Here is a 45,172-nt window from a genome sequence, read left to right on the forward strand (position 1 = left end):
TCGAAGGATCCACCTGGTGGCCGCGCCTACGTTGGAGGCACGCGCTCACTCAGGTCCGTCGTACACCACTCTGCTGGACTCCACTGTACCGAAGGCGTTGGTCTGGGACGGCGAGGCCGCCGTCGGTAGATGGCGCGCTCGAAAGCCGGAGCTCACCGCGGACTGCCAGGCATTCCGCGGAGTGCTGGGGTCCAAGGTGATCATCTGCAAGCCTGCTGATCCCGAGGCCAAGGGCATGCTCGAGCGGCTCCACGACTACCTCGAACGGTCCTTTCTGCCGGGCAAGGACGTTTACGTCGCCGACAGGCTTCAACGCCCAGCTGACCGAGTTCTTCGTCAAGGCCAACGCTCGGAGGATGCGGGTTCTGGTTTGCACGCCGGGTGATCGGGTCGCCACGGATCGGACCGCGATGCTCCCGCTACCGGTGCGGCCCGAGGTGGGTTGGCGTCAGACGCTGCGGCTGCCGCGTGATCACTACGTCCGACTCGACTCCAACGACTACTCGGTCCACCCCGGCGTGATCGGACGCCGGGTCGAGGTCCACGCCGCCTGCCTACAACGCGAGGTCTCCGCCCGAGAAGCCCACGGCGGGGAGGGCCGCATCCGCGCCGCCAGGTTCCCCTCCCGCAAGTCCTTGGAGGACTTCGACTACGACCACGCCCGTGGCCTGAAACGCGAGACCATCGCCCACCTCGGCATCCTCGACTTCGTCGCGGCCAAGGAAAACGTGGTCCTGCTCGGCCCGCCCGGGACCGGGAAGACCCACGTGGCCACCGGTCTGGCGATCCGTGCCTGCCAAGCCGGGCACCGGGTCCATTTCGCCACCGCCTCCCAATGGGTCGACCGGCTCGCCGCGGCCCACCACGCCGGCCGGCTCCAAGACGAGCTGCGCCGCCTGGACCGCTACCCCGTGCTGGTCATCGACGAGGTCGGCTACATCCCTTCGAACCGGAAGCGGCCAACCTGTTCTTCCAGCTGGTCTTCTCCCGCTACGAACGAGCCAGCCTGATCGTCACCAGCAACAAGAACTTCGCCCGCTGGGGCGAGGTCTTCGGCGACGACACCGTCGCCGCCGCGATGATCGACCGGCTCGTCCACCACGCCGAAGTCATCGCCCTCAAGGGCGACTCCTACCGGCTGAAGAACTGCGAGCTCGGCCGCGTCCCGGCGGCCGTCACCGAAGAGAACCCGTGAACAGGGGGTCGGTTTTCGACCGTCGTTGACAGCGCCGCCGGCCTGCCGGCTCGCAAGAGCCTGGACGAGTTCGACTACACGCCGCAACCAGCCGCCCGGGATCGTGCTGCTCGGCCCGCTAGGAACCGGTAAGACCACTTGGCGACCGGGCTGGCGCTGTACGCGACGGGCGCCGCGTGCTGTTCGCGACCGCGACAGACCGGACCACTCGCCTGTCCGAGACCATCGCCGCGGTCATGATCGACCGGGATCGTGCACCACACCGACGTCATCGCCCTCAAGGGCAACAGCTAACGCCTGCAGCGTCGGCGCCCTGGTCTCAGCGCGAGCGGAAAACCTACACTGACCAGCACACCAACTGTTCATTCTTCGAAGGCCGAAATTGTTCAGTTTTCGAGCGGCGTCGACAACCGCAAACGCCGCGGGGCACGAGGCGGCAGACCCGTCGGGCTCGAGACCGTCGATTAGAAGAACCGCAACGTGATCGAACCCCAGTACTGGCACCATAAGCAATGGCGATGAAATACCTCGGGACGAGGCCAGCGCTTTGCCGCATCGTCGACAGATAGGTCGAGGGGTTTCTCAGCGATGGTGGGGTGCCCGGTGCTGGGGAGGCGGGGAGGAACTCGGTGACCGTTCGATAGCGCCCAGGCACCTCGCCTGAAGGATGTTCACGGTCCACTCGCGAGGGCGGTGAGCGCGTAGCCGGCGGCGGCCGCGGCGACGCTGATTACCAACATGCCGACGCCGTTGGCGACCGCGGCGATGACGCGGCGCTGCTGAGCGAGGCGGATTGTTTCGAAGCTCGCGGTACTGAAGGTGGTGTAACCACCGAGCAGCCCTACGCCGATCACGAGCCGGTATTCGTCGGAAAGTGCCGCAGTCATCCCCAGCGCGGTGATTGCTCCAAGCAGTAGAGAGCCGGTGACATTGATGATGGTGGTGCCGAGCGGGTAGGTGGTCCTGGTGCGGGCGCGGACGAGCCCGTCGATGAGGAATCTTAGGTTGGCCCCCACGCCGCCCGCTATACAGATCGCCGCGAACAGTAGCGGCGTCACCGGTTTCCCTCCCGCCGGATCAGCGCACCGATTGCGATTCCGGCTGCGGTCGCCGCAGCTCCGAATAGGATTGTGCCCAGCGCATACGCGACACCGATGAGCGGCGCGTTTTTGATGAGGAGCACCGTGTCGGTGGCCAGAGCGCTGTAGGTGGTGAACCCTCCCAGCAGCCCAGTGCCAGCGAAGAGACGAATGGTCCGGCGCACGCCGGCGTCCTCGCCACTGGCAACGAGCGTCTCGAGGAGCAAACCGAGAATGAAAGCGCCGGCGACGTTGATCGCGCATGTCGTGAATGGAATGCCGGCAACGGGTGGCATAGCGAGGCTGAGCGTTTCGCGCAATCCAGTACCGATCCCGCCACCGGCGGCAACCAGTGCGAGATATCGGCGCTCTAGGTATACCGGACGCGGGCCAGGCTCAGGGGACTTCTCGACCTTCACGTCGTTGTCCAGCGGTAGCGCATCGCAATCGACCGGTTCGCGCCTGCTTCTCATGTGAGACCAAACCGAGTCACAGTGGGAATCCCTGCTCGCGGAGACTCGCTGTATCGAGGGCGGATAGCAGCGCTCGGGTGCGCGTCATGCCTGGTGCTCCCATGGCAGCGGACCGCTGACGGTGGGAGCTTGCGGAACGACGAGCACGGGTCGATGCTGTCGGTGCGCCAGATGTGCCGCGACGGACCCTGCGAAGAACTCGTCGACCACGCCGCGGAGCCCGGGCCGGCGGGTTCCGACCACGATCATTACTGCATGCATCAGTTCGGCTAAATGCGACAAAGCAGTCGCCGGGTCACCGGCCAACTCTCGCATCTCCCCCGCGACACTCGAGAGCGCAAATACGGATTCGAGTTGGTGCCGAAGCGTCACCGGGAACGGTGCGGGGGCACTGTCCGCCACATCGGGGTCAATCGGCGCCGACGACACCGAACCGTCCGGATGCTCGTGCACCACATACCGTCCGGTATTAACGTGCGCACACACAATCCGTGTGGGACCGCGAAAGGAACGAGCCAACCCGACCGCGGCTTCCACGACGCGCACGCCATAGTCAGGTACGACGCCCGCTACGAGCGTTGCGGTGGGATGGTCGGCGGGCTGGTTCATGGGCTCTCCTATCTACGGGCACTCCAAATGCCGAGATAGGGACCGTTGTCGGCGAGATCACCGAAGTTGAGTACGGCGAGCCCCACCGCCGCGGCACCACAATCAGTGCCTTCACCATCTTCGCATGACCGGGCCGCTCCCTCCAAATCGCTGGCCCCGATCCCGAAGGCGCTTGTTATCGGTCTCGCCGTTCGGGTCTCGAACAGCGAGAGCTTCACGTCCTCCTTCGAGGCATCGCCCATGCGGGTGACGACGATGGTGCCGCCCTTGCTGGTGAGGTCCGTGCAGGCCTTGATGTCCTCACCCTGGAGGTGTCTCAACTACTTGATGGTGCCTGCTCAGGCATGGTCACTGGCCCGTGTTTGTGGGGACGACGAGGGGTGCCGGCTGCGGATCAGGCGCGGGTCGATGTCGAGCAGCTGCGCGATTTCCTTCTTCGACTTGCCGAGTGACCGGAGGTCGTCCACGGCAGCGTTGAGGCCGCTTTCGGCGGCGCGCTGTTGTTCGTCGAGCGTGGCGAGCAGCTGGTCGCGTTCCCGCTGGACCTTCTCGAGGTGCTCGACGGCCTTGATGCCGTCCTCAACGGCGGAGGTGAGCCGGTCGATCTGGGCCTGCAGGTGATCATTGACGCGTTGCCGGGCCGCTACTGCCGCGCTGCGATGAGTCGCCACGTGGGAATCCCCTCCCTGATTTGTCGCTGTCTGTCTCTGTCATGCCTCATAGTCTTCGGCTGCCCAAAGCTTTCCTCGTATGTCCCCGAATGCTGATGCCACCCAGGACTCCAACCCTAACCCAACCCAGAAGAATCCGAAGCCCTTCACACCTTAGGCATTCCAATGTGGGATAGGCTGCGGGCGTGACGGCGACCCTGCATCGGATCGGCGCTGGCGACGGGTATCGCTACTACACAGCGATGGTCGCCAGTGCGGATGAGCGCCGTGAGCCCGGCGAGCGGCTCGGTGACTATTACGTGCGCAGCGGTAACCCGGCCGGCGTGTGGATGGGCGCCGGGCTGACGGCGCTCGGGGTGTCTGGTGAGGTGCGTGAGCAGCAGCTGGCGAACCTGCTCGGACTCGGCCTGCACCCCGACACGGGCGAGCAGCTGGGTTCGCGGTACCGGCTCTTCGCGACCGTGGACGAGCGGATCGCGGCACGGCTGGCGAAGATGGGCCCGCTGTCCCCCGCCGACGAGGCCGCCGTACGGGCGGAGGAAGAACGCAAGGGTGAGCGGCAGGCGGTCGCCGGGTTCGACAGCACCTTCTCCCCCGTCAAGAGCGTGTCCGTCGCCTGGGCCTTAGCGACTCCCGCGGTCGCCGCGCAGATCGAGGCGGCCCACGAGGCCGCCGTCGCGAGCACGCTGGCGTGGATCGAGCGTGAGGCGATCACCGCCCGCACCGGCGCCGACGGCATCGGGCACGTGAACGTGAGCGGGCTGATCGCGGCGGCGTTCACGCACCGCACCAGCCGCGCCGGCGACCCGGACCTGCACACCCACCTGGTGATGTCGAACAAGGCCCTTGCGACGCTGCCGGACGGGTCGCAGCGGTGGCTGACCCTGGACTCCCGCGGCCTGTACAAGGCGAACGTGGCGTTCAGTGAGCGGTACAACCGGGTCCTGGAGGACGAGCTGCACACCCGGCTCGGGTGGACGTTCGCGGTCCGCTCGGACCAGCCGGCGGACGCGGTCGCGCCGATCCGCGAGCTCGCGCAGATACCGGAGCCGCTGATTGTCGCGTTCAGCCAGCGGCGCCAGCAGATCGAGACCGACTACGCCGCCCGGGTACGCGACTACCGCAACGCGCATGGGCATGAGCCGCCGAAGGCGGTGCAGTACGAGCTGGCGCAGACCGCCTGTCTGGCGCAGCGGCCGGAGAAGGACACCGGCAGCACCGAGGCGAGCGAACGCGCGGAATGGGAACGGGTCGCCGCGAACATCCTCACCCCCGCAGAACGCGCGCAGCTGGCGGCGGACCTGGCGCCCGGCACCCCAGGGAGGACCGTGGACCGCCTGGGTGAGGCGGAGATCGCGCGGATCGCCGGCGAGGTGGTGGCCGAGCTGCAGGAGCGCCGCTCGGACTGGACCGAACGGCACATCGCCGCCGCCGCGCAGCGGCACACCGCGACCATCCACCTCCCCTCCCCGCACGCCCGTGACGAGCTGATCGCCGCCATCACGACGGCCGCGGGGCGCCTCGAGGACGTTATCGAGGTCTCCGCACCCGAGCGCGTCCGCACGCCGGCCGAGCTGAGGCGCGCGGACGGTGCCCCGATCTGGGAAGCACCCGCCTCGCGCCGCTCCTCCACCCGCACCCTGCTGGCGGCGGAGGCGCGGCTGCTGGACGCCGCCCGCGAGCACACCCCCGCCCGGCTCCCGGGGGCCTCGGTGAGCCTGGTGCTGGGTGATCACGACCTGGCGAGAGACCAGCTCGCGGTGGTGCGGCAGCTCGTCTCGGGCGAGCGGCGCGTGCAGCTGCTCGTCGGGCCCGCGGGCACCGGGAAGACCACGACCATGAGAGCGCTGGTGGACGTGTGGCAGCGCGCCGGTGGCCGGCCCGTGCGCGGCCTCGCCCCCACCGCGGCTGCGGCGTCGGTGCTGCGCACCGAGACCGGGATGGACCAGGCCGCCACCATCGACTACTGGGCCACGCTGCGGCGCGCCGGCCAGCCGGCCGCGCAGTTCCAGCGCGGCGAGCTCGTCATCGTGGACGAGGCCGGCATGGCCGGCACGCTGAATCTGGACCGCGTGGTGCAGGCCGCGAGGCGGGACGGCGCGCACGTGGTGCTGGTCGGTGACCCGCGGCAGCTGGCCGCGATCGCCTCCGGCGGTGGGCTGCGGCTGATCCAGAACGAGGTCGGCGCCGCGCAGCTGTCCACGGTGTGGCGGTTCGCCGACGTCGACCCGGTGACGGGGAAGCGGGTGCTGCGGGAGTGGGAGGCCGAGGCCAGCCTCGGGTTGCGGGCCGGGGACGCCGAGGCCGTCGAGGCGTACGTGGAGCACGACCGGGTCCGCTCCGGTAGCCGGGAGGCGATGCTTGAGGACATCTACATCGCCTGGCAGCGCGACCAGGCCGGTGACGTGGAGTCGGTCATGATCGCCCCCGACAACCAGACCGTGCAGGCACTGTCTGACCGGGCGCGCGCGGACCGGATCGCCGCTGGCCAGGTCGCCGGCCCGGGCGTGGGACTGCGTAACGGCAGCCGGGCCAGCGTCGGGGACATCATCGTCACCCGCCGCAACGACCGCACGCTGCGGGTCGGCGGGGACTTCGTGAAGAACGGCGACCTTTGGAGGATCACCGGCCTCGGGTCGGACGGCGCCCTGGCGGTCACCGGGCGGCATGGGGTGTGCGTGCTGCCGGTCGGGTACGTGCAGGCGAACGTCGAGCTCGGGTACGCGATGACCGCGCACCGCGCCCAAGGCCTCACCGTCGACCACGTGCACGCCCTGGTCGATGACACTCTCACCCGCGAGGTGCTGTACGTCGCGGCCACGCGCGGGCGGTGCCGTAACCAGCTCTACACGGTCACCGAGCACCTGCTCGATGCCGAGGCCGAACGCCCCGCGGACCCGAACCAGCCCGCGCGGGCGGTGCTGCGCGCGGTGCTGGAGCGCTCGGATGCGGCGGTGTCGGCGACCGAGTCCATTCGCGAGGAAGACGAGCGGGCCGCCAGCATCACCACCCAGCTCCAGCGATGGCGGTACGTGCGCGAGCACGCCGGCACCGACGACGCCCTCCTCGACGTGGCGCTGCCGGCGCACGTCGCGGCCGACGTGCGCGGTGACGAGGCGTGGCCTTACCTGCGCGAGGTCCTGCACTGGCGCGGTGACCAGGCCGTCGAGGACCTGCGCCGCGCCTACCAGTCCCGCACCCTCGCCGGCGCCGACTCCCCCGCCCGCGTGCTCGCCGCCCGCCTGGAGGCGCAGGAACACCCCACTACGGAAATCTACGGCGAGTGGCTGCCCGCCGGCGGGGTCGACGCGTACAGCGACGCCCTCCTCGCCGCCGCACGCGACCGCGCCGCCGAGCTCGGTGCCCGCGCAGCCGTCGAGCAGCCAGCCTGGTCCAGGCAGCTGGGGCCGATGCCGACAGAGCCGGCCGAGCGTGAGGAGTGGCAGCAGCGCGCGGGGATGATCGCGGCGTACCGCGAGGCACACGACGTGACCTCGCGCGAACCGCTCGGCCCGGCGCCGGCGGACCCCCTCGGCCGCGAGCGGTGGGAGCGGGCCCGCACGGCCCTGACGGTGCCGGACGAAGCCGCGGCGACTGCTGATCGACGACCGTACGGAGACCTCACCATCAAGGACCTGCAAACCCAGCTGATCGACGCCCAGCGTTACGCCGAGCGGGCCGCACGCCGGTTGGAGGCGGCGCGTGCGGCGCAGCAGGCGACCAACGCGGGCGACGAGGGGCCGCGCACGCGGCGCGTCGACAGTGACGTCGCGACGTGGACGGCAACCCTGGAGCGGTTGGACCAGGCCGAGCAGCTAGCCGCAGTCGCTCGCCACGCCGAGGAGCAGGCAGCCGATGTCTCGACCCGGCTCGCGGAGCTCGAAGCACACTCGCCGCGGCGCCGCGACCGTGAGCGGTGGCCACAGGACGTGGCCGCGGCACGAGCCGAGTGGGACGAGGCGCAGCAGCGTGCTCAGGAGGCCACGGCCCAGGCCGCGCAAGGTGCCGCCGGCTTGCCCCAACCGCGTCAGTGGCCCCAGATGCGCGAGCATGCCCGTGCAGGGCTGCAAGACGCCGCCGCGCGGCGCGAGCAGGCCGTCTCGGAGGATCAGGACGAACGCGAGCAGATCACCGCGAGCCTCCCGAACCTGGCGCGCCAGGTCGCGACATTCCAGAAGCAGCGCCAAGACCTACGCGCCGAGCTCGAGCGGCGTCCCAGCAGTGATGCTGCGGAGGCCGCGACGTATCTGCGGGAGGGTTTAGATGACCCACGGCGCCAGATCGAGCGTCGTCATGACCGTGAATACGGCTAGCAACGATGGCGGGATCTGGACGTCATTGCCGTTCTACAGCCCGAGGGTGATGGCGAGATGGGTGTGTCGTCAACGGTCGAACTTCCGCGGAAGCCTCAACACCCAACATCAGGAGCCACCGAGCCCCCGAGCTGCGCAGAGCCACGAGCCGTCAGACGCCCGCCACTGAGACCCAGCGTCGCCCGCAAAGGTGGCCCCGGCATCGCCCGTGGTGAACAAGATCGACCCTCGGCGAGTACGTCGGTGTAGACGTCGAGCGGATGCTCGCCGACGGCCGTCACGCACGCGAGGACCAGCCCGTGCTCGGCGTATCGAAGAAACAACCCGAGACTCCGGATGCGCTAGCCTCGATGTTTCACGAGGTCGGTTGTTGAGCTGTTGTCTGGCTGTGCGGGCTGGGTCGTGCCTTGGGCGTGGGTGATGGCCGGCGCTGGTATCGCCGGTTCTCCGTGGTCCTCGTTGGTGGGACAGGGGCTGGCTGTTCAAGCGGTCCGGAGCGTGTTCCAGCCGCGATCGATGAGGTGGTTCCAGGGCCAGTCGCGTGGCAGGCGCAGATGTCTTCGTCGCCCGGTGCGAATGATCCGCCCGGCCACGGTGAACAGGCGGAAACGTAGTCGTTTGGGTTCCCAGCGGCGCGCCGGGTGACGGGTGTCGAAGGCGAGTGTCTGCATCCAGGCCAGCAGGTCGGCGGCGAGGGCGATGACTTCGAGCCAGAGCCTGTTCTTGGCGTACTGGTGAAAGGGCAGGTTCTGTAGCCCGGCGTCTTTGAGGGCGCGGATGCGGTCCTCGCAGCGGGCGCGTTGGCGGTGTCTGACCTCCAGCAACGGCAGGCTCCAGCCGCGGCCGGTGGTGTTGGTGGCGAAACAGGTGATCCGCCAGCCGTTGTGGTCGGTCAGGCGCAGCTGCGCGCCGGGGTGGGGCCGTTCACGGCGGGCGATGACCCGCATGCCGGCCGGCCACCGCTTCGGGCCCGGCCGGGATGCGCGGTCGTGGTTGATCGGTGCCGGCATCCACGCGGTGAGCTCGGCGACCTGGGCATCGGCACGCGGCTGCCCGTCGCCGTCGATCGCCGCGCGCCAGGCTTGCTCGGGGATCACCGCGATCGCGGACGCGACGGTGTCTTGGGCGGTGAACCCGATCGAGTACTCCAGGCCCAGATCGGTGACGTGGTGCAGGAACGCCTTCGAGCAGGCGCCGGTATCGGCACGCACCAGCACCTGCGCCCGCTCGCCGTCGGGCAGCTGGGCCAGGGCGTTGTCCAGCGTCGTGATGTGATCGGCGCTGATCCACGGCGAGGCCTTCCCCGGCCGCAGGTCCAACGCGAGGGGTTCGCCGGTGCCGTGCTCGCCGTGGTCGACGAAGCTGCACATCGGCGCGAACCCGAACCCGCGTTTGAAGGTCGGCTCGGCGCCTTCCTTGTCCGAATGCGCGCCGACCAGCGTGGCATCGATGTCGACGATCACCTGGCCACCGGCCCGCGTGCCGGGCACGCCGGCCAGCGGCCGGCGCCGGGCCCACACCACCGCGCGGGCATCGGCACGAGCGGTACGAATAGCGCTGACCGCGGCATCGACATCACCAGCCAGAGCGGCGAACACGCGGCACACCGTCGGGTCGGACGCGACCGCGCCGAACACCTCCGGCTGAGCCCGCAACGCCGCGATGTCTGCCAGGCAGTCCCCACCGAGCGCGACCGCGACAGCGACATCGAGCAGGACCTTGCCCGGCTCGTGGATCGCCCGCGCCGGGCGCCACGGCGCCAGCGCCCGAGACAGGCCCCGATCCAGGCCAGCGACCCGGACCACCTCGTTGATCAGCAGCGCCCCTGAGGAGGAAATCAACGACTCGCGGACAGGATCAAGAACCAGACTCGGAACACGGCTACGCTTCACCTACGGAGTGCCTCTCTGCGTGAGGGAACTTGAGCTTTAGCAACCCAAGAATCCCGCGCCAGATAGGCACTTCCGTGCTTTACACGCCGCACTCAACCCCGACGACGTGAAATCCCGAGGCTAGCGGCGTGGGTGCGGCAGCTCAACGACACGTTCCAGGCTGGCGGTCATGCACCCGTCGACCCGGGACCGATGGCGCCGCACACCCACGCCGACGGGACCGTGCACAGCCACCGATAGCGAATCGGTGCGCCGCGCGCGTGCTCGTCTTCTCCCCTGACGCTGGCTGCCGAAGGTGGCGCGCACCAGTCGATCAAGACACCGTCGATCGGTATCGACCAACCGTCTTGCACGGCGTACGAGCCCGCTTTCGCCATCGAGGTCGAGTGGTGCCTTCTCGCGGCCCTGGACAAGCTCGATCGTCCGGCGGTGAGTCGGCCTACTTCCGGCTGTCAACGCGACCGGTAGACCAGGGCCTAGCTGCCCTGCCCTCCGATGAGGCGGCCCCCGAACATCGCCGCCAACACGTGCTCTCTGGTGCTTATGCCATTCGGCGCACACTCGCGCCCCCCACGTGCGACGATCTGCGCAGTAGGGGCGATGGTCCCCAACGCTCTGGAGGCGGCGGAAACGTTAGCCGATACGGGCATCGACGTGGACGTGATCGTCGTGACGAGCGCGGATCTTCTCTACCGGGCACTTCGGGGCCCGAACGGGGCGCGGTGCCGCGACGAACGTGGGCGTCCTGGACGCGGTGTTCCCGGCCGATCGCGCGGCCCCGATGGTCACGTTGCTCGATGGTCATCCGCACGCTCTGAGCTTCATGGCGGAGATCAACCGGGTTCGCGCCATCCATCTTGGAGTGGTGCAGTTCGGCCAGTCAGGTGAGCTCGACGCGGTGTACGCCCATCACGGCCTCGATGCAATTTCGGTGGCTAACGCCGTGCGCGACCTTCTATAGGCTCAGTCCGGGCGATCGCGAGCCATTTCCGCATCCAGGGAACTCTGCTGGCCGCCATCGGTGGCACCGACGAGACCTCGATGCTCTGCGGTAACCGCCCTGCGTCAGCGAGTCTCGTTCTACCGAAGTACGCCGGCGTACAGCGGCGTCCTGACGCACCACGGCTGGGAGGACCTCGGGCGAGACCTCAACGCTATGTCGAAGTCGGATGACCCGAAGCGCCGGGAAAAGATGGCCGCGATCGTCCCGGAGAAAGTCCTGAACACAATCGGCATCATCGGAACCACGGACGAGGTTCACGCGCTGTTGCAACGCCGGTTTGTAGGGATCGTTGACCGCCTGCGTTGCGATTCTCTGCTCGGGCTCGCAGGTCCAGTCTGATCTCAACTGCCGTCCGGAACAATGCACTCGTGCCGGGATCGGCACCACCAGGAAGACCGGGCCGAGCAGCCGGGACTATTAGGTTCTCTGCTGCCGCTCAGGACCGTCCGAGCGACAGCTGGCCTCCATCGCCAGATAGCGGCTATTTCTCGTACGGGGCCTTGTACTTCTTGGCCTCCTCGGACGCCTTCAGGTCGCCGACCTTCGTGAGCCCACCCTCGACGTTCTCGTCAAGCTGGAGGACGTAGCTTTCGCGAGTGGTCGGTGCGCCCGGCTCCGATACGTCGATCGTGCCGGACAGCCCGTCGGCGTCGATCTTGCCGAGGTTTTCGAGGGCCGTGTGAACGCCGCCGCGGGTGAGGTCGCCGCTCGTACATGCGTGCTCAAGGATCGACTGCCAGAGCATGCCACTCAGGTAGCCTGCGAACACCTTCGGCGATGGCGGATCGGTGACGTTCATGGCTGCGTACGCTGCGCGCACCTTTTCCGCCGACGGGGTCTCGATCGTCCATGGCGGTGTCGAGGTCGACACGTAGTAGATGTCCTTCAACGCCGATAAGGTCTCAGCGTTCGCGAGCATCGTCGGGGCGAACGTCGGCGAGCCGCCTACGAGCGGTACGTCGAGCCCTTGGGATTTCATCTGCACAGCGAGGGAGGTAGTCGCGGCCGAGGAGGCGCCCGTATAGACGACCTTCACGCCGGCGGATTTCAACTTCGTGACCAGCGCGGTCATGTCGGTGTCATTGGCCCCAATCGCGCTCTCTACGACCTGCATATCGTGCTGTTTGGCGAATGCCTTGGCCCCGCTCAGCATGTTCTGGCCGGCTTCGTTGTCGATATAGACGGCGCCGAACGTGTTGCCGTCTTTGAGAGTCCCCTTCTCAAACTGGTACGAGAGCCCGTTGATTGCTTCGATGTCGTACGGCGCGGTCACCGAGATTAGCGACTTCGTATCGAGGCTGTTTGAGGCGACGGACTGGACCGTGGTCAGCATCTGGTCGCTGTCGATCTTGGTCTTGATCGCGGCCAGGACTGGGGTACCCAAGAGCTGGATCAGTCCCAGGTCCTTATTCCGCATGATCTCGTACTGTGGCACGGCATTATCGGCCTTGTAGCCATGGTCCTGGATATCGAGAGCGATCTTGCGCCCACATACACCACCGGCCTTGTTCACCTCGTCGAGCCAGATCTGATGTCCAGTGTTGAATGCGAGACCACCGGACTTGAAGGGACCCGACAGGTCAGAAAGGACTCCGAGGGTGATTGTGTCGTCGGTGACGCCGACTCCTGTTTTGACCGATCCCGCTTCGCCGCTCGAGTCTGACCCGCTCTGGGCCTTCGTTGAGCAGCCGACGAGAGCGAGCCCGATCGAGCCGATCACGAGGCTACGGGTCCACGTCTGCTTCTGCATGTGCTTCTCCTAATGTCCCACCAGCGTGCGGATCACACCGGTATTGGAAGTGTGGTTAGTCGATCGGACGGCAAGACTGCTGGCCGGGCAGGCTTCGGATCAGCCGCCGTGCGTGGTTCTAGTAACCTGAGTTATCGCCCGGGAGCGGCCAGGACATGCGCCAGGCACACCGCGCCCAGTCCGACAAGATGGGCGAGCCCGTAAATCGCGTCCGGCTGCTGGCGCGCTCCCGATTCGCCGCGCAGCTGCTTTGTAATCTCGACGATCTGGCCGACGCCGGTCGGGCCGATCGGATGACCCATTGCCAGCAGTCCACCCGACGGACTGACCGCTACTCTGCCGCCGATCGCGAACTCGCCGTCCCGGAGACGATGCGGGGCCTGACCCTCCGGGCATAGCCCCATCGCTTCGATGTACTGCAGTTCTTCGATCGCGAAGGCGTCATGCAGTTCGACAACGTCCAGCTGATCTGGGCGGATACCGGCGTCCTGCAGAGCATCGGCGGTGGTCAACCGGGTCAGCTCCGCATCGTAGCTTCTGGTTCCATAGAGTTCCTCGGAGTGCTGCGCCGTCGACAGCACTCGAACGGCCCGATCTCGCGAAATGCCCAATCTGTCGAGGGCCTCCCCGGATACGAGGATCGCTGCGGCAGCACCTTCGCCGACCGGGCAGCATTCCAGGCGGGTCAGCACGCCCGCGATCGGACGGTCCTCGACGATCTCTTCGAGAGAACGCTCCTTTTGCCGCTGTGCGAACGGATTCTTGGCCCCGTTCGCATGGTTCTTCACAGCGACCCGCGCCATGTCCTCGGTCGTCGCATTGCACGTCCGGAGGTACTCCTCAGCCAGCAACGCGAAGTGGATCGGGGGGACAACGACTCCCTCGTCGTACCCGTGTACGCCGGTCAGCGTCTCCGCTCGGACGCCGGGGGCAACCTTATCGACGCCCGACGCAAGTGCCACGTCGGCGAATCCTGCGGCGACGTCGCGTACCGCGAGCCGGAATGCCGAGGATCCGGACGCCGAGGCGTTCTCCACCTGCGTGGTAGGAATGCCGGTCACTCCGAGGTGGCGCAGGATAGGCTGAGAGACCGCCATCCCGAGCCGCGTCGAGCTGGTGTACGCGGCCTCGACCTCTGTCCACGCAATCCCGGCATCCGTCAGCGCGGCCCGGATCGCGGACAAGGCTAGGTCCACGAAGCTGGTTTCGGTGGCTCGCTGGTAGCGATGGAGCCCGACGCCCACGACATAAACGGGCCGTAGTTCGCTTAGCTTGATGACGCTCACGCGATCTCCTTGGAATCATCGGCAATGAACTGCACCACGTCGTCGCCGGTCACCTCGGCAACGACCGGCACGCCAGCGGGAAGATCGCCGTCCAGGCGGGCGCGCACGACCGGCCCATCGCTCAGATGCACACTGCCGATCACCAGCGGAGCGGCGATCGCACTGTTTGGGTGCTGGTAGACGGTGACAGCCGCGAGCAATAGTCCGTGCGGATTGAGTTCTACGACGGGAAGGTCGTCGCCGTGCGCCCCGCACTGCAGACAGCCGAACGTCTGGGCCGGTACCGAGACAAAACCGCAGACGCGGCAATGAACGCCTCGTAGTGAACGAGCCTTACCCATCGGGCCTCCGTAGTTCGATGTCGAGTGAGAGGTATGCCTCAGACAGTGAGGCTAGCAACTTCCTGGACGGCCAGCAAGTCATAGCAAAGGGGTTGCTCGCACCCGAACGGGAAAGCGCAGAAACGGCCCAAGGGCCGACTCGTGGTCGACAAGCACGGGGTCGGTGTCGGCCAGTGCCTCGCGTGGTGAACGGATGACGGACGCCGGCACACCCGCCGCATTCAGGACGCTCAGGACCTCCTCCGAGTCACATCGCGCAAGTACCGTCGCGATTGCAGAGTTGATGCGGGGTGCCGCTGCCCTTCGGTCTTGCGACGTCGTCCACTCGGGTCCGTCCCATTCGCGCAGCTCGAGGGCATCAACCAACGCGGCCCAGAAGTGGTCCTCGAGCGCAGCGATGGCGACCAGAACCCCGTCGCGACAGCTGAACACGCCGTACGCCGCACGCACCAGGGCAGCGGACCGTTGACTGTCGAGATCGACGAGCCCAGCGGCATAGAAGTCGCCGAGCCTGGGGTTAAGCCAGTGCGCGAGGCTGCCCCGGATACTGATGTCAAGATGAGCACCTCGACCCGTGCTTTGGGCGCGCAGTAATGCGGCCAGTATTCCCGACAGCCCGTACGCAGAGGCGGCGAGGTCGGCTACCGGAACACCGGGTCCCCACGTCGGCGACTGCCCAGGGACTCCCGCCAGAGCGAGCACGCCGGCGTCTGCCGCGTAGGTGATGTCATGCCCAGGCAGGTTGCGTTTCGGCCCGGTACTGCCGAAGCCGGACAGCGAGGCATAGACGAGCCCCGGGTGCTCTGCGCACAGTCGCTCGGGCCCGAGCCCGAACCGGGACATCACCTCGGGCCGAAAGCCCTCGACGAGAACGTCCGCGCCACGTACTAGGTCGCGGGCTGCCGCCTTGCCGTCCTCAGACTTCAGATCGAGCCGGAGTGCCTGCTTGCCCCGGTTGCAGGCCGCGTGCAGGCCGGGCGCCATGGCACGTGCCGGATCGCCACCCGGCCGCTCGACCTTGATCACCGTAGCTCCGAGCTCGACGAGATTCTGGGTGAGGAATGGTCCGGGCAGCAGCTCGCTGAAGTCGACCACTCGGACGCCGGCTAGCGGCTCATCGCTCATGCGACGGCGCCGCTCGGGACGACGAGCGCATCGAGGACGACGATGCCTTCGCCAGCTGGACGAACGAGGACAGGATTGAGATCAATCTCCTCGATCTGATCTGCGGACGATTCGACCAGGTCGGAGATCCTGACCAGCAGATCGATCAAAGCGTCGATGTCTCGAGGCCGTGCACCGCGGGGGCCGTCTAGCACGGGGCGCATCGACAGCGAGTCGACCATGTCACGCGCCACCCGCTCGTCGATCGGGAGCAGTCGGCTGCTGACGTCGGCGAGGAATTCGACGAGCACCCCTCCCGCACCGACCGTGATCACGTGGCCAAAGACGGGGTCGCGGTGCACGCCGACGATCATTTCCAGCGCGTCACCGCCGATCATCTGCTCGAAGAGCACGCCCTCGATCGGCCGATCCGGGGCCAGTCGGCGAACGTTCTCAAGGATCTTGTCCCGCGCCGCGTCGGCGTCGTTCGGGCCATCGACTCCGACGATGACGCCACCAACGTCCGACTTGTGGGCAATATCGGCGCTAACCACTTTCGCGACCAGTCTGCCGCCAAGCTCGGCAACCGCCTCGCGAGCGGACATGCCTTCGCCGACGAGAACACCGGAAGGGACGGAAATCCCGTGCTCGGCGAGCCATGCCTTCGCCTTTGGTTCGGTACGGAGGTCTAACGGCGCACCACGGCGCGGCGCGCACACCGCAGGTTTGGTGGCCGGCACGGCGCCCCCATACGTTGCGCGCCAGCGACCGTGGGCCGCCCAGCGCTGGATCGCAGATATCGCCTTGGTCAGGCTGCGGGGCGGGCATAGCCGCGCCTCGGCAAGTATTTGAAACCCGGGCCCGCGGCCGTCGCTCATCCAGACCGGAACGATCGGAGTCGACACCGACTTTTGGGCCGCGGCTATGCCCGAGCTAATGGGGATCGACGAGTCGCCGTAATCCAGGGGATCGGGAATCAGAACTAGGTCCACGTTCGGGTCGTTGGCGACGATCTCCAGGGTGCGCAGAACCTCGGGATCGGTGATGACGGACGCCGTCACATCGACGGGGTTGTCGACCGATCCGAAGTCCGGCAGCAACTTCTCGAGTTCGGCGGTCGTCGTCGGGCTGAAGGTCGCCATCGTCAGACCGGCTTGACCGACTAGGTCTGCAGCCAGCGATAGGGCTCCTCCTGAGGCTCCCCACACGGCGATCCGCGTCTGTTCCGACGGCTTTGCCCGCGACAGCAGCCAGGACACGTCGACGAGCTCGTCGACGTCATCGACCTCGATCGCACCGTATTGTGCGAGCACCGCACTGTTGACCGCCGCCGATCCAGCGAGTGCGGCCGTGTGTGACTGAACTGCTCGCACGCCGTACTCCGAGCGCCCCACCTTCAAGGCGACCACCGGCTTGTCGGCCTCGGCCGCGGAACGAAGTGCAGCGACCAGCGCAGGACCGTCGTTGATGCCCTCGAGCAGCGCCGCAATGACCAAAACTCGCGTGTCCTGTGTGAAGTACTCGATTATGTCGGGTACGTCGAGATCGACAGCGTTGCCGACCGACGCCCACATGGCCGCGCCTCCGCCCCGGAATCCAGATTGCAGCAGGTTTCGGCCGAGGCCCCCGCCCTGGGTGGCGAGGCCGAGTGGGCCGGGGAAGTTGTCGTGCCGGTGACCCGGCGAGAACGTCATCCCGATCCCGTCGACGAGGTTCGTCAGGCCGGGGCAGTTCGGTCCCACGATGCGCATTCCCGACTCATCGGCGATGCGTCGCATCTCGTGCTGGGCGCGCTGGCCGTCCTCTCCCGTCTCGCCGAATCCCGACGAGAGCACGATCGCGAACGTGCACCCGGCGGCTGCACAGTCACGCAGTGCAGCGATCACGTGCTGCGATGGGATAACGACAACCGCCACGTCGATCGGCGCATTGATTTCGGCCGCCGAGGTGAAGCAGGTCTTACCGGCGATCTCGCCGCCGCGCTGATTGACGAGGTAGAGCTCGCCATCGTAATCGGAGTACTCGATCAGGTTGGACATGACGCGGCCGCCGAGGCTCTCGGGGCGCGCGGAGGCACCGATGATGGCGATCGATGTCGGCCGGAAGAGACGTGTCAGATTGGTGGTGCCGGTCTCGGTCACCACTAGCCGCTCCGCGACAGGATGGGTCGCCATATGTCCTCCGCCTGATCGTTAAAGGTCTTGCAAACAAAATACTTGCTAATCGGCCAACAAGTCCAGTGCAACCCCGGTGCGTCGCGCCCCTGCGGTAGTCCAGCGGGTAATCTCGTCATGCATGCCGACAAATGTGTCGCGCGGCGGTGCACACGATCAGGAAGGGCGAGGCAGACGTTACGGCGATGCTGACACAACAACAGCGCGCAGATGCAGCGCGCAGGTCCATCCTCGACGCAACGATTCGGGTGCTCGCCAACGAGGGATACCGCCGCGCCACGTTCACCCGTATCCAGGATGTCGCGGGCATGAGCCGCGGGCTGATCGGCTACCACTTCGGGAATAAGCAAGCCCTCATCGAAGCCGTGGTGCAGGCACTCCGTGACAATTATCATGACGAGACCGCCGCCGCGACAGCGCAGGCGGCGACCGGACGCGAGGAACTTGAAACCCTCGTCGAGACCTACCTGTCACGACTCGGCGATGATTCGGGCCCTGCCCAGGTGATGCTCGTCCTCGGGGTCGAGTCCATTAACGAACATCCCGGAATGCGAGATGCCGTGCGAGCAGCGTACGCCGCACTGCGGGCGGATATCGTCCGTATGGTCGAGCGAGGGCTCGGCGACGGTTCGATCGTGGATGAACAAGAGCCGAAGGCGATCGCCGGGCTCGTCGAGGCGGTTCTGCGCGGAACGGTGCTGCAGTATCTCGTAGACGCCGACGCGTTCGACCTCGTTGCAGCCCGGCGGGCTGCAATGGCAGTCGTCCGGTGCCTCGCCCAACCGAGTACTACTTGATGGCCGACAGGCCGAGGATCTCGCGGCCGACGACCAGCGTCTGGACCTCGGTCGTCCCCTCAGGAATGCTCGCCCCGCGGGTATCACGAAACAGGCGCTCGATCGGATACTCAGTCGAGTAGCCCATGGCGCCGTGAACCGCGACCGCCGCATCCGCGATTTCGTGCGCGACGCTGCACGTGTAGTACTTGGCAATCGAGGTCTCCAAGCGCCCCGAGTCACCGCGGTCTAGGGTCTCCGCGGCATTCAGGCACAACGCGCGTGCCGCGTCGAGTTTGGCGCGCATCTCGACGATGTGCGCCTGCACGAGCTGGAAAGAGCCTATGGGTCTCCCGAACTGGTGGCGGGTCTTCGCGTATTCCACCGACAGGTCGTACGCGCGACGAGCCGCGCCCAACGCACCCATCGCGACATTGATGCGGGCCACGCCGAGGAACACCAACGTGTTCTTCAATGCCGCACCTTCGTCACCGAGAAGATTGCCTGCAGGGACCTTGCAGTCGCGGAAGGTCAGCTCACCGGTGCCGCTGGACTGCAGGACCATGGTGTCGACTCGACCCGCGTCGAACGGAGACACCGCCTTGTCCACCAGGAAGGCCGAGAGCTCGCCGGCACACGTCGGGCTGAAGGTGCGCGCGATCACCACTCCCCATTCGCCCCAGGCGCCGTTCGAGATCCAGAGCTTCTGGCCATTGATAACCCACTGGGTGCCGTCCCAGTCGGCCCGCGTCTTGATTTCCGCCACATTCGAGCCGACGTCGGGCTCGGTGATGGCGTTGAACACCTTGGCCTCGCCAGCAAGCAGCGGCGGCAGATACTTGTCGCGCACGTCCGGCTGCGCCTCAACGAGCCGGTCGATCGGCCCGTTAGTGATGTTGATCATCGTGCGCAGCGACGGCCACCAGTAGCCGAGCTCCTCCATCATCAACGCCCAGGTCACTCGATCGATCCCGAGGCCCCCGCGCGCTTCGGGCAACCAGCCCCCGATATAGCCGAACTCCGCCAGCCGCGGCAGCAGCTCGAATGGAAAAGTCTTGTTTCGCTCGTGCTCGGCGACGATCGGGTCGATCTCCGCCTTGCAGAATCCGCGGATGCTCGCTAGAAGGTCGCGCCTTTCCGCTGTCTCGTGAATGCTCATGTATCCCTCCGAGGGGTTGTGATTTAGTCGGCCGGTACATGATACTTGCTAGCCAGCCAACAAGATATGGCCCAAGAAGGACCGCAGAGGAGTACAGACATGCAGGACCTACTGGATCTCAAGGGGCGTACGGCCTACATCACCGGCGCCGGCCAAGGAGTCGGCCGCCGAGTAGCGCTCCATTTCGCAGACCACGGTGCCGGCGCAGTGATCATCAACGACTTCCGCCTGGAACGCGCCCAGGCCGTCGCCGAAGAGGTCCGTGCCACGGGCGCTAAGGCTTTGGCCGTCTCCGGTGACGTCTCCGACTTTGACGGTGTCGCTGCCTCGGTGAAGACAGCGATCGACGAGTTCGGCGGCATCGACATCCTCGTCAACAACGCCGGAAACGCCGGCCCAAACCCGACCGACGCGATGGATCGCCCGTTCTGGGAACAGCAGCCGTCCGAGTGGCAGGGCTACCTGGGGACCAACCTTTACGGCGTACTCAACACCGTCCACGCCGTCGTCCCCGCCATGATCAAGCGTAGGTACGGCCGCATCGTCAATGTGATCTCGGACGCCGCCCGCTTCGGTGAACCGAACCGGGAGTGCTACGCCGCCGGCAAGGCCGGCACAGCCGGTTTCACCCGGTCCCTGGCTGCGACCGTCGGCAGGTACACCATCACGGCGAACTGCGTGTCGCTGGCCGCTACCCGGACCCCTCGCACAGAGGATAAGTTCACCGACGAGGCCGCGATGAAGAAGTTGCTGTCGCATTACATCATTCGTCGCAGCGGTGAGCCCGAGGACGCCGCGAACATGATTCTGATGCTGGCATCCGATGCGTCGTCGTGGGTCACCGGTCAGGTCATGCCGGTGAACGGCGGCTACTCGTTCGCGCTGTGAACACCAATGCGACGACGTCGTCGGCAGACGACGTCGTACTGCAGGATATTCGAGGCGAGGTCGGCATTGTCACGCTCAACCGACCTTCACAGAGAAACGCGCTCAACCTCGCATTGCGCACGGCGATGCAGCACGCTTTGGAAGCGATGGACGCCGACCCACGGGTCCTCGCCGTCGTTCTCACCGGCGCCGGCGGCAACTTCTGTGCCGGACGGGACCTAAAGGCTGCTCGCGATGGTGAGCCGATGTACGCGACCCGAGATGACGCGCAGAAGTCGTTCAATCGGTCATCGATACGCAAGCCGGTCATTGCCGCCATCGAGGGCTACGCGCTCGCCGGAGGACTTGAGCTTGCGCTTTCTTGTGACTTACTGATTGCCTCCCGTGAGGCGAAGTTTGGACTTCCCGAGGCGAAGCGCAACCTGGTGGCAATCGGCGGCGGGTTGATCCGGTTGCCGCGACGGATGCCTTACCACGTGGTCATGGAGATGGCATTGCTGGGTGATCACGTATCCGCTGACGAGCTATACCGCTTCGGCGTCCTAAATCGACTGGTCGATCCGGGAGCAGCGATCGAGAATGCAGTGGCGCTCGGCGAGCAGATCGCCGCGAGTGGACCATCGGCGGTCCGCGCGACGAAGCAGATCCTACGGCGTAACACCGAATGGACATCTGAGGCGACGGCTTTCGACGCACAACTAGCGATGGCCGAGCCAGCGTTGAACTCACCGGACAGCAAAGAAGGCATCGCGGCATTTATCGAGAGGCGCGCTCCGCGGTGGACCGACCGATGACTGAATCGCCCCCGACAGCAGCCGCTGCCGGGAGAACTCGCCTCCACTAAACCCGGGGCGATTCACAGTGTTGCATCTCGAAGGCCACGGGGCTGATCTGGCCTATCGAGGAGTGCCGTCTGCGGCGGTTGTAGCGGTCCTCGATCCAGGCCCCGACCTCCCGCTTGGCTCGGGTCTTGGTGGGCCAGACCCGTCGGTAGTAGAACTCGGTCTTCAGCGTCGCGAAGAATGACTCGGCCATCGCGTTGTCCCAACAGATCCCGGTCAATCCCATCGAGCGGGTGATGCCGTTCTCGCTCGCGTACTTCGTGATCTGCGCCGAGGCGTATTGCGTGCCCCTGTCGGTGTGGAACACGACCGTGGCGGGCAGCTCACCGCGCAGCGTGATCGCCATCTTCAACGCGTCCTCGACCAGGTCGGTGCGCATGTGCTCGTCGATCGCCCAGCCGATCACCCGACGCGAGTGCGCGTCGATCACGGTGGCCAGATAGAGCCAGCCTTCCCACGTCCTCAAGTACGTGATGTCGCCGACCCAGACGGCGTTGAGGACACCGGTGTCCCACTGACGCTTGGCGGCGTCGACCGGGTAGGTATCGGCGGGGTCCGTGATCGTGGTCGTGCGCCACTTCTTGGGGCAGATCCCGCGTAAACCGAGCTTGCGCATCGTCTTGGCGACCGTCTTGCGTGAGATCACCTCACCGTCCTCGCGCAGGTCGGCCAGGATCCTCGGGGACCCCGACACCTCGTCGGACTCGCCGTGGAACCAGGTGATCTTCGCCTCGATCCGCTCCGCTCGGACCGCCCGGGGCGAGGGCGCACGCTTGCACCAGGCGTAGAAGCCCGAGCGGGAGACCTCAAGCAGTCGGGCCATCCGCGCCACGCTGTAGTTGCTCTTCTCCACCAGCATCAGTGCGAACGCTTCTCGTTCGTATCCGATGCTTCCTGGGCGAAGAAGAGCGACGCTTTTTTTAGGAACGCCCGGTCCATCTTCAGTTCCGAGTTCTCCTTACGCAGCCGCGCCAGCTCGACCCGTTCGGTCTCGCTCAAAGCGCCGTCCCCGCACTCCTGGCGGGCCTTGTAGGCCAGCACCCACCGGCCCAACGTCTGATCCTTGACGCCGAGCTCGCGGGCCACCGTGGCTACCGGCCGGCCTGTGTTCATCACCAACTTCACGGCCTCGTCCTTGTACTCAGGACTGAACTCTCGACGCTGACTTCCCATGAGGGACATCCTCTCTTACGAGGTGTCCACCGGACGGGGTCAAAGCCACAATGGAACCGCGCCTGCACCGCGCTACCGCAGCCCCAGCCCGAGCAGCGCGAGCTCGACAGGCCGTATGGCGACCTCTCCGTCGAGGACCTGCAGACACGGCTGGTCGACACCGAGCGCCTCGCAGCGCGCGCCGAACGCCGACTCCAGGCGGCGCGCTCGGCGGAGCAGGAGGCCGCCGCCGTGGGCGGCGATGGGCCACGCACGCAGCAGGTCAACCGCGACGTCGCCACGTGGATGGCAACCCTGGAGCGTCTCGACCAGGCCGAGGAACGCGCCGCAGCGGCACGCCAGGCCGTAGACCAAGCGGCAGAGCTCTCCACCCGGCTCGAGCAGCTCGAAGCACACACGCCGAGACGGCGGGAACGCGAACAATGGGCGCACGCCGTCGCCGCGGCACGAGCTGAACGGGAAGAGGCGCAGCAGCGCGCCCAAGAGATCGCGGCCCAGGCCGACCGGACCGCTGCGGGACTACCCGAGGCGCAGCACTGGCCACAGATGCGCGCCCACGCATCCGCCGGTCTGCACGATGCCCCAGCGCGCCGCGAGCGGGCCGTCACTGAGGACCGAGCCGAACGCGAGAGCGCTGCCTATAGCATCCCGGACCTGACCCAGCAGATCGAGACGTTGCAGCAGCAGCGCAACGACCTGCGCATGGAACTCGAGCTGCGGACCGACGACTACGGCACAGTCTCGACATCGCCCACCCACGTGAACGAGCCAGACAGTCGGCGATACGAAATCGCGCAGGATCGTCACCGCGAACGCGACTAAACGCTCCCAACCACTCCACTGGCGGTTCCAGCCAGAACTACCCTCGCGCCGGTCCTAAACACCGAGATAGGCGTGGATGACCTTGTCATCGGCGAGCACAGTCTCCGGAGGACCTTCTAGGGTGAGGTTTCCTCCTTCGAGGACGACAACGCGGGTCGCGCACCGGGCGGGGACCAGAAGGTTCTGCTCTACGAGCAAGATCGTGGTCGATGTGCCGATCTCGGCGATTGTGTCGGCGACTTGCTCGATGATGATAGGGGCCAGGCCCTGGGAGGGCTCATCAAGCATCAACACCTGGGGCTCGGTCAGCAAGGCCCGTCCGATAGCCAGCATTTGCCGTTCGCCACCAGAAAGAGTGCCGGCCATTTGCTGACGCCGTTCACCGAGCCTCGGGAAGAGACCGATCACCGAGTCAATCTTCGTTGATACGGAGCGGTTGCTTCGGTTTACCGCCCGGGCGCCTAGTTCTAAGTTCTCCAAGACTGACATTGCCGGGAATGAGAGCTGCCCTTCGGGAACGAGCGCTAAGCCACGACGCACTCGCTGGTGCGCGGACTGATGCGTGACGTCGTGGCCATCGAGCTTGATCACCCCTGCGGTCGGGGTTAGGAGGCCGGCCAGAGTCCTTAGAAGGGTCGACTTGCCGACACCGTTCGAGCCCAGGACTGCAAGTACCTCGCCGGGTTCCACGCTGAGGTTGATGCCATGCAGTACCTGCCGTTGGCCATACCCTGCGATGAGGCCCTCAACGAGTAGGCTCATGGCTGCTCCCTAGGTAGGACGCGCGAACACGTTCGTTCGATTGGATTTCCGCGGGGCTGCCCTCAGCGATCATTTGCCCACTCTCGAGCGCGACGACGTGGTCGACTGTGCTCATCAGGAAGCGCATGTTGTGATCGACGAGCAGAACGCTCGTACCGTCCTCACAAATGGAGCGGATGAGCTCACCGAGAGTGTCGAGATCTGCGCCGGTCATGCCAGCCCCAGGCTCGTCCAGGAGTAGCACTTTCGGTGCGGTAGACAGCGCAATCGCGACGCCTAGGCGACGTAGCTCGCCGAAGGACAGGCTTCCGGCTACGTCAAGAGCTCGATGCTCCAGCCGGACCTTACTTAAGACGGCGTGAGCATCTACCTCACGGCGGGAGTTAAGGCCGCCGATCGCCACGTTCTCGATGACTGTGAATTCACTGAAGACCGTCGATGCCTGAAAGGTCCGTGCGACGCCTATTCGAGCAGCGCGACTCAACGTCCAGCGATGTGCCTCACCGTTGAAGAGCACGCGTCCCTCGGTAGGTTGGATCAGTCCGCTCAGCACATTGACCAAGGTGGTCTTGCCCGCGCCGTTGGGCCCGATGAGTCCGAGCACAGTTCCTGGATCAATCGACATTGTGACGTCTCGAACGGCGGTTAGGCCTCCGAAGCGGACAGTCACACCTTCGGCTTGGAGTCGGCAGCCCTCCGCCATCACGGTTGTCACTCTTCCTCCTGCGGGTTCCGTCGGCTGCGACCCGTGACCCGGTTCGTGACCGTCCGGAGCAGCCCCATGACCCCCGCCGGCATAACAAGCATGACCAGTAGCAGGATCGCTCCGTAGGCAAACGTGGAGAGCTCTTGCAGGTCGCGGAATATCTCCGGCATGCCAGCGACGACCATGGCGCCGATGATTGGTCCGACAACCGTTCCGCTACCGCCGATGACGACCATGGCGAGGGGACCGAATGAGGCCCCGGCGAAGGTGAAGTTCTCAGGCAAGATGTACCCCAGCCAGTGGCCGAATATGACGCCGACCATCGCGACTGTCACCGAGGCTGCGACGAACGCGATTCGTTTTTCACGCGCTACGGCGATTCCGACGCTGGCGGCGAGAACCTCGTCTTCTCGGATTGCTCTCCACGAGGCGCCCGTCTTTCGTCGACGAATGACCGACACGGCCACGCATAGTGACGCGAGGAGGACAGCTCCGAGCGCGAGGTAGTCGAGGGGCTCCTCGATGGTGATTGGCTCTAACGTGAGCGGCTTAGCCGCTCCCCCGAGCTCAATCGGCCCGGAGGTCGAGATCCCAGCGGTGCCTCCGGTAACAGGTGTCCACACCCCTGCTACCTCATATGCCACCAGAGCGAGGCCTGTGGTCAACAGGGCGAAGTAAAGACCGCGCGCCCGGAAGATGACCGCACCTAGCAGCCAGGTGAGGACACCTGCAGCGAGCCCTGCCACCGCGAGGGACAGCCATCCGTTCCACCCAAATCGACCGGTGCCGAGCACGCCGATGTACGCGCCTAGCGTGAGGAATGCACCTTGCCCCAAGGCAAGCTGCCCCGCTAGTCCGAACACTAGGTTCAGGCAGGATGCAACGAGTGCCCACATGAGCACCGACGTGATCACGTACTGGCCATGGCTGTTGGCAGACGAGCCGATGGCGATGACTGCGACCGCGGCGACGGCGGCAATGGCTGCACGCCAGCGGAACCGTATCCCGAAGTCATCCCATAGCCATGGCTTCGAGCGCTTCGAGCGCTGGTGCTCTGTGCCGTCACGCGCGCCGTGGTCGTCGGTCCGCTGGATCTCCGTCGCGCTTTTCGCGTCGTCTTGTGCGTCACGCGTTGGTGTACTCATAGGGTCACCTTCTGTGTCGCGCGCTGTCGGATCGCGCCTTCCGGTCGGAGGGTTAGGAACAACACCAGGAGGGCGAATACGACCACACCTTGCGCCGTATCCGAGACGTAACTGCCTGCCATCATCTCGATGACGGCCAAGCCGAAGCCGCCTAGAACTACGGCGACCATCCGGCCGCCTCCGCCGATGATCACTAGGATCATGAAACCGACCAGCGTCGGGTGGAATCCCATGCGCGACTCCACGGCGACGGTAGGCGCGAGCAGTGCACCGGCGATGCCAGCCACGCCGGCGCCGAAGGCAAATGTCAGGGTTCCAAGGGTTTTGACGCTGATCCCGGTGAGTTCAGCGACCTCTCGGTTCTGGGCTAGAGCGCGAACTTGTTTTCCGTAGTTGGTCCGATAGACGACCCATCCCACCAGCGCAGATACTGCGAGCACGACGGCGATGATGAAGACGCGATAGTTCGTCACTCGTACCGCGCCTATGCTCATCATCCCGCTAATCGGCGAGGGGACCGCCAGCACGTCCTTTCCCCAGACGAGCACTAACAGCTCCTGGATAACGATCGACAGGGCGAGCGAGCCGACGAGCACCGCGACGAGTGTTCGACTCGCCAGACGTCGGAAGACCCCCACTTCGAGCAGAGCTCCCACCAGCGCCACTCCGGCGGCACTGAGCACGATGCTTAAGAAGAAGTTCAGCCCAAGGCCGACGACGAAGGCGTACTGAAGGAACGCTCCGAGAGCGAACATCTCGCCATGTGCGAAGTTCGGGATGTGTAGGGCGGTGAACACCAGGAACAACCCAAGGGCCACCAGAACGTATGCACCCCCGAGCACAAGGCCATTCACTACCTGCTGAAGAAACAGCGCCACGGTCTTACCTCATTGCCAGACGGGCCACTACCACCGGGGGGAGCATTTGGTCATTGGCCATTGGTGATGGCCCAACCTTTGCCCATCTGCCACTTTGCGGTGAAGGCGGGGACGTGCACTTTTCGGTCCTTGAAGACCAGTCCGTTGTCCTGGGGTTTGAACTGGTTCAGCGTGCTCTTGTTCAACTCGTCGGCCTTAAGCGCTGCGAGGGCTTTGGAGAGCGCTTTCTTGTCCACGCCGTCGGCGGACTTGAGCGCCTCGATGACTGTCATCATGGCGTCGTAGGCGAATGCGCTGTACCCGCCGGCCTTGTCGCCGAGTGCGTCGTTGAGCTCAATCGCCTTCTGGTTGTCTGCTGCGACGAAGGTGTCGAGGCTGTACGGAGAGGCCACGCGGTACACCTCCGTCATCTCCGCCTCGCCGCCCATGATCTTGAGCTGCTGGTTATTCGTCAGGGTCGCGCTCCACAGCAAGGGCACGGTCCCCCCGAGGCTGCGAATCTGCTTGGTCAGCAGTGCTGCTTCCGTTGGGTTCAGCCGAAGGATGTAGAGGTCTGCGTCAGCGGCCATGACCTGGGCGATCTGAGAGCTGAAGTCTGTGTCGCCAAGCTTGGCGCCCTGGTCAGCCACGACCTTGCGCCCTTGTCCCTCGATGGCCTTCACTAGATCACCCTTGGAGGCCATGAGCGCGGTATGCGTCTGGTCAGTCACCATGGCGATCTTCTGCATCTCCGGGTGAGCCTTCAAGAAGACCGCCGTCTCGTCGAGCGACGCCTGCTGGTCCCCCGCCGTCTGAAAAACGTTGGGGTTCGCGGTGGCGCCCTCGACAGTGGCGGAGTAGATCATCCAAACGGCGTCAGACTTGCCCATTTGCGGCTGAACGGCGCTGGTCGAACCCGAGTTGAACGGGCCGAGAATTACCGAGTTGCCATCATCCAATGCCTGTCGCGTGACAGAGACTGCGCCTTCGGCCTTGCCCTCGTCGTTGTAGACGTTGAGCTTGAGCTTGCGCTTTTCTCCGCCGACCTCGACGCCACCCTTCGCGTTGACGTCGTCCACTACGTGCTGGAACATCGCGACGTTGGTTTCGCCGTAAACGGCCGACGGCCCGGTCATGGGTGCTATCGACGCGATCGCGATGGGCCCATTGTCTGCACCCGAGGCACTGCCTGAACATCCAGTTAGCGTCACCGCGACTGCTGCCATTGCCGCCACCAGAAGACGGCGATCACCGACCTTGAACATATGACTCCTCAGGGACCGTTGAAGATTCGGGATGAGTGAAATCTCGACCCCGGGTTGCGATGACTATAGGACGGACCTTACAGTCCGGTAAAGGTTCTGTGTCAACTTTTCTAAGCAACCTATTTACGCCTCAGGAGGCGTCGATCCGGACCGTCAGCGTCCTGCTTATGCAGCCAGCTTCCCGGGCTGCTTCGAGCGTTGAGTCCATATATGCAGAGGATTGGGGCCTCCATGGCGCGACTTCCCAACTTTGATGACCGCACCCTGAGCTTTGCGTTCGAGCGCGTGCTCAACGATCGTCCAGACGCGGTCGCCTTCATTGACAACAATCGTCAACTGACCTTCGAGCACTCCTACCGCTTGAGCCTGCAATTCAGCGGCGGATTGGCGAACCTTGGAGTCGGGCGCGCAGAACCGGTAGCGCTCCTGCTGGACAACTCCCTCGACATGCAGCACGCGTGGTCGGGTATCGGCCTCGGTGGTGGTATCGAGGTACCGATCAATACCGCCCACAGAGGGCACTTCTTGACGCACATGCTTAACGACTCCAGCGCGCGGACGCTGGTGGTGGAGGACGCGTACGTCGATCGGCTGACCCTGATCGCCGAGGAGCTCCAGAGCCTGCAGACCCTCGTCGTGCGCGGCGATGTCCGCGCAGCTGACGAGCTCCGCGGTCGTTATCGCGTGATCCCGTTGGAAGAAGTCCAGTCGGCAGCCCCGATCAGTCCGCGACCGAATGACCCGAGTGAGCTCATCGCCTACATGTACACGTCGGGGACCACTGGGCCCTCGAAGGGCGTTGAGATCAGCCATGTGCACGCGTACACGTACTCATCTCGCGAGGACGGGCCCTACGCCCCCACGCCTGCAGATCGAGTACTCGTGACGCTGCCGATGTTCCACCTCGCCGGGCAATGGGTCGGCTGCTATGGATCGGTCATCCACCAGAATTCATGTGTGATCGAGACGGGCTTCTCGGCTAGCCGTTTCTGGCCCACCGTTCGTCGTCACGGTGTCACCTATACGACACTGCTCGGAGCGATGGCCGAGATCCTCCAGCAACAGCCGCGGCAGGACGACGACGCCGACAACCCACTGGTCTACGCCACAATGCATCCCCTAGCGACCGACGTCTACGGCTTCGCAGAGCGGTTCGACATCGAGATCGGCACAGGGTACGGGATGAGCGAAATTGGCGCCGTCATGTCGAACACGTGGGCGACCTTGGTTCCTGGTGAAGCTGGACTCGGTCGCGAGGGATACGAGTTGAAGGTAATGCGAGCAGACGGCTCACCGGCATCGGTCGGTGAGGTCGGTGAGCTTTGGGTCCGCCCCGAAGACCCTCGGATGGTCATGCGGGCGTATCACGGTCTCCCCGAGAAGACTGCAGAAACAATCGTCGATGGATGGGTGCACACCGGTGACGCCTTCAAAGTAGACGCGGACGGTCACTTCTTCTTCATCGACCGGATGAAGGACGCCTTGCGACGCCGCGGGGAGAACATCTCCAGCTTCGAGGTCGAGAAGGCCATCAACGAGCATCCACAGGTCTACGAAAGCGCAGTGGTGGGCGTGCCGTCAGAGCTGTCCGAGGACGACATCAAAGCGGTTGTGGTCCCCCGCCCGGGCGAAGTCATCGATTTCCGCGAGCTCACCGAGTTTCTTGCTCAGCGGATGCCGTACTTCATGGTTCCGCGCTACTTCCAAACAACGACCGACCTACCGCGAACACCGACGCTGAAGGTGCAAAAACAGGTGTTGCGCGATGCAGGATCCACCGCAGACGTCTGGGACCGTGAGGCCGCCGGCGTACGAGTTACCAAGGACGGCCGAGTTGCCTAGAATCCTCATCGCGAACCGTGGCGAGATCGCCATTCGCCTCATCGACGCTGCGCACGGACTGGGTTTCGAGACCGTCTCGGTTGCGCCGAAGGACGATGAAAAGTCGCCTCACGCGTCCCGTGCGACGGAACGTATCGAGCTCCCTGGTGCCGGGCCCGCTGCCTATCTCGACATCGACGCGGTATGTGCAGCAGTCAAGGAAGCAAACGTCGATGGGGTGCACCCTGGCTACGGATTCCTCTCCGAGAACGCCGAGTTCGCGCGCCGCTTGACGGCTTCGGGTGTCACGTTCATCGGTCCATCGTCAGAGGCTCTGGAGATCTTCGGGAACAAGGCCACGGCCCGTGAGCTTGCTGCGGCCAACTCCATACCGATGCTGGCGGCCACCGATGGACCCATCACCGCGTCCGAGGCACGAGCATTCCTCGAGCACCTCGGGCCCGACGGGGCGATGATGCTTAAGGCGGTTGCCGGAGGCGGGGGCCGTGGAATGGCGCCGGTGACCGCGAGCAGCGACATCGCCAAGGTGTTCAAGCGGTGTTCTTCCGAGGCCACCGCGGCCTTCGGCGAAGGTGCGCTATACGCAGAACAACTGCTACGCGACGCTCGACATGTCGAGATGCAGGTCGTCGCTGACGCTCAGGGCAACACCGTTGTGCTTGGCAGCCGGGATTGCTCAACGCAGCGCCGGCGGCAGAAGATTATTGAGATCGCCCCAGCAATCTGGACCTCCCCCGACCTGCTTGGGCGCATGAAAGAGGACGCTCGCCGTCTGGTGTCATCAACGTGTTACTCCGGCCTAGCCACTGTGGAGTTTCTTGTCAGTGAAGACCGCTACTACTTCCTCGAGGTAAACCCACGACTTCAGGTGGAACATACCGTGACCGAAGCCGTCACCGGAGTTGACCTCGTGGACGCCAGCATCCGGATCGGCTTCGGAAGCTCTCTAGTGGACCTGGGCCTGAGTTGCCCGCCCCCGGAGAATGGAGTTGCGATCCAGGCGCGGGTCAACGCCGAGACGCTCAGCGCAGATGGCACCGTCGTCCCCAGTGGCGGCTTCCTGCAGCAGTTCCAACCGCCGCTGGGCGCGCACGTGCGAGTGGATACCTACGCCCGCGTCGGAGTTCCAGTTAGCGCCCGTTACGACAGTCTTCTGGCGAAGGTCATTGTGACGGGTGACGATTTCACCGCAGCCAATCAGCGGCTCGGTCGTGCTCTGACCGACTTGTCGGTTGAGGGCACCCGAACGAACCGGTCACTGTTGCACCGCCTTTCTGGTTCGGAGGACTTCCGGGCAGGACGCATCAGTACATCCTTCGTCGATGACAACCTTCCACGTCTTCTCGCGGACGATGCTGGCCCGGACGGCTCACCGCTTCTGGAAGAAGAGGCCCGTGATGCCGAGCGGTCTCGCCTTCACGGCAATGTGGAGCTTCCCGATGACGCTTTCGGCCCACCCCTTCACCTCAGCGGCGTCGTGGTCCAGATCAACGTTCGTGAAGGCGACGTTGTGACAGCTGGAACGGAGCTGCTGATTGTTGAAGCCATGAAGATGCAGCATGCGGTTGTGGCTGACCAAGGTGGTCGAGTGACGGCGATCGTCGCGGAGGTGGGAGAGTTCCTCGAGACCGGCAATGTAGCGGTATGGCTGACGCCCGAGGACCTGGCCGAATCGGACGAGCAGGCCACCCCAGAGACCGACCTCGATGAGATCCGCGCGGATCTTGCCCAGGCCATCGAGCTGCATCAGTACGGCCTTGATGAGGGTCGTCATGATGTGGTCGCGGGATGGCATGCGAAGGGACGCCGCACAGCTCGAGAGAACATCGATTCTCTGGTCGACCCGGGCACCTTCGTCGAGTACGGGGCCCTGGCTATCGCCGCCCAGCGCGGTAGACGCTCCGAACGAGATCTCATTGAAAACACGCCAGCGGACGGCATCGTGCTCGGCACCGCCCAGGTCCACGGAACGCCGATCGCGGTCTTCGCGTACGACTACACGGTCCTGGCGGGCACCCAGGGCTATGCCAATCACCGCAAGATGGACAGGCTCTTCCGCGTCGCGGAGAAGCTGAGCCTACCGATCGTGATATTCGCCGAAGGTGGTGGCGGCAGGCCAGGTGACACAGACAAGCCGGCCGGACCGGGCCTGATCAGCGATACGTTCCTGCTGGTCTCCAGCATGGCCGGACGCGTTCCGATCATCGGCGTAGTGGCCGGATACAGCTTCGCCGGAAACGCAGCACTGCTCGGAGCATGCGACGTAGTCATCGCCACCAAGGACAGCAGCATCGGAATGGGTGGTCCGGCAATGATCGAAGGTGGCGGACTCGGCGTCCACCATCCCGCAGATGTCGGCCCGATAAATGTCCAGTACGCCAACGGTGTCGTTGACATCGTGGCCGATGACGAACACCATGCGGTCGCCGCATGCAAGAAAGTGCTGGGACTTTTGTCGAACCAGCACTGCCCGGCCACCGCCCCAGTTGACCAGCGACTGCTCCGGCACCTCGTGCCGGAGAACCGGCTACGCAGCTACAACATGCGCCCCGTGATCGAAACAGTCGTCGATCCCGACAGTCTCATCGAGCTCCGGCAGGGATTCGGACAAGGGATCATCACAAGCCTGGCACGTATCGGAGGTCAAGTCGTCGGAATTCTTGCCAACAACCCCCACCACCTCGGCGGCGCAATCGACGCCCCCGGCTCCGATAAGGCAGAGCGTTTCCTCACCATGTGCGAGGCCCGAGGTCTCCCAGTGATCAGCTTCTGTGACACACCTGGATTCATGGTCGGACCGGATTCAGAACGCGAAGCCACGGTGCGACGATTTGGTGCGATGTTCGTTGCCGGCGCCCGGTTGACGACACCCCTGATCATGATCGTTACTCGCAAGGGATATGGGCTCGGCGCGATGGCGATGGCCGGTGGCAACATGCACGCGCCAGTTCTGACCATCTCGTGGCCCACCGGCGAGTTCGGCGGGATGGGCTTGGAGGGTGCCGTACGACTGGGATACCGCAAGGAACTCGACGCTATCGAGGACCCACAGAAGCGCAAGCAACGCTACGACGAACTACTGGCCGAGATGTACGACGCCGGAAAAGCGGTTCGGATGGCGGCCGCGTACGAGATTGATGACGTTATCGACCCCGCAGACACCCGTACCCTGATCCTCCAAACGCTTAAAGTGGCAAGATGCTGAAAGACCGCCGACGTGCGATCGCCGACGCTGCGAGTCAGGTGTTCGCCGAAGCGGGATACGCGCAAGCGAGCATTACGGCAATCGCGGATGCAAGCGGCGTCACCCGTCCCACGATTTATACCTACTTCGAGTCCAAGTACGACATCCTGCGCGCGGTCGCTGAACAGGTCCGTGACGAGGTTCTTCAGGCCCAGGAAAACGTCGGCGAGGACCCCGAAGAAATTCTTCGGACAACGACGAGCGCTAACCTTCGACAACGGGCACGTCACTATGGGGTCTTGACTGTCATCCAGCACGAAGCTCTGAGCGATCCCGTATTCGAGCGGCTACTTGATGATGTAAACGCACGAGCAATGAAACGGCATCGCCGGTTCATCGAGCGCCTGCAAGCGCAGGGGAGAGCACGACCACTCCTCACCCCCGAGGCCATCGTCGAGATCAACCTCGGGACCACCCAACGCATGGCGCAACTAGTGTGGCGCGATCCGGCACGTGAGGAATGGTGTGCGGAAGTAATCTTCCAGTCCCTAACGCAGATGATCAATCTCGTGAACGACCCAAGCTGAGCGCTCGGTGACTGGCTGGCGTCGTTTGAGCTCGAGCGCCACCTGGGCATGGTGCCGGCCTCCGAGACCGGTTCGGCGTCGAGCCGATCTGCCGGGTGCTCACCGAGCACGGCGTGTCGATCGCTCCGTCCGGTTATTACGCGTTCAAGAAGCGCCCCGTCTCTGGGCGGTCGGTGCGGGATGCTGAGCTGCTGGTGGCGGTCGAGCGGGTGTTCTGGGACCGCCGGCTCGGGCGCGGGATCAGCGGCGCCCGCAAGGTCTGGCGGCTGCTGCAGCGCGAGGGCATTGTGGCCGCGAAGTGCACCGTCGAGCGCCTGATGCGCCAGCACGGGCTGCGCGGTATCCGCCGCGGCAAGCAGGTCATCACCACCCGCCCCGATGACACCGCGACGCGGCCGCCGGATCACGTGCAGCGCGAGTTCCGCGCCGAGCGGCCCAACGAGCTGTGGGTCGTGGACTTCACCTACGTCCCGACATGGTCGGGAATGGCGTTCACCGCGTTCGTCACCGACGTCTACTCGCGGCGCATCGTGGGTTGGCGGACGATGTCCAGAATGCCGACCGATCTGCCGCTGGACGCGCTCGAGATGGCCCTGTGGGTCCGCGACCGCGCCGGCGAGGACGTCACCGGCCTCATCCAGCACTCGGATGCGGGGCCTCAATACACCGCTCTGCGCTACTCCGAGCGCCTGGCCGAGGTCGGCGCGATCGCCTCGATCGGCACCGTCGGCGATTCCTACGACAACGCCCTCGCCGAGACGGTCGTGGGGCTCTACAAGACCGAGTGCGTGAAGATCGACGGCCCGTTCCGGACCGCCGACGAGCTCGAGCTCCCCACCCTGTCATGGGTGCACTGGTTCAACGAGAAACGGCTCCACTCCTCGATCGACTACCAGACACCCCTCGAGGCTGAGCAGCAGTACTACCGTCAAAACAACCCCCGACAGCAGCCGCTGCCGGGAGAACTCGCCCTCCACTAAACCCGGGGCGATTCAGACTTCGTGCGCGACCTCCCGCCCGCGCCGGCGCGGGGCTGGCGCCGGCTCGTGCACACCCTCACCGGCGGCAGCATCAACCCCGGCCCCTCCCCTGCCGAGCAGCGCCACCGCGAGCTGCTCGAGGCCGTGCGCACCCGCGCCACGCAGCCCGAGGTCATCGCGACCATCTGCCTCAAAGGCGGCATCGGCAAGACCAGCACCACCGCCGGCGTCGGGCTCACCCTCGCCCGCCACCGCGGCGACCGCATCATCGCCCTGGACGCCAACCCCGACGCCGGCGACCTGTACGAGCGGACCTGCCCCGGCACTCCCCCCGCCACCCTCACCGACCTCGCCGCCCACGCCAGCGACGTGGCCAGCATGACCGACCTCAACCGCTACGCCGGCATCGCCGACCGGCTGTCGGTCATCGCCGGCGACCAAGAACCCACCATCAGCGAATCGCTGTCCGCCGACGACTTCGTCACCGCCCTACAGGCCGTGCAGCACTACTACAACGTCGTCATGGTCGACTGCGGCACCGGCGTCACCCACCCCTCCATGGTCGGCATCCTCAGCAACGCCCGGCACGTCCTCATCGCCGGCGGCTACGCCGTCTCCGGCGCCCGCCGCGCCGAAAGCACCCTGCGCTGGCTCACCGCCCACGGCTACCACCACCTCGCCCGCACCGCCGCCGTCGTGCTCACCCAGACCACCACCGTCAGCAACATCGTCGACACCGCCGCCATCGAGAACACCCTCGCCCAGCACTCCGCCACCGTCATCCGCGTCCCCCACGACCAAGCCGTCGCCGACGGCACCACCATCAGCCTCGACCGTCTCCAGCCCGCGACCGCCGACGCCTACCTCCAGATCGCCGCCAGCATCGCGCGCAACTTCCACTGAAGTGCAATGACCACCGGCGAACATGGATCGCCGCAGGCGTTCGGCGTGTCCGCCAAGCGCTAGCGGTATACACCCCTTAGGTTCACATCATGGCCAAGTACCTCTCCGACGAGCTGCGTTCCGTGCTGATCCGCATCAGCAAGGAACAAAAGGCACAGCTAGAGGAAGACGCCCGCAAGGCTGGAATGCGCCAGAACGCCTACATCGAGTACAAGCTGTTCGGCGCGATCCGGCGACGCGAAGGCGCAGGCCCCGCTCCCTACCTGAAGCCTCAGAATGAGGAGCTGCCCCTGACCGGCTAGAAAGACGCTCACAAGCGCCGAGGCGTCCGAAGGCAACCCCACGGGGTTCCCGGCCTCGTGACAGGCCCCTTTCGTCTGACCGGCTCAAAGTCTCCGGAAAAGACGAGAGCCACCCGGCTAGAAAATCTTGGCGGATTTTCCGGGTGGCTGTCATCGCAAATAACGACAATCGGTCTGCGTCGAGGATAGCACCTCGACGCGGATTGGGAACCTCCTTGCCGCGCAACGTCTCGTTGCGGCGCGTCGCCCTACCCTCGGGACGCCGCGGCATCGCACTCTCGCCCCGTCGCCACTCCCCCGGCGCAGACTCCACTCCCGCTCACCGCCCCCGGCGGTGATGCGGCGTACCCGGAGTCACCGCATGGCGACCACCACCGACACACACACCCACCTCCTCACCCCGCGCCGGATCGACCAGCTCGTCATCGAGCACTACGACCCGCCCGGCTACGCCGGCTACCCAGCCGAACTCATCGACGCATACGAGGCATGCTGCGCCGAAGCAGACGACCTGGCGGTCGCCGGCAGCCAGCTCGCTGCCGCTGGTCTCGGCGTCCTCGAGAACCCCGAACACGCCGACAGCACCGCGCACCTGGCACGGGTCGCCGCGCTCGATGAGCGCATGCGCTCCCTGGAAAGCCAGATCACCCACCAACTCGCCCAGCGGCGCGAGCACCTCGAGCAGCTCTACCGCGCTCTACCGCCGGTAGCCGCCGAACGCCAGCAACTCCAAGCCGCGCGCTACCTCGGCGCCCAGCAGTGGCTGCTGCACGTCACCGCAGCCTGCGCCGAGGTGCGGCGCAGCGACCAGCGCGCCAACATCCTCGCCGTCGCCGCCGCACTCGCCGAACATGCCCGATCCGACGGAATCTTCCTCGCCGGCGTGGTCGACGTCCAGGCGGCCGCCGGCATCGCGCACTCCACCTGGACGCGCGCCTACACCTGGCTCGCCCACCGCCGCCTGGCAGCGACCCTGCACGCTGCCAGACCCCTGACCCTTCCTGAACGGGCGCTGGCCGTAGGCACCGAGAAGCACGCGCACGTGCGCCGCTGGAGATCCGTCATCCAGCTTCAACATGCACCCGCACGGATCTGCCGACCGGCGAAATGGGTTCCCCCCAGCCGGAGGCTGGGTACAGCTCTTCTCTTACGTAATGAGAATGGTTCTACAGACCTACGGCCTGTGGACAACGGCGCTTCGCGCCGCAAAGGCGCTCCTTCGTCGCGCCCGGCACCCAGAGGGCCAGCCAGGCGCCGGTGGCGCCAGTTCGACGCCGCCACCAGCGTCCTTTGGAAACGCCTCCAGCTGCTCGCTGAGCGCCAAACCCGCACCTACCTGGGAAATCACCCCGACGTACGGGCGCTTGGAACGCAGATCGACGCTCAACGCACTGCGATCATCGGGTGCCTCCTGCGCTGCTCACCGCAGCGCGTCATGCCCCACCTGGTGCGTCTGGCCGCCGCCGGCATCGAGCCAACCCAGCTCATCACAGCGATAGAGGCCGCGGAATACCGGGCCGGCCGCGATCCGGCTCGGCGCACCTGGAACCCCGATCGCCGTCTCATCGCCGCACTACGAAACCTCACTCCGGACGATGTCGTTCCCTTCTGAAGCCGGTGTTATGTGGGCTGATATCCGCGCTGATATAGCCGCTGCTATTTACAGCGATAGACCAATACAGTCGGTGGCATACACGTGTATGTACGCCCGTAAGGTGCGACACGCCTACGTACATCCCCGGGTCCGTGGATACGGACTGATACATCTAGCGACTAGACGGCATACGAACGGGGGACAGAGTGATAGATGACGCGGCAACCCTCACCCGGGACGACCTATCTCGAGTACTAGTAGTCGGCAACGGCAAAGGTGGCGTTGGGAAGACGTCGATCTGCGCGAACGTCGCTGGCCTGGCGGCAACAGCCGGCTACCGCGTACTGCTCGTGGACCTCGACCCCCAAGGAAACCTGCTCGACGACCTCGGGCTCGTCGGCAGCGACATCGACGATGGGGGAGAGGCCCTTGCCCAAACCCTGCTGCGCGGCGTCGACCTCGCGCCGAAGCCCACGGGACGAGCGAATCTAGAGCTTGTCGTCGGCGGGGAAGCGCTGCGCGACGTGCCGAGCATGCTGGCTGGCCGGGCCGCGCGCGGCGCAGGCATCACGAACATTCTCGCGAAGCCGCTCCAGAACTATCTCGAGCAGCACGGGCCCTACGACCTGGTGCTCATCGACACGCCGCCAGGCGACGTCCTGCTCCAGCGCGCTGCTCTCGAGGCGGGTCGTTGGCTGCTCATCCCCACGAAATCGGACACCGCAAGCCTGCGCGGAACCGAGAAAATCGTGCAGCAACTGGTAGCCGCGCGCGACATCAACCCGGAAATCGACCTGCTCGGCGTCGCCCTCTTCGACATTCCTACCTCGGCAACTGCCCTGCGCCGCGAAGTCCAACAGAATCTCGAGACCATGCTCGGGGGAGTGGCGCCCATGCTCACCAGCGTCGTCCGCTCGACCGTCGCTGGCGAGAAAGCCCGGCGCGCCGGAAAGCTTGTACACGAATACAGCGACTCGCTCAGCAGCGAAAAATTCTGGCAAGCGCTTCGCGAGAAACGCAAACCCACGAACCCCGGCGCCGCGCCCGACCTTGCGCGCGACCATTTCGAACTCACTCACGAGCTGCTTACCCTCATCTCCGCGAAGGAGAAGTCATGACAACTCCGCTGCCTGACCTCGCCGGCGCCCTCGCCCGCAAGCCCCCAAAGGCGAAGCCTCAACCCGTCGCGGATCTAGCCAAGGACGCCCCCGCTCCACCGGTCGACCGCACTGTCGCACGCGTCCAGACCGGGGGAGGGGTCGGCCCGCGACAGCCGCGGATCTCCCGGCGCCGGAAGGCCGTAGAAGCGGCGCCGGACGTCGTGTGGACTCGGACCATCGGCTACAACCTGCCGCGCGACGTGCACGCGCGCGCCAAAGAGCGGGCCCGCGCCGAAGGAGTCACTCTGACCACGTGGCTGCTCGAAGCGGTTAACGCTCACCATGCCAGCCTTGGAGAGCGGCTCGAACCTGCCCCGGTCAGCGCCTCTGGACTGTTCGCGATTCCGCAGCACCGCGGCGAACGAAGCCCCGCCACGCAAAGCACCATGCGCGTCACGGATCAGCAGTTCACAGCGATCGAGGAACTCGCTAACCAGTTAGGGACCAATCGCAGCGCCCTACTCGCCGTCGCAGCGGAAGCTGCCCTCGACGAACAGGATGATGCGCCTTGACGTGTGCGGTTGGGTACCCGCCTGGGGAACGGCCCTCGGCCGGCTCGATCGCGACCCGAGTACGCACTGCCTATCAAGCAACAGCTCTGCTGCTTCGAGCAAGTGCGTGAACGTTACGGCCTAAGCCCCATCTGCATTGGTAGACCCGTAGAGAAGGGCTTGTGTCGCCCTAACCCAAGGGCTATCCAAGCTGCAGGATTCAGGATGTGATCCGGCTTGTTACATGGGATGGTGTGGGGGATAATTGCAGCATGAGTACGGCGACAGCGCGCGGAGACCTGCAGGCCCACCAGGAGTCGGTGAGCCTCTCGGTCGCCGACATCACCTCGCGGCTGCGGGACATGCTCGGCGCGACGCTGGTGGCGTACTTGGGTGAGGTCAAAGAGACCCGCGCGGTGGCGCAGTGGGCTGCGGGGACGCGCGCTCCGTCCAACGCGATCGAGACCCGACTGCGCACCGCTTATCAGGCGGCAGCCTTGCTGCGCGCCAAGGACAGCGCCGGCGTCGTGCAGGCATGGTTTCAGGGCATGAACCCCCAGCTGGGGGATGTCGCTCCAGCGCGCGTGCTGCGTGAGCGGCCACTGCAGGACGCTGGCCCGGCCGTCATCGCCGCGGCTCGCGTTTTCGCAGCCGAAGGATGACGTCGGGGACCTCGGCGCCGAGCCCGGTCACGGTGGCCGTGGACCGGCAGGTCTGGCGGGTGGGCTTCCTGCCTGATCCGTGGGCGTGGCCCTCGTGGCAGTACTCCACCGATGGACGGTTCGGTGGCCGTTGGGACGACCGGGACGGCAACTTCCGCACCATCTACGCCGGCGCTGACCTGCTCGGGTGCCTGCTGGAGGTCCTCGCCTGCTTCCGCCCGGACCTGACCTTGGCCGCCGACCTCGCGGGCATCGAGGACAACGACCCGCAGGCGCCCCGCACTCACCCAGGCGGTCGCGACCTACCTGTACGAGATCACAGACCTTGCCGGCATCCAGTTCCTGTCCCGCCACGGTGACGAGCGGCAGCTATGGGCGCTCTTCGAGCGGCCAGGCGACGGAGAGGTCAGCCCCCGGCTCAGCGACCCCGCGGCCGTCGCGATGACTGAGCACTCGCCAGAGATTCTCGAGGCCTTCCGCTTGCACGGTCTGGCGTGGGCAGACGAGCGCTGACCTGAGCGCTCCTTCGCAGCCGTAGAAGCGGTCAGCACTTCACGACGGCCTCGACCCCGCAGACGCGGATGGTGCAGTGAAGGCGCCGCCAGCACAGCAACCCGGTCATGCCGGCGGCCAGCTCCGTCGACAGTCGGACACCCGTGCTTCATTAGTCAGCAGACCTCAGGCGGCGGGAGCCGGAGTGGATGGGCGCGCCCGGGTCACGACATCCACTCATCATCCGCCCCAACCCAGCGACCGCCCCGGTTCACCGCCATGCTGTCCTCGCTCCCGCTCGGTCACGCGCTGTCCCGCTCGCGACGCCTCCTGCGTCGGCTCTGCTCGCTCGATGAGTGTGTGGCTGCCTACCACCTGCGCACCCACCACCTAGGGCACGGCCCGACAAGATCCTCGGCGCCACCAGTGCCTGCTGGCCCGGGCCACGGCGCTTCGCTCCCGGCCCGAGCGCGGGGGAGGGGTGGCTTATTTCCTCGGAGATCTTCTCGGTCCTCAGCTGCGCTGTCCCTAGGTCGCGGGGCCCTCGCTTCGGTGGCTTCTCGGCAGTACGGCAGGCACAGGGCCTGCCGGGCAGCAACGCCCCACACCGAAGGAGCACCGACATGAGCGAGCAGAGGATCGACCACGCCGCGACCCGGGCGGCACTGACCGAGCACGCGGCCGCGTTCATCGCCAACCCCGCGGGGTGGCCTGCGGCGATGGCGGCGCGGGCGCTGCGGCTGCGTACCGGGCACCCCGCCTACTCGCCGAACAACCAGGCGCTGATCGTCGGCCAGCTGTGGCACCGGTTCGCCCGCGACGGCATGGGCGAGGATGCCGCGTTCTCGGCCGCGATCACCGCCGCCGCGCAGGAGATCGCGCCCGCGCACGTCTGGCGCCAGCGCGGGTTCACCCCTCGCGGTGCGGCGCTGTGCATCTACTCCCGGCCGATCCCGCTGTGGATCGACCCCGACACGGGCAAGAAATGCACCGCCGAGACTCCCGGCGCCGTCCGCAAGAGCGTGTTCCGGATCGAGCGGACCTACCGCGCCGAGGACGTCACCAACGAGCACGGCCAGAGCGCCACCAGCGCCTACGCCGCGCCGGAGCTGCCCGAGGGGGAAGCGCGCGAGGTGTATGAGCGGCTCGCCGGGTGGATCACCGCGCAGGGCTGGAGCATCACCCGCACCACCCGCGACACCGCCGAGGCAGGCGTCACCCGGCACGCCGGCCGCTCCATCACCATTCACGGCGGGCTGGGCGAGTGGGCGGCCGTGGAGACGCTCACCCACGAGATCGCGCACGCCCTGCTGCACGGCGCCGACGACGAACGTCCCTACGCCGGAGAGCACCGCGGCGACATGGAAGCAGAAGCCGAGGCGGTCGCGTACGGGCTGCTGCGCTCCTACGACCAGCACGCCCTCGCGCGAGGATCCGCCCGGTACGCCGCGGAATGGACCCGCGACCCCGCCCGGGTCGCCGTCGCCTACGAGCGCGCCTCGCACGTCCTCGACGCGGTCGCCGCCGTCGCGCACGGCGCCCCCGGCGTCACCGTACAGGAATCGGCCAAGGCCGCCAAGGCCGAGCAGGCCGCGCGGAACAAGGAGATCGCCGCCGCGCTGCGCGCGGCCGGCCTCGAGCCCCGCGGCGAGGCGTGGGCCAGGGCGAAAGCCGGGGAACCGGTCGCCGCCATCGTGGCCGCGCTGAGCACCTAAACCCCTTGCGACCGGTGCCCCGCATCCGCTCAGCCGGCTGCGGGGCACCCTCGCGTGCGCGGGCGCCGGCCAGCGCGACGCAGGACGCCGGGCCGGCGGAAGACCCTGCAGGAGCTCGACCCGCCGGGCCTCGCACTGACACCGGCCGGTGACTCCCTGCCGGTCGCACCGGCCCGAACCACCGCAGCGGGGCGGCCTGCCGGCCGCACTCAACACCCCCGAAGTGCCCGCGTGGTGGGGGAGGGGGAGCCGTACAGAGCCGCCAAGGGTAGCGGCCTGGGGGCCCGAGCGCGCAAGGCACGCTCGCCCGGTGCGCTCGGCGCTCCTGCGTCGCTTGTTTCCTCCCGCCCCGGACTCACTCTCCGGCCGTTGCGCGCCCACCCTCAGCCCGCTGGGGCAGGGGGCATCTGCACACACGGTGCAGGTCGGCGCGCAGCGCCGAAAACGCCGGGAGGCACCATGTTCCAGAACATCACCACCGTCATCGCCGAGGTCGCCGGTCAGCAGGCCGAGAACATCGTCACCAGCACCGGCCGCGCCGGCAGCGTGCAGGTCCAGACCGGATCGGTGTGGATCACCTGCCTCGACCTGGGTGCGGTCACCGCGCACGCCTACGCGTGGGCGACCGCCAATGCTGAGGCCGCCGAGTACCTGCCGGCGGCGACGAACGTCGCGCCGCTCCGGCGCAGCAGCGAACCGACGCTGATCCTGCGCCAGACCGGGTACGCGCAGCCGCAGGTCTACCGCAGCCGCGACAAGCACACCGACGCGCCCTACGTGGAGGTCATCGTCGCCGCGATGCGCACCCGCGTCTACGACCGCGCCGCGGCCGCCTCGATCGAACAAGCCTGGGCACGGGCCCTGCTCATGGCACGGCCCGTCTTCGCCGCCGCGCCACCGCGACTCGACCCCGCCCGGGGCGACCAGCTCGCCGGCCGCCGGCAGGCCATCCGCCGGCCCGGACCAGCCCCAGCACCCTAAGAAGGGGTACTAGCAGCACCGGGGGCCCGCGTCACGACGACGCGGGCCCCTACCGCTGTTCATCCACACGGCTTCGCCGCTGTCCACAGAACCGGCCGCGGGCAGCGACAACCACCGCCGGTCGCGCGACGATTCCCGCACTTACACCTATCGAGAAGGGCCACTGGCATGCACACGAACACGTGGACGGTCCTCAGCCGCGACGGCCAGCAGCACACCCGCACGATCCAGTACGACACCGACCTCGCTGCTCTCGTCGCCTACCAAGAGGCCATCAACGCGATCACGCCGCTGCCCGTGGACGCCGGGCCGGGGGAGTACCTGCACGTCACAGTGCAGCTCGAGGACTGTCTGGTCGTCGCCCAATGGCACCACGTCACCGCCGCCGGCGAGCTCGTCCTCACCCCCGAGGACGACGTCCTCGCGCAGCTCACCGACCACCTCGTCCACCAGATCACCGACACGCTGCACTGACCCAGCCCGGTGAGCAACCCTCCGGCCGCGAACGAGACCCCGCCCGGCAGGCCACGGCAGTGGAGGGGAGCGTCAGCCCCGCTGCGGGCGCCGGCACCAGGCGGACTCGCAAAGAGATGTCCCTGCTGACCGGCACAATCAGCGCCAGGAAGGAGGGAGGTGCGGGGCGATGATGCAGACCTACCCGCGCGGGTTCGAGCGGATCTACGACTGTCCCGCCGGCCGCCGCATCCTGCGCATGACCCGCCACCAGCCCCCACGGATCACCCGGGCCAGCGACGGCGCGGTCGACTGGGCCGCGCCGCACAGCGACCCCGACCTGCTCTCCAGAAGCTGGAGGCCACCCGCTGGAGCCTGCCGCGAATGCGCCAGCCCCATCACCGCCGGCTGGGTCGACTGTGACTGTCCCGGCGCCGAGAACGGCGGGCACCGCACCGAGCACTGCGAGGCGTGCAACACCCGCGGCTACACAGCCCGGCACACTGAACACACCAGCGACCAGAACGAGCCGACATGACCCTCGAGCACGACATCCAGGCCATCACCGACACCGGGCGCGCGATCTGCACCGACCCGCCGCAGCTGCTCGCGCCTGCTGCGCTCTACACCATCCTCGCCACCCTCAAGGACGGCTACGGGCACATCGCCAGCGAAGCGCTCACCCGAATCGCCCGCGCCGCCGCCGAAGCACCGCAGCAGCTCGAGCTCACCAACGACAACGGCCGGGCACACCCCGAGCTCGAGATCCGCGACGCCGTCACCCTCATCCAGCAGGCCAGCATGAAAGCCGCCGAGATCGGCGACCTGCTCGACGCCGCGCAGAACGTGATCGCCGGCACCGGCCACCGACCGGGCCCCTAACACCCGCTGCCCGGGGGCAGGCGGTTCCGCCCGCCGAGCTGGCAGCACCCGCCGATCGACGAGAGGACCAAGGGCTATGAGCGCGCGCCCCGACCGACGGCTGTACCGGGCACTCACCATCCTCAGCGACACTGCAATCCTGATAGGCACGATCATGCTCGTGCTCGCCTTCACCGCACCGACCGTCAGCCCAACACCATGGATCATCAGCGCCGGCATAGCCGGGGCAGTCGTCATCACGGCACGAGTCATCGCCCTGCACTACGGACCGTGAGAAGCCAAGCAAGTACCCCGGCCGGTGAGCGGTACAGCCGTCCACAGAGCAGAATTGAGGGACGATGCCCGAGCGGGCTAAAACCACCGAATTCCTGACGTTACGTGAGGCCGTAGAGGTTCTCAGTCGAGAAACCGGTCGGTCGGCCTCATACGTGTCCTACCGAGATCAGGCAAAGCGGCGCGGCAGGGTGCATTTCACCGACTCGGCGAATATAGCCGTTCTTAAGATCGGACGGGCCTGGATGGTTGAGCGCGTCCAAGTGACCCGCGCCCGAGAAGCGATTCGATCAGAACGGGAAGTGGAGTCCAGCAGAGTGGTGTACGACGGACCTGAGTGAGCGCGTGCCTCCAACGTAGGCGCGGCCACCAGGTGGATCCTTCGA

The 45,172-nt window shown here is 66.2% G+C and carries 42 protein-coding genes and 3 pseudogenes; 27 read left to right on the forward strand and 18 right to left on the reverse strand.

The window, feature by feature from the left end; all coding sequences use genetic code 11:
* Positions 1–85: 85 nt before the first annotated feature.
* The 3 genes and pseudogenes from F8A92_RS19050 to F8A92_RS19365 form a co-directional block, all read left to right on the forward strand.
* A pseudogene (locus tag F8A92_RS19050) lies at positions 86–548 on the forward strand (Mu transposase domain-containing protein); the annotation flags it as partial.
* Between the two features lie 87 nt (positions 549–635).
* Positions 636–1,010 (forward strand): ATP-binding protein, encoded by a 375-nt coding sequence (locus tag F8A92_RS19360; protein WP_407643695.1) that lies wholly within the window; start codon positions 636–638, stop codon positions 1,008–1,010.
* Between the two features lie 68 nt (positions 1,011–1,078).
* Positions 1,079–1,195, forward strand: coding sequence for an ATP-binding protein (locus F8A92_RS19365; protein WP_407643693.1), 117 nt, complete (start codon positions 1,079–1,081; stop codon positions 1,193–1,195).
* 671 nt (positions 1,196–1,866) lie between these two features.
* On the opposite strand, the gene crcB is transcribed toward F8A92_RS19365, so the two are convergent.
* The 5 genes from crcB to F8A92_RS11590 form a co-directional block, all read right to left on the reverse strand.
* Positions 1,867–2,253, reverse strand: a complete 387-nt coding sequence (gene crcB / locus F8A92_RS11570; protein ID WP_153505321.1) for a fluoride efflux transporter CrcB — start codon at positions 2,251–2,253, stop codon at positions 1,867–1,869.
* Positions 2,250–2,693, reverse strand: coding sequence for a fluoride efflux transporter FluC (locus tag F8A92_RS11575; protein ID WP_228389390.1), 444 nt, complete (start codon positions 2,691–2,693; stop codon positions 2,250–2,252). The genes crcB and F8A92_RS11575 overlap by 4 nt, the downstream gene beginning before the upstream one ends.
* A 138-nt stretch (positions 2,694–2,831) precedes the next feature.
* Positions 2,832–3,356 carry a universal stress protein gene (locus tag F8A92_RS11580; protein WP_153505323.1) on the reverse strand — a complete coding sequence of 175 codons (525 nt, stop codon included), beginning with the start codon at positions 3,354–3,356 and terminating at the stop codon, positions 2,832–2,834.
* An 8-nt stretch (positions 3,357–3,364) separates the two neighbouring features.
* On the reverse strand, positions 3,365–3,676 hold the full coding sequence (locus tag F8A92_RS11585) for a hypothetical protein (RefSeq protein ID WP_153505324.1): 312 nt from the start codon (positions 3,674–3,676) through the stop codon (positions 3,365–3,367).
* A gap of 18 nt (positions 3,677–3,694) precedes the next feature.
* Positions 3,695–4,027 carry a hypothetical protein gene (locus tag F8A92_RS11590; RefSeq protein WP_153505325.1) on the reverse strand — a complete coding sequence of 111 codons (333 nt, stop codon included), beginning with the start codon at positions 4,025–4,027 and terminating at the stop codon, positions 3,695–3,697.
* A 185-nt stretch (positions 4,028–4,212) separates the two neighbouring features.
* Between F8A92_RS11590 and mobF the strand changes: the two genes are divergently transcribed.
* Complete coding sequence (gene mobF, locus F8A92_RS11595; protein ID WP_153505326.1) at positions 4,213–8,340, forward strand: MobF family relaxase; 4,128 nt, start codon at positions 4,213–4,215, stop codon at positions 8,338–8,340.
* A 482-nt stretch (positions 8,341–8,822) separates the two neighbouring features.
* On the opposite strand, the gene F8A92_RS11600 is transcribed toward mobF, so the two are convergent.
* Positions 8,823–10,232, reverse strand: coding sequence for an IS1380 family transposase (locus tag F8A92_RS11600; RefSeq protein WP_323368435.1), 1,410 nt, complete (start codon positions 10,230–10,232; stop codon positions 8,823–8,825).
* A gap of 543 nt (positions 10,233–10,775) precedes the next feature.
* Here F8A92_RS11600 and F8A92_RS19370 point away from each other — a divergent pair.
* Both F8A92_RS19370 and F8A92_RS19055 read left to right on the forward strand, forming a co-directional pair.
* Positions 10,776–10,913: pseudogene (locus F8A92_RS19370) on the forward strand (transketolase C-terminal domain-containing protein); the annotation flags it as partial.
* Between the two features lie 55 nt (positions 10,914–10,968).
* Entirely contained in the window at positions 10,969–11,193 is a 225-nt protein-coding gene (locus F8A92_RS19055) for a hypothetical protein (protein WP_228389391.1), read from the forward strand.
* A gap of 523 nt (positions 11,194–11,716) precedes the next feature.
* Here the strand turns inward: F8A92_RS19055 and F8A92_RS11610 are convergent.
* The 5 genes from F8A92_RS11610 to F8A92_RS11630 form a co-directional block, all read right to left on the reverse strand.
* Positions 11,717–12,985 carry an ABC transporter substrate-binding protein gene (locus F8A92_RS11610; RefSeq protein WP_153505327.1) on the reverse strand — a complete coding sequence of 423 codons (1,269 nt, stop codon included), beginning with the start codon at positions 12,983–12,985 and terminating at the stop codon, positions 11,717–11,719.
* Positions 12,986–13,116: 131 nt separating this feature from the next.
* Positions 13,117–14,271 carry a thiolase family protein gene (locus F8A92_RS11615; protein WP_228389392.1) on the reverse strand — a complete coding sequence of 385 codons (1,155 nt, stop codon included), beginning with the start codon at positions 14,269–14,271 and terminating at the stop codon, positions 13,117–13,119.
* The gene (locus tag F8A92_RS11620) at positions 14,268–14,612 is read right to left on the reverse strand and encodes a Zn-ribbon domain-containing OB-fold protein (protein WP_153505328.1); all 345 of its coding nucleotides are present in this window, start codon (positions 14,610–14,612) and stop codon (positions 14,268–14,270) included. Before F8A92_RS11620 ends, F8A92_RS11615 begins: the two co-directional genes overlap by 4 nt.
* A 78-nt stretch (positions 14,613–14,690) precedes the next feature.
* Positions 14,691–15,737, reverse strand: coding sequence for a CaiB/BaiF CoA transferase family protein (locus F8A92_RS11625; RefSeq protein WP_153505329.1), 1,047 nt, complete (start codon positions 15,735–15,737; stop codon positions 14,691–14,693).
* Positions 15,734–17,860, reverse strand: coding sequence for an acetate--CoA ligase family protein (locus F8A92_RS11630; protein WP_228389393.1), 2,127 nt, complete (start codon positions 17,858–17,860; stop codon positions 15,734–15,736). The genes F8A92_RS11625 and F8A92_RS11630 overlap by 4 nt, the downstream gene beginning before the upstream one ends.
* Positions 17,861–18,036: 176 nt before the next feature.
* On the opposite strand from F8A92_RS11630, the gene F8A92_RS11635 reads away from it, so the two are divergent.
* Positions 18,037–18,687, forward strand: coding sequence for a TetR/AcrR family transcriptional regulator (locus F8A92_RS11635; protein ID WP_194291462.1), 651 nt, complete (start codon positions 18,037–18,039; stop codon positions 18,685–18,687).
* Here the strand turns inward: F8A92_RS11635 and F8A92_RS11640 are convergent.
* Positions 18,680–19,825 (reverse strand): acyl-CoA dehydrogenase family protein, encoded by a 1,146-nt coding sequence (locus tag F8A92_RS11640; RefSeq protein WP_153505332.1) that lies wholly within the window; start codon positions 19,823–19,825, stop codon positions 18,680–18,682. The genes F8A92_RS11635 and F8A92_RS11640 overlap by 8 nt on opposite strands.
* Positions 19,826–19,924: 99 nt before the next feature.
* Here F8A92_RS11640 and F8A92_RS11645 point away from each other — a divergent pair, with 99 nt between their 5' ends.
* Positions 19,925–20,713 (forward strand): SDR family NAD(P)-dependent oxidoreductase, encoded by a 789-nt coding sequence (locus F8A92_RS11645; RefSeq protein ID WP_153505333.1) that lies wholly within the window; start codon positions 19,925–19,927, stop codon positions 20,711–20,713.
* Positions 20,710–21,507, forward strand: coding sequence for a crotonase/enoyl-CoA hydratase family protein (locus F8A92_RS11650; RefSeq protein ID WP_153505334.1), 798 nt, complete (start codon positions 20,710–20,712; stop codon positions 21,505–21,507). The genes F8A92_RS11645 and F8A92_RS11650 overlap by 4 nt, the downstream gene beginning before the upstream one ends.
* A 46-nt stretch (positions 21,508–21,553) precedes the next feature.
* Here F8A92_RS11650 and F8A92_RS11655 read toward each other — a convergent pair.
* Positions 21,554–22,737 (reverse strand): IS3 family transposase gene (locus F8A92_RS11655; RefSeq protein ID WP_407643694.1). Its coding sequence is split into 2 segments (ribosomal slippage): positions 21,554–22,464 and positions 22,464–22,737, totalling 1,185 coding nucleotides; the frame shifts between segments, so codons are not numbered across the junction.
* 222 nt (positions 22,738–22,959) lie between these two features.
* On the opposite strand from F8A92_RS11655, the gene F8A92_RS11660 reads away from it, so the two are divergent.
* Complete coding sequence (locus tag F8A92_RS11660) at positions 22,960–23,550, forward strand: hypothetical protein (RefSeq protein WP_153505335.1); 591 nt, start codon at positions 22,960–22,962, stop codon at positions 23,548–23,550.
* Between the two features lie 54 nt (positions 23,551–23,604).
* Here F8A92_RS11660 and F8A92_RS11665 read toward each other — a convergent pair whose 3' ends face one another.
* The 5 genes from F8A92_RS11665 to F8A92_RS11685 are packed head-to-tail and all read right to left on the reverse strand — an operon-like array spanning position 23,605 to position 28,285.
* Positions 23,605–24,312 carry an ABC transporter ATP-binding protein gene (locus F8A92_RS11665; protein ID WP_153505336.1) on the reverse strand — a complete coding sequence of 236 codons (708 nt, stop codon included), beginning with the start codon at positions 24,310–24,312 and terminating at the stop codon, positions 23,605–23,607.
* On the reverse strand, positions 24,296–25,027 hold the full coding sequence (locus F8A92_RS11670; protein WP_153505337.1) for an ABC transporter ATP-binding protein: 732 nt from the start codon (positions 25,025–25,027) through the stop codon (positions 24,296–24,298). Before F8A92_RS11670 ends, F8A92_RS11665 begins: the two co-directional genes overlap by 17 nt.
* A complete protein-coding gene (locus tag F8A92_RS11675; protein ID WP_153505338.1) occupies positions 25,024–26,163 on the reverse strand; it encodes a branched-chain amino acid ABC transporter permease in 1,140 nt (379 codons plus the stop codon). Before F8A92_RS11675 ends, F8A92_RS11670 begins: the two co-directional genes overlap by 4 nt.
* A complete protein-coding gene (locus tag F8A92_RS11680; protein WP_153505339.1) occupies positions 26,160–27,041 on the reverse strand; it encodes a branched-chain amino acid ABC transporter permease in 882 nt (293 codons plus the stop codon). The genes F8A92_RS11675 and F8A92_RS11680 overlap by 4 nt, the downstream gene beginning before the upstream one ends.
* A gap of 50 nt (positions 27,042–27,091) precedes the next feature.
* A complete protein-coding gene (locus F8A92_RS11685; protein WP_153505340.1) occupies positions 27,092–28,285 on the reverse strand; it encodes an ABC transporter substrate-binding protein in 1,194 nt (397 codons plus the stop codon).
* 231 nt (positions 28,286–28,516) lie between these two features.
* Here F8A92_RS11685 and F8A92_RS11690 point away from each other — a divergent pair, with 231 nt between their 5' ends.
* The 17 genes and pseudogenes from F8A92_RS11690 (at position 28,517) to F8A92_RS11770 (ending at position 44,787) form a co-directional block, all read left to right on the forward strand.
* Entirely contained in the window at positions 28,517–30,127 is a 1,611-nt protein-coding gene (locus F8A92_RS11690; RefSeq protein WP_153505341.1) for an AMP-binding protein, read from the forward strand.
* Positions 30,120–33,332 (forward strand): acetyl-CoA carboxylase family protein, encoded by a 3,213-nt coding sequence (locus F8A92_RS11695; RefSeq protein ID WP_228389394.1) that lies wholly within the window; start codon positions 30,120–30,122, stop codon positions 33,330–33,332. The genes F8A92_RS11690 and F8A92_RS11695 overlap by 8 nt, the downstream gene beginning before the upstream one ends.
* Complete coding sequence (locus F8A92_RS11700) at positions 33,326–33,898, forward strand: TetR/AcrR family transcriptional regulator (RefSeq protein WP_153505343.1); 573 nt, start codon at positions 33,326–33,328, stop codon at positions 33,896–33,898. Before F8A92_RS11695 ends, F8A92_RS11700 begins: the two co-directional genes overlap by 7 nt.
* A 71-nt stretch (positions 33,899–33,969) precedes the next feature.
* A pseudogene (locus F8A92_RS11705) lies at positions 33,970–34,878 on the forward strand (IS3 family transposase); the annotation flags it as partial.
* Positions 34,879–34,899: 21 nt separating this feature from the next.
* The gene (locus F8A92_RS11710; RefSeq protein ID WP_153505345.1) at positions 34,900–35,781 is read left to right on the forward strand and encodes a MinD/ParA family ATP-binding protein; all 882 of its coding nucleotides are present in this window, start codon (positions 34,900–34,902) and stop codon (positions 35,779–35,781) included.
* 89 nt (positions 35,782–35,870) lie between these two features.
* A complete protein-coding gene (locus F8A92_RS11715) occupies positions 35,871–36,083 on the forward strand; it encodes a hypothetical protein (RefSeq protein WP_153505346.1) in 213 nt (70 codons plus the stop codon).
* A 361-nt stretch (positions 36,084–36,444) separates the two neighbouring features.
* A complete protein-coding gene (locus tag F8A92_RS11720) occupies positions 36,445–37,695 on the forward strand; it encodes a hypothetical protein (protein WP_153505347.1) in 1,251 nt (416 codons plus the stop codon).
* Between the two features lie 188 nt (positions 37,696–37,883).
* A complete protein-coding gene (locus tag F8A92_RS11725) occupies positions 37,884–38,795 on the forward strand; it encodes a ParA family protein (RefSeq protein WP_194291464.1) in 912 nt (303 codons plus the stop codon).
* Positions 38,792–39,349 carry a hypothetical protein gene (locus tag F8A92_RS11730; RefSeq protein WP_153505349.1) on the forward strand — a complete coding sequence of 186 codons (558 nt, stop codon included), beginning with the start codon at positions 38,792–38,794 and terminating at the stop codon, positions 39,347–39,349. The genes F8A92_RS11725 and F8A92_RS11730 overlap by 4 nt, the downstream gene beginning before the upstream one ends.
* A gap of 251 nt (positions 39,350–39,600) precedes the next feature.
* A complete protein-coding gene (locus tag F8A92_RS11735) occupies positions 39,601–39,990 on the forward strand; it encodes a hypothetical protein (protein ID WP_153505350.1) in 390 nt (129 codons plus the stop codon).
* Complete coding sequence (locus F8A92_RS11740) at positions 39,987–40,349, forward strand: RES domain-containing protein (RefSeq protein WP_153505351.1); 363 nt, start codon at positions 39,987–39,989, stop codon at positions 40,347–40,349. Before F8A92_RS11735 ends, F8A92_RS11740 begins: the two co-directional genes overlap by 4 nt.
* A 756-nt stretch (positions 40,350–41,105) precedes the next feature.
* Positions 41,106–42,197, forward strand: coding sequence for an ImmA/IrrE family metallo-endopeptidase (locus tag F8A92_RS11745; protein ID WP_153505352.1), 1,092 nt, complete (start codon positions 41,106–41,108; stop codon positions 42,195–42,197).
* Positions 42,198–42,656: 459 nt separating this feature from the next.
* Complete coding sequence (locus tag F8A92_RS11750) at positions 42,657–43,178, forward strand: hypothetical protein (RefSeq protein ID WP_153505353.1); 522 nt, start codon at positions 42,657–42,659, stop codon at positions 43,176–43,178.
* A 168-nt stretch (positions 43,179–43,346) separates the two neighbouring features.
* The gene (locus F8A92_RS11755; protein WP_153505354.1) at positions 43,347–43,652 is read left to right on the forward strand and encodes a hypothetical protein; all 306 of its coding nucleotides are present in this window, start codon (positions 43,347–43,349) and stop codon (positions 43,650–43,652) included.
* Between the two features lie 169 nt (positions 43,653–43,821).
* Positions 43,822–44,169, forward strand: a complete 348-nt coding sequence (locus F8A92_RS11760; protein WP_153505355.1) for a hypothetical protein — start codon at positions 43,822–43,824, stop codon at positions 44,167–44,169.
* On the forward strand, positions 44,166–44,513 hold the full coding sequence (locus tag F8A92_RS11765; RefSeq protein ID WP_153505356.1) for a hypothetical protein: 348 nt from the start codon (positions 44,166–44,168) through the stop codon (positions 44,511–44,513). Before F8A92_RS11760 ends, F8A92_RS11765 begins: the two co-directional genes overlap by 4 nt.
* Before the next feature lie 76 nt (positions 44,514–44,589).
* Positions 44,590–44,787 carry a hypothetical protein gene (locus F8A92_RS11770; protein WP_153505357.1) on the forward strand — a complete coding sequence of 66 codons (198 nt, stop codon included), beginning with the start codon at positions 44,590–44,592 and terminating at the stop codon, positions 44,785–44,787.
* The last annotated feature ends 385 nt before the right edge of the window (positions 44,788–45,172 follow it).

Source organism: Cumulibacter manganitolerans, from assembly GCF_009602465.1.
GTDB classification, from domain to species: domain Bacteria; phylum Actinomycetota; class Actinomycetes; order Mycobacteriales; family Antricoccaceae; genus Cumulibacter; species Cumulibacter manganitolerans.

What these genes read in the sequence shown, in the direction of transcription:
- F8A92_RS11760 (WP_153505355.1), top strand. Translation starts at nt 43,822, where the DNA reads ATGATGCAGACCTACCCGCGCGGGTTCGAGCGGATCTACGACTGTCCC.
- F8A92_RS11625 (WP_153505329.1), bottom strand. Translation starts at nt 15,737, where the DNA reads ATGAGCGATGAGCCGCTAGCCGGCGTCCGAGTGGTCGACTTCAGCGAG.
- F8A92_RS11765 (WP_153505356.1), top strand. Translation starts at nt 44,166, where the DNA reads ATGACCCTCGAGCACGACATCCAGGCCATCACCGACACCGGGCGCGCG.
- F8A92_RS11675 (WP_153505338.1), bottom strand. Translation starts at nt 26,163, where the DNA reads ATGAGTACACCAACGCGTGACGCACAAGACGACGCGAAAAGCGCGACG.
- F8A92_RS11720 (WP_153505347.1), top strand. Translation starts at nt 36,445, where the DNA reads ATGGCGACCACCACCGACACACACACCCACCTCCTCACCCCGCGCCGG.
- F8A92_RS11735 (WP_153505350.1), top strand. Translation starts at nt 39,601, where the DNA reads ATGAGTACGGCGACAGCGCGCGGAGACCTGCAGGCCCACCAGGAGTCG.
- F8A92_RS11730 (WP_153505349.1), top strand. Translation starts at nt 38,792, where the DNA reads ATGACAACTCCGCTGCCTGACCTCGCCGGCGCCCTCGCCCGCAAGCCC.
- F8A92_RS11755 (WP_153505354.1), top strand. Translation starts at nt 43,347, where the DNA reads ATGCACACGAACACGTGGACGGTCCTCAGCCGCGACGGCCAGCAGCAC.
- F8A92_RS11665 (WP_153505336.1), bottom strand. Translation starts at nt 24,312, where the DNA reads ATGAGCCTACTCGTTGAGGGCCTCATCGCAGGGTATGGCCAACGGCAG.
- F8A92_RS11715 (WP_153505346.1), top strand. Translation starts at nt 35,871, where the DNA reads ATGGCCAAGTACCTCTCCGACGAGCTGCGTTCCGTGCTGATCCGCATC.
- F8A92_RS11690 (WP_153505341.1), top strand. Translation starts at nt 28,517, where the DNA reads ATGGCGCGACTTCCCAACTTTGATGACCGCACCCTGAGCTTTGCGTTC.
- F8A92_RS11770 (WP_153505357.1), top strand. Translation starts at nt 44,590, where the DNA reads ATGAGCGCGCGCCCCGACCGACGGCTGTACCGGGCACTCACCATCCTC.
- F8A92_RS11740 (WP_153505351.1), top strand. Translation starts at nt 39,987, where the DNA reads ATGACGTCGGGGACCTCGGCGCCGAGCCCGGTCACGGTGGCCGTGGAC.
- F8A92_RS11620 (WP_153505328.1), bottom strand. Translation starts at nt 14,612, where the DNA reads ATGGGTAAGGCTCGTTCACTACGAGGCGTTCATTGCCGCGTCTGCGGT.
- F8A92_RS11750 (WP_153505353.1), top strand. Translation starts at nt 42,657, where the DNA reads ATGTTCCAGAACATCACCACCGTCATCGCCGAGGTCGCCGGTCAGCAG.
- F8A92_RS11745 (WP_153505352.1), top strand. Translation starts at nt 41,106, where the DNA reads ATGAGCGAGCAGAGGATCGACCACGCCGCGACCCGGGCGGCACTGACC.
- F8A92_RS11700 (WP_153505343.1), top strand. Translation starts at nt 33,326, where the DNA reads ATGCTGAAAGACCGCCGACGTGCGATCGCCGACGCTGCGAGTCAGGTG.
- F8A92_RS11610 (WP_153505327.1), bottom strand. Translation starts at nt 12,985, where the DNA reads ATGCAGAAGCAGACGTGGACCCGTAGCCTCGTGATCGGCTCGATCGGG.
- F8A92_RS11640 (WP_153505332.1), bottom strand. Translation starts at nt 19,825, where the DNA reads ATGAGCATTCACGAGACAGCGGAAAGGCGCGACCTTCTAGCGAGCATC.
- F8A92_RS11580 (WP_153505323.1), bottom strand. Translation starts at nt 3,356, where the DNA reads ATGAACCAGCCCGCCGACCATCCCACCGCAACGCTCGTAGCGGGCGTC.
- F8A92_RS11685 (WP_153505340.1), bottom strand. Translation starts at nt 28,285, where the DNA reads ATGTTCAAGGTCGGTGATCGCCGTCTTCTGGTGGCGGCAATGGCAGCA.
- F8A92_RS11645 (WP_153505333.1), top strand. Translation starts at nt 19,925, where the DNA reads ATGCAGGACCTACTGGATCTCAAGGGGCGTACGGCCTACATCACCGGC.
- F8A92_RS19365 (WP_407643693.1), top strand. Translation starts at nt 1,079, where the DNA reads ATGATCGACCGGCTCGTCCACCACGCCGAAGTCATCGCCCTCAAGGGC.